This is a genomic window from Stenotrophomonas sp. 62841_Sma (assembly GCF_056482945.1).
In genome coordinates this window covers 2,791,470-2,846,887 of sequence record NZ_CM151224.1, presented here as the reverse complement: position 1 = coordinate 2,846,887, position 55,418 = coordinate 2,791,470, and the positions used below count along the sequence as shown (strand labels likewise).

Here is a 55,418-nt window from a genome sequence, read left to right as displayed (position 1 = left end):
GCAAGTTCCTGTGGGGCCGCGGCATCACCGTGGAGAAGACCAACCTGTACTCGGTGCTGTTCCTGTTCTCGATGGGCATCACCAAGGGCAAGTGGAGCACCCTGGTCACCGAGCTGATGGCGTTCAAGGAACTCTACGACCGCAATGCGCCGCTGAGCCAGGCACTGCCGACGCTGGCTGCCGACTATCCGAATGCCTACGCCGGTTGGGGTCTGCGTGACCTGTGCGATGCGCTGCATGCGTTCAACCAGGAATTCGCCGTGGCCAAGGTGATGCGCGAGATGTACGTGGATCTGCCGACGCCGGTGATGACCCCGGCCGATGCCTACAACCACCTGGTGAAGGGCGAGATCGAACGGGTCGACATCGAGCAGATCAGTGGCCGCATTGCGGCGACCATGCTGGTGCCGTACCCGCCGGGCATCCCGACCATCATGCCGGGTGAGCGTTTCGGTGACAGTGACGAGCCGATCATCCAGTCGCTGCGCATCGCCCGGGAGCAGAACGCCCGTTTCCCGGGCTTCGAGTCGGACGTGCACGGGCTCATCATCGAGCAGGAGGGTGATGCGGTTTCGTACAAGGTGGAGGTGCTGAAGGCCTGACCGGCAACGGTCGGCCGTTCGGCGAACGATGGATACTGCGCGCGAGCAACGCATCCTGAAGTTCTCGATCGGGGTCACCCTGGCGGTCAGCGCGGTCGGCTTCATCGGTGGCCTGCTGGTGGGATCGCAGGCCATCCTGTTCGACGGCGTATACAGCCTGGTCGATGTCGCCCTGACCCTGGTGTCGTTGTCGGTGCTGCGGCTGGTGGCGCGGTAACAGAGCCCGCGCTTCCAGTACGGCTACTGGCATCTGGAGCCGATGGTCGAGGCGCTGGGCGGGGTGATCCTGTCGCTGGCCTGCGTGTACGCGCTGGCCAACGCCGTGATCGGTTTGACCACGGGCGGGCACGAAGTGAAGTTCGGGCCCGCGCTGTGGTGGGCGGCGTTGCTGAGTGCCAGCAACCTGGCGATGGCGGCCTTCGTCGCGCAGCGGGCGCGGCATCTGCGCTCCGCGCTGTTGTGGCTGGATGTGCGCGGCTGGCTGCTGGGCGGGTTGATGAGCCTGGCAGTGGTACTGGCTTTTGTGTTGGCGCTGGTCCTGCACGGTGGTGAGTGGCATCACTGGGTGCCGTACCTGGATTCGATCGTGCTGGCGTTGATCAGCCTGGCGGTGTTGCCGGTGCCGGCGCGGGGTGCCTGGAAGGCCATGCGCGAAGTGCTGCAGGTGGCACCGGATGATCTGGACCGGCGCGTGCAGCGGGTGATGCAGGCGTTCGTCGCCGAGCGTGGCTATGCCGGTTTCACCAGCCATGTAGCGAAGATGGGGCGGATGCGCTTCATCGAGATCCACGTGCTGGCCGACCCGGCCACGCCGCTGGGTTCAGTGGGCGAGGTCGATGCGATGCGTGACGAGATTGCGGTGCGGCTGGATGCGCGGGGCAGCACATTCTGGTTGACCATTGATTTCACCGCAGACCCAGCGTGGACGTGACCACGCTTCTGTAGAGTCGAGCTTGCTCGACTGCTTCTGGTCGGCGGAAGTCGAGCAGGCTCGAGTCCACGGGAACGCGTGATCGTTGCGCGTGGCAGACCGGTCTGTTGCACCGGATCCGTTTGACCTCAACCGGAGTTGAGGTCACAGACTGCCGGCATCCCCCACGAGGCGCGCGGCATGAACCTGCTGACCACACCGGACCTCAGCCATGGCCTGCTGGAACTGTTCAATCCACCGGGCCTCTACGATCCTTCGGCCAACGGCTACTCACACGTGGCGGTGGTGCGCCTGCCGGCACGGGTGATCCATGTCGCAGGGCAGGGTGGCGAAGATGCCCAGGGCCGCCTCTCGCCCAGCTTCGAAGAACAGGTCGGGCAGGCGCTGGACAACCTGCAGACCGCGCTGCGATCGGCGCAGGCAACCCTGGCCGATGTGGCGCGGCTGCGCATCCTGGTGGTCGACCACGATGAGGACCGGCTGGGCATCATTGCCCACCAGGTGCGACGGCGCTGGCCGAACCGCGCGGCGCCCACCTGCACGCTGATCCCGGTGCCGCGACTGGCGTTGGACGGCATGCTGTTCGAGATCGAGGCGGAGGCCTACGCTGCCTAGCGCAGGTAGTACTCCACCGGCACCACCAGTTCCTGCGGTGCCTTCAGTTCATCGGGAATGGGCGGCAGCGGCTGCGCGCGCCGGAAGGTCTGCAGCGCAGCGTCATCGAGCATCGGCTGGCCACTGGACTGCTCCAGCCGCAGCGCCAGCAGGCGACCTTCGCGGTCGATGCTGGCCCTGACCCAGGCAGTGCCCTGCTGCCGGCGCGAGCGCGCGGCGGCAGGGTAATAGCGGTAACGCTCCAGCCGCGCCATCAGGCGGGCTTCCCACTGGTCGCTGGCGGCGCCGGCCTGGAAGTCCGCCGGTGGCGCGTCTGGAGCGGGCGGCGCGGCCGTGATCGATGCCGGTGCGGGACTTGCATCGGTCGCGGCCGCAGGCGGGGCGACCGGCAGCGGCTTTCGACCCGTCCCGCCCGTTTCGCTGGCGGCCAACTCGCCCTCGCGCGCGGCGGTGGGCTTCGGTGGTGGCGGCGACTTTGTCGGTTGCGATGCACGCGCCTGCTGCGCCTGGCTGGGGGTATCGGCCTGGCGCTCCTCTACGGGCTGTGGCGGCGTGGCCGGTGCCAGCAGGCGCAGGCTGATGCGCACGTCCTGCTCCGGCGGTGGCAGCATCGGCGGCATTGCAACCCAGTGCACCAACAGCAGCAGGGGCAGCAGGTGCAGGACGACGGTGATCACGATCGCCTGCCAGTGTTGGCCGCGCTCACTCATCGCCCAGCACCCACAGCAGATCGGCATCAGCAGCACCGACGGTTTCACCCGGCGAGGCCAATGCGATCACCAGCGCAGGCGTATCCGGTGGCAGGTAGCCCGGCACCCCGGTGCCGCGCAGCACATGCCAGCGACCGGCTACCAGCAGCGCGGGTGCGGGGGCTGCGGTCAGCACCTGTGCCATGCGCGTGTCGCGGGCCTGTTGCACGGCCAGCATCCCTTCCAGCATCGGTGCCGCGTCTGCGTGCTGGGCCAGAACCACATCCGACAGGCGTTGGCGGGCGGCGGGCACCGGGAACCGCACTGCATCAGCGGACGCCAGGTGGGCGTTGACCTCGACGCGCGCGAGATTGCCGCCGAACAAGGGGATGCCGGCAGCGGTGGCGTCCTGCACCAGCCCGCCGTAGGCGGTCCACGGCCATCGTGTATCCCAGCCCAGCAGCTCCTGCAGGCGTGCACCGTCGGCATGGTTGCCCTTGGCCAGCCAGCGCTGCACCCGCTGCAGGCGCGGCTGGCGTTCGCTGGCAATCATCTCCAGCACCAGCGCGCCTTGTGGACGCTGCTGCTGCAGCGCGTGCAGCAGCCAGCGCTGGGCAGCGTGGTCACCGGCCAGGTCGTGGCGTTCGCCCAGCAGCAGTCGCGGGGCGTTCGCTGCGCGCTTCACGAACGCAGCTTCGTCCAGGGTCTGGCCGCTGGCGAGGTCCAGCACCTTGCCGGGCATCGGCTGCGCGCTGGCCATTGACGCGAGCGCGAGCAGGCACAGCGGCAGCCAGCGACGGCTAGAACGCCACATTGACGCCCATCGAGACGGTACGGCCACGGCCGTTGCCGCGGTCCAGGATCGGGCTGAAGATGCTGTCGATCGAGGCATTGTTGTCATAGGCCTTGTTCTGCAGGTTTTCGATGTTCAGCCACAGCGTGGTGTTGGCCTGCGGCTTGAAGCTGGCGTAGAAGTCCAGCAGCACGCCGGTGCCGCCGGTCTTGCGGGTCTGGAAGAAGTCGTAGCCTTCCTCGGTCGGGCCGGAGTACTCGGCGCGCAGGCCGGCCTGCACGCGCTGCTGCCACCAGCGGCCGCCGACGTCCAGCGTCCAGTAGCGGTCGGGCAGGGCGGTGATGTCTTCCAGGTTGACGAACTCGATGGCCGGCGCGCTGGTGCGCGAGCGGGTCCAGCTCAGCGTGGCGTGGTAGTGCTCGCTGGCGTAATGGGCTTCCAGTTCGATGCCGCGCATGCGCACCACGCCGGGGTGGTTCATCCAGCGCGTGGTGGCGCTGAAGTCGTCGGCGTCCAGCACATCGGTCCAGGCATTGAGCTGCGGATCGCTGTCGATCGGCACCACGAACGGTTCCACTTCCGGCGGATGCACGATCAGCAGGTACTGCGGCTTGATGTAGTCGCGGATGCGGTTGTCGAAGCGGGTGACCCGCAGTTGTGCCAGGTCACCGTCGACCAGCAGCGAGTCGGTGCTGAGGTTGGCGCCGAACTGCAGGTTGCGCGAGCGCTCGCGGCGCAGGAACGGATTGGCGCCGATGCCGTCGGCGACGCTGGCGTCCTCCAGCGGGATCTTCTCGAAGAACATTTCCTGCACGCGCGGCGGCCGCGACGTGCGCGAGACCTCGGCGAACAGCTGCAGCCAGTCGGTGGCCTGCAGTGAAACCGCCAGGCTCGGGCTGAGTGCGCGCTCTGTGCGACGCACGTCGATGTCGCCGCCATTGATCTCCGCGCACTGGCCGGGCACATCCGAGCACACCGGGATGTGACCACGGATGCCGAAGCGGTCCTGGCGCAGTCCTGCGGTCAGGGCATAGATGTCGTACTGCAGCTCCAGCGTGCTGAACGCACTGTCCAGCTGGCTGCGACCCTGCGGGTTGGCACCGCGCAGGATGGGCGTATCGGCCACATAGATGTCCGATTGGTGCTTGATGCCGGTGTTCCAGCGCGCCTGCAGTGCACCGATGTCGAAGCGGCTGGTGTTGTCCACGGTCCAGCTGCTAAGGCTGCTGTGGGTGCGGCGGCCGATGTAGCTGGAGTCCTCCACCGGCGGGTAGAACAGCCGGGTCTTGTTGCTGGCGAAGGTCGCACGCAGGTCGATCCACGGCGAATAGGGTGTGTAGTGGTAACTGGCGCGCTGGTTGCGCGCGGAAATCTGCCACGGATAGTTGTGGTAGAAGTCGTTTTCGTAACGCATGTGGCTCAGGTCCAGCCGATGCTGGTCGCTGGGCTGCAGGCGCGCCTTCAACAGCCAGCTGCTGGGTTGCTGGCTGCCCGGGTCGGCGTTGTTCTTCTGCCCGCGTGCGGTCGCGTATTCGCTGCTGCGGCTGCTGCTGGCGGCGGCCAGCAGGCCGAACTGGCGGTCGCCACCCTCTTCGCTGTGGCGCCAGGCACCGGCGAAGGTACGGCCACTGCCGTAGCCGTTGTTGCCGTGGCGGTAGCCCGCACGCAGGCCCCAGTCGCGCCCCTCGCCGAGCAGATCGTCGATGTCCAGCGTGCGGAAGTTGGCACTGCCGGCCAGCGTGCCGGCGCCATCACCACCGGCGACCGCACCGCGCTGCACGTCCACGCCGGCCAGCAGGAACGGATCGACGTAGGCGAACGGGCCACCCGATCCATGGCCGGCGTTGTTGCGGAAGGTCTGGGTGACACCGTCGATCATGGTGTTGACCCGGCCGGCACCGGTCATGCCGCGGATGTTGACCTGCAGGCCCGGCTGGCTGCGCGAATGGAAGCTGTGGGTGCCGGGCATCGAGCGCAGCAGGCTGTTGCCTTCCTGGCGTTCGGCCATCGCCACGCGCTCGCTGCCCACCGAGGGCGCAAAGCCATCGCGGGTGGCCGGTACATATTGACTGGCGCCGGCACCCGGTGCCTGACCGTGTGCGGTAGTACCCTGCACCCGCAGCGGGCCAGTGCGACGGCTGCCATCGGCGCGTTCAGCCGGTGCCGGCTCCAGGGCGGCACGACGCGCATCGACGAAGCGCGGGCGCAGGCCGCTGCCTGCCAACAGGCGCGACAGGGCCTGCGCATCGTCGAAGTCACCGCGCAGCGCAGGCGCCGAATGGCCAGCGGGCAGCGCCGCGCCGATCACCAGATCGACGCCGGTCAGCCGGCTGTAGGCGTCCAGCGCGGCCGCCAGCGGTTGTGCGGGCAGATTGTAGGTACGGGTAGCGGTCTGTGCGTGGGCACTCCCGGGCAGCAGCGGAAGGGCACTGGTACAGGCCAGCGACAGGGCGAGGACAAGGGGGCGGGGGCACAGCATCGGGGGCTCCAGGGGCTGACGCAGAGCGTCGTCATCCTGGGTAGACGCAGCCGCAGGCCGGATGTCAGGGTCCATCACGCTGTTCCCTGCGTGGCGGCAGCCACACCTGTATGCCCGCGCCGAGGCGCAGCACGCGCACCTGCAACTGAGTGGCCAACTGGTCGCGGTTGCCGGCCGCACCGTCGGCACTGCCAAGCAGGGTGACCGGCTGCTGGCGCAGCTGCTCGCCGACGACCCACGTGTGCCCGCCATGCCAGCGGTCCAGGCCCTGCGTGACGTCGGCCAGTGGGGCCGAGACCCAATGCAGGCGCCGCTCGCGCCAGGCCAATGCTCCGGGGGCGGTCGTTGTTGCATGGGCTGTTGCCTGCCCATCGAAGCGCAGCTGTTCGCCGTGGTCAGCCAGCATGCTGACGTTGCCGCTGTCCACGCGCACGCGATGCTCGGTAACGGTGACCACGCTGCTGTTGCCCTGCACGGCAAGATCGAATGCGGTCCCCAGTGCAGTGACGGTGCCCTGTGGGGTATGCACCTGGAAGGGCCGGTCGGCATCGGCGGCGACCTGGAACCAGGCCTGGCCGCGCTGCAGCTGGAGCTGGCGGCGCTGCCCATCGATGCGCACCTTCACTTCGCTGCCGGGTGACAGCAGGACATGCGAGCCATCCCGAAGGGTCTCCTCGCGGATCTCGCCAGCGGCCGTTCGCAGGACCTGCGCTACGGGCGGCGACACATGGCGGCTGTAGAGACCCAGCGCGCACAGCAACAGAACCGCAATGCCGGCTTCGCGCAGGCGACGGCGTTGCCTGCGCTGCTGTTGCCGCTGCAGGCTGGGCAGCGTCGCACCGGCCTGCCACAGGTGTTGCAGATGCTGGTACTGCGCAGCATGGCGGGGGTCGGCCTGGTACCACTGCTCGAACGCGTTCTCGTCGCGGCCACCGTCGTGCCCGTCCAGCCACCAGCGTGCAGCTTCGCGCGCGATCGCGTCCAGGCTCATGCGCCGGGCACCTGCTGCAGGGCGACCAGTGCGCGCAGCAGATGGCCATGCGCGGTCTGCCGGCTGATGCCGAGCTGGCGCCCGATCTCGGCCAGCGCCAACTGTTCAACCCGCGCCAGCAGGAACACCTGGCGCGAGCGCGGTGGCAGCGCGGCGATGATCGCGTCGAGGTGGCGCAGCTGTTCGGCGTCGAGCAGTCGCTGCTCGGGCAGCGGCGCAGGATCGGCGATGGCATGCAACTGCGTGTCATCCAGCGCTTCTTCGCGACGGCGCTGGCGTTGCCGGTAATGGTCGGCAATCAGGTTGTGGGCAACACGGTACAGGTACGCGCGGCCATTGCTCAGCAGGCCACTGGCGGCGACCTTGACGACACGCAGCCAGGTTTCCTGGACGACGTCATCGGCGTCGCTGCGTTGCGGGAGTTTGCGGCGGACATGGGCGTGCAGCGGCCGGTAATGGGCCGCGCACAGCTGCGCGACATCCGTCGGTTCGACAGGCGTGGACACGGGGCGGGCGACAACTGGGAAAGGGAACAGCCCGCGGCGGCAAGGGCAGCGGCTGCACCTTACAGCAAAAGAGAATCATTTGCATCAACGAGGCGGGCGGCGGACGATGCGCAGCCAGCCGCGGGGGTCATCGTGGGGGGTAATCGCAGTGGATCTGCAGCGCTTCGGTGGGGTTGTGATGCAGCTCGAAGCCGCAGTGCTGCAGGCTGCGCTTCGCTCGTGCGACCGGCTCGGCATACCGGGCGATGCGGCGGTGCTGCCAGCGCGGCGGGGTGAACACGCCCAGGGGCAGCAGCCGCAGCCGCTTGCCGTGCAGTACCAGTGAGACATCGACATGACGGCCATCGATGTCGTGGCCGTTGGCGCCGAAGATGGCGTCGACTTCATCCCGGCGCTGCGGATAACAGGCACGGAAGAGGGTGATGCCGAGCCCACGCACCAGGCGGCGGAAGCCACCGAGACGGCTGTGGCTGGGTTCGAAGCCACGGGTGAGCAGTAGCCGCAGCCCCACAGGCAGCATTGCCTGCGCGTCGAGCAGGCGTTGCAGTACCTCTTCTTCCAGTTGGATGCGGGTGGAGGGCCAGCGCGGGGCGATGAGCAGTCCGTGGTGGTTGCCGCGTTGCAGGGTCAGCATCGGTGAAGCTTCGCACGCGGCCGAACAGCCGGGGTAGTGCCGGCCGCTGGCCGGTAGATTCGAATGCCGGCCAGCGGCCGGCACTACCGTGACGATCGTCAGAGATCGCGGTACTGGATCTGCGAAGCCAGTACGCGCAGGCCGTCGGCATTGCTGGACAGGATGCGCTCTTCGCCAACACCTTTCTGCCGTTTCAGCTGGAAGCCCTGATCCGCAGGCAGTTGTGCGGCGATGGCGTCCATGCGCTGCAGGGCATCAGGGCCGCTGCAGTCGAAGTGGCCCCAACAGGCGCCATCGCGGTGGATCTGCAATCGATAGTTCATCGCGGTGTCTCCGGCAGGTCCTGCAGCCAATGGTCGAACATCGCGGTGGCGGCCGCGGCCAGTGGTGCGCCATAGCGACGCGCCTGCGCGCGCAGGTCGTTGGGATCGATGCCGGCCTGGGCCAGCTCCAGCGTGTGGCCGACCAGCCAACGCTCGAACTGGCGGGCGTCCAGTTCCGGATGGCATTGCAGGGCCAGTGCGTGGTTGCCGATGGCGAATGCCTGGTGACGGCAGGCCGGCGTGCTGGCCAGGCGGCGTGCACCGGCCGGAAGCTCGAACGCCTCACCATGCCAATGCAGTACCGGAATGCCCTGCAGGGCCTGCAGCGGTGAACGCTGGCCTTCATCGGTCAGCAGCAGTGGCGCAAAGCCGATCTCCTTGCCGCCACTGGGAGCGACACTGGCACCGAGTGCACGGGCCATCAGCTGTGCACCCAGGCAGATGCCCAGGGTTGGCCGCTGCTGCTGCAGCCGGCGCTGCAGCAGGGCGATGCTGTCGGTGACGAAGGGGTAGGTCGCTGTGTCATTGGCACTGATCGGGCCGCCCAGCACCACCAGCAGGTCGGTCACTTCGGCCGGATCGAGCGCATCGACGCCGGCCTGCAGCACCTGCAGCTGCCAGCCTTGTGCCAACAGCAGAGGCTGCAGGGTGCCGAGGTCTTCAAAGGCAACGTGTTGCAGGACAACCGCGTGCTTCATGCCGGGGCTCCGCTGTTCGGCCAGTAGAAGCTGTCCGGGGTGGCGCGGGCGCCGAAGATGGCCTGGCCGACGCGGACCACGGTGGCACCTTCCTCGATGGCCACTTCGAAATCACCGGACATGCCCATCGACAGTTGCGACAGGTCAAGGCCGGGCGGGGCGGTGCGTTGCAGCTGGTCGCGCAGTTCGCGCAGGCGCACGAAGCAGGCGCGCACGCGCTCGACGTCGGGGGTGAAGATGGCCAGGGTCATCAGGCCGCGCACACGCAGGCGATCGAAGGCCGGCAGCTGCTGCACGAAGGCCTCGACCGCGTCGGGTTCCAGTCCGTACTTGCTCGGCTCGGCCGAGGTGTTGACCTGCACGAACACATCCAGCGTGCGGTCTTCCAGTTGCAGGCGCTGCTGCAGGGCCTCGGCCACGCGCAGGCTGTCCAGCGCCTGGAACTCGCTGGCAAAGCGCGCTACGTAGCGCGCCTTGTTGGTCTGCAGATGGCCGATCACCGACCAGTGCACGCCCAGGTCGGCCATCGTTTCGGCTTTGCGCTGCGCCTCCTGCACCTTGTTCTCGCCCAGTTCGTGGCAACCGGCGGCCACCGCCATGCGGATGCGGGCGTCATCGACGGTCTTGCTGACCGGCAGCAGGCGCACGCTGGCCGGGTCCCGGCCGACGCGCGCACAGGCATCGGCGATGCGTTGGCGCACCGTGACCAGGTTGGCGGCGATCTGTTCAACGGACTGGGCGACGGGCCAGTCGGCAGCGGCAAGGGGCATGCGGGCACCTCCAATGCAGGATGGCCAGGGTGGGATACACTGGCACAGGACAAGATATATTTTGGCATAGGACAAAATGAAAATCACCGGACATAGCGCCGAGTCGATCTTCGACAGCATCCGCGACGGCATCGGCAAGGGCCGCCTGCCGGCCGGCAGCGTGCTGCCGCCGGTGCGTGAACTGGCCGAGCAACTGGGCGTGAACCGCAACACCGTGGCCGCTGCCTACAAGCGCCTGGATGCGGCGGGCCTGGCCAGCACGGCGGGCCGCCGTGGCACGGTGGTGCGCGGATTGCCGCCGACGCTGGCGCGCGAGGGCAGTACGCCCGGGCTGGCGCTGCAGGACCTGGCCGGTGGCAATCCGGATCCGCGCCTGCTGCCGAACCTGCGGCTGGCCCCGGCCGCGCCGCGTTTGTACGGCGTAGGCACGGTCGACCCGAGGTTGCAGGCGCTGGCAAGGGCCTCGCTGGATGCGGACTGCCCGGAGGGCTATGCGCTGGAGCTGACCCATGGCGCGGTTGATGGCATCGAGCGCCTGCTGGCGGCGTGGTTGCTGCCAGGAGACCGCATCGCGGTGGAGGATCCATGCTTCCTCGGTAGCCTCAATGTGCTCAATGCTGTGGGCCACGCGCCGTTGCCGGTGGCTGTGGACGCGCATGGCATGCAGGTCGATTCGCTGCGGCAGGCGCTGGAGGCCGGCGCACGCGCGGTGCTGCTGACCCCGCGGGCACACAACCCGACCGGGGCCAGCCTGGATGCGAAGCGGGCACGGGCGTTGCGGCAGTTGCTGGCGGCCTACCCGCAGGTGGCGGTGCTGATCGACGATCACTACGCGCTGCTCTCGCAGCAGGCCTATCACTCAGTGCTGCCGCTGGATGGCCGGCGCTGGGCGCTGCTGCGTTCGTTGTCCAAACCACTGGGTCCGGACCTGCGGCTGGCCTGGCTGGCCTGCGATGAGGAGACCGCATCGCGGTTGCGGCTGCGATTGGCGTCCGGCACCGGCTGGGTCAGCCACCTGCTGCAGGATGCAGCGACTTCGGTGCTGGCGTCGGCAACGCAGCGGGCGAAGATCGCCTCGGCGGGTGAGCGTTACCAGCAGCGCCTGCAGTCGCTACAGGAGCTGCTGCGCGCGCGTGGCATACCGACGCCGCAACCGATGGAAGGATTGAACCTGTGGCTGCCGTTACGGGCCGACAGCCACCCACAGGTGCTGGCGCTGGCTTCGCGCGGATGGCATGTGCGCGCCGGCGAAGTGTTCGCGGTGGCGGCACCGGGCTATGGTCTGCGCATTACCTGCGCGGCGCTGGGATCGGCGCAGCTGCGGCAGTTGGCCGATGACCTGGCGGCGGTGTGTGGTTTTTAGCGTCGGCCATGCTCGGCTTTGCTTCGCCTTTGTAGAGCCGAGCCATGCTCGGCTGCTGTTGGTAGAAGCAGTCGAGCATGGCTTGTATGTTCCTCCCGGCTCCTACGCGGTATGTAGGAGCCAGGGTGGAGGGACCGTCAAGCATGCATCTGCGGATACTAGCCGACAGACGAGTCGAGCGATCCCCATCCCGCACACGAACGTCGATAAAGGATCGTACGGCCCCCAAAGGGGATCGTCGATGTAGGCAAGCTAACGTCGGTGCGGTACCACCCCAGCCCCTTAAAGATAGCTGGGAGCCGTACAAATGTCTGATTCTCTCGATATTGGCGTGGACGTGGACTCCAAGGAGTTCGTGCCGGCAGTGGCCGACCGCAAGGCCGGCGACAGGATCGCCAACACCCAGGCCGGCATAGCCAAGTGGCTCAACACCTTGCCCCAGCGATGTCGGATTGGCATGGAGGCGACGGGGCGGTACTACGAGTTGTTGGCTCGGATGGCTGGCCAGGCAGGCCACGTTGTCTATGTGATCAATCCACGTCTGATCAAGTACTACGGCCGGGCGACGGGCTCGCGTGGCAAGACGGACGCCATGGACGCCGAAGCGATCGCCCGGTACGTGAAGAAGGAGAACGATCGCCTGCGTGAATACGTACCGCGTACCGACGAGCAGCAGCAGATGCACGATTTGCTGCGCAAGCGGCAGACGCTGGTAAAGACACGCGCGCGCCTGGAGCAATCCTTCGGGGTAAGCAAAAGTGCCCCCGGGGAGCTGTCAGATCTGTTCTGCGCTCTGGCTGGGACGCTGTCCGAGCTGGAAAGCGAACTGCAGCGCTTGGGTCGCGATGGAGAGCATGGCACGCTCTACAAGCGCCTGTTGACCATCCCTGGTATCGGCCCCGCCGTCGCCGCTCACCTGATTTACTACATGACGCGCTGGCCGTTGGCCAACGCCAACGCGTGGATCGCCTGCACCGGCCTGGATCCCCGGCCTAACGAGTCTGGCGGAAGAACGGGACGGCGTCGGCTGTCCAAACAGGGCGCGCCAGTGCTGCGCCAGATGCTCTACATGGCCGCCATGGGGCTCAAGCGGTGTCGTCGGGGGCAACCGCTCTACGACGAGCTGTCAAAACGCGGTCACCCCAGCACCGCCGTCTTCAACATCCTGGCCAGAAAGCTGGCCAGGATCGCCTGGGGTGTCTTCAAAAGCGGCCGGGACTTCGATCCGGCCATGCTGAAGGTGGGTCAAGCCTGCTTCCAGCAGGCTTGACCACGAACATAGGATCTCGACTCTACAAAAGCAGATCAAGGCGCGGCGTTGGCGCCCGGGCGCACGTAGTAGGACTGGCCGCTGTCATCGACGAACATCAGCTCCGGCTTGCCCTGCCAGGAGGTGAGCATGGCGCCGGTGTTGTTCTGGTGCTTGACCATCAGGCTGGCGCCACGGTCCGGATTGGCGACGACCTTGAACACTTCGGTGGTGCCGGTGGCATCGTCCAGGGTCAGCAGGGCTTCGCCGCCGCGGTCGCTGGTGCCGTAGCCGCCGCGTTCGGAGCCGTCGGGGCCGAGCAGGATCAGGCCGGACAGGGCGGTGGCGCGCGGCCCCTGGGTGCGGCCCTGGCTGAGCGGATCGGGAACCGGTGCGCCGAGGATCACCCGCGGTTGGCCGCTTGCATCGTGGATGATCAGCCCGCGTGCCTCGATGATGCGCTGTGGCGATTGGCTGCGATGCAGGTTCCAGGCGGTCCAGCCGGAAACAAGCAGGGCGAGGGTCGAGACCACCAGGGTGGTCAGCAGCAGCGCACGGGACATCGGGTCGTCCTTCCTTGGATGTGCCGACGATAGCGGATGCGGACCGGCAATGGCCAGTTCGTTGTGTGACGTTGTGTATCGTCAGTGGAAATCGCGACTGTGGCTGCGCAGTCCCTGCAGCAGTTCATCCAGGCAGTGCATGCGCTGCACGATGACGTGCTGCACGCCATCGACGCGTTCCAGGCGGCCATCGATCTGCATCAGCTGGGTGTCGACCAGCACCCGGTGCTGGCGATCGGCCAGGTGCCGCCAGACCACGGCGTTGATCATGCCGGTCTCGTCTTCAAGGGTGAGGAAGGTGACGCCACTGGCGGTCTGCGGGCGCTGGCGCATGCGCACCAGGCCGGCGATGCGCACGCGCCGGCCATGGCCGTGGGCAGCCAGTTGTGCGGCATCCAGGCAGCCACGGCTGCGCAGTTGCGCGCGCAGGAACGAGATCGGATGGCGGCCCAGCGTGGTGCCGGTGCTGCGGTAATCGGCCTGCATGTCTTCCCAGGCGCTGGGCAGGGGCAGTGGCACGCGGGCTTCGGTGGTGGCGCGGGCCTGGTCGAACAGCGGCAACCGGTTTTCCACGCCGGAGATATCCCAGCGCGCACGATGGCGATGGCCGCTGAGCCCACGCAGCGCCCCGGCATCGGCCAGCAGGCCCTGCTGGCGGCGGTCCAGAGCGGTACGCTGGCACAGGTCACCCACATCGTCGAACGGGCGCCGCGCACGTTCACGCATGATGGCCTGCACGGCGGGCTCGTTGCAGCCATCGACCAGGCGCAGGCCGAGCCGGATCGCGGCCGGCCCCTTGCTGAAATCCAGCGTGCAGTCCCAGTCGCTGTGGCGCACGTCCACCGGCAACACGCGGATGCCATGCCGGCGCGCATCCTGCAGCAGCTGGTCGGGGCTGTAGAAACCCAATGGCTGGCTGTTGATCAGGCTGGCGGTGAACGCGGCCGGATAATGGCACTTCAGCCAGCAACTGTTATAGGTCAGCAGGGCGAAGCTGGCGGCGTGACTTTCCGGAAAACCGTAGTCACCGAAGCCCTTGATCTGTTCGAACAGGTGCTCGCCGTACTCGCGGCTGAAGCCGTTCTTGAGCATGCCGGCCAGCAGCTTCTCGCGATGCGGTTCCAGGCCGCCACGGCGCTTCCACGCCGCCATCGAGCGGCGCAGGGCATCGGCCTGGCCCGGCGTGTAGCCGGCCGCTTCCACCGCCAACTGCATGACCTGTTCCTGGAACAGTGGCACGCCGAGGGTGCGCGCGAACACGCGTTCCAGCCGCGCTGGATAGAGTGGATTGTCTGGATCGTTCAACGCGTCCGGTCCCTGTTCACGCAGGATCCGCCGCCGCTCAAGGTAAGGATGGACCATGTCACCCTGGATCGGGCCGGGGCGCACGATCGCCACTTCGATCACCAGGTCGTAGAAGGTGCGCGGCTGCAGGCGCGGCAGCATCGCCATCTGCGCGCGCGACTCGATCTGGAATACGCCGATGGTGTCGGCGGCGCAGATCATGTCGTAGGTCTTCGTATCCTTGGGAGGAATCGCATCCATGCGTCCTTCGTGCAGGCCATGCTGCTGCAGCATGGCCAGGCACTTGCGGATGGCGGTGAGCATGCCCAACGCCAGGCAGTCGACCTTCATCAGGCCGGTGGCATCGAGGTCGTCCTTGTCCCACTGGATGACGGTGCGGTCGGCCATCGCTGCGTTCTCCACCGGCACCAGGGTTGACAGCGGATGCTCGGAAATCACGAAGCCGCCCGGGTGCTGCGACAGGTGGCGCGGGAAGTCGATCAGTTCGGTGGTCAGCGCCAGCAGTCGCCGCATCAGCGGGGTTTCCGGATCGAAGCCGCGCTCGCGCAGGGTCTCCGGCAGCGGCACATGGCCGCCCCAGTGGTCCATCGCCGCGCCCAGTTCGTTGACCTGGTCCATCGGCAGGCCAAGCGCACGGGCCACGTCGCGGATCGCGCTGCGGCCACGGTAGCTGATCGCCACCGCGGTCAACGCCGCGCGCTCGCGGCCATAGCGCTTGAACACGTACTGCAGCACTTCCTCGCGGCGCTCGTGTTCGAAGTCGATGTCGATATCCGGTGGTTCGTCGCGCTCGGCGGAGATGAAGCGCTCGAACAGCAGGTTGCTGCGTGCCGGGTCGATCTCGGTCACGCCCAGTACGAAGCACACCGCGGAGTTGGCCGCCGAGCCACGACCCTGGCAGAGGATGTCCTGGCTGCGCGCGAAGCGCACGATGTCCTGCACGGTGAGGAAGTACGAGGCGTAGTTCTTTTCCCGGATCAATGCCAGTTCGTGCTCGATCTGTTTGCGTTGTGCCGGTTCGATGCCGCCTTTCCAGCGCCACGGGATGCCGCGCTCGACCAGCACGCGCAGCCAGCTGTCCGGGTCGTGGCCCTCGGGCACCAGCTCGCGCGGATAGGTGTACTGCAGCTGCTCCAGGGTGAAGTGGCAACGCTCGGCGATGCGCAGGGTCTCGGCCAGCAGTTCGGGCGGATACAGCTGGGCCAGTGCGGTACGCGGGCGCAGGTGGCGCTCGCCGTTGGGAAACAGGCGCCAGCCGGCCTCGGCCACGCTGCAGCGGTGGCGGATGGCGGTCAGTGTGTCCTGCAGGGCGCGGCGGCGGCGCACGTGCATGTGTACATCACCACTGGCCACCAGCGGCAGGTGGTGGCGTTCGCCGAAGGCCTGCAGCTGCTGCAGGCGACGCGCGTCGTCATACTCATGGTGCAGCTCCACCGCCAACCACAGGCGATCATCGAAGCCGGCGCGCAGCAGTTCCAGATCGGTGGCGGCCGGTTGCCGGTCCAGCCACAGGCACAGCAGGCCCTCCGGCAGGCCGAGCAGGTCCTCGCGCAGGCAGCGGTATTCGCCCTTGGCCGCGCGCCGCCGGCAGGTGGTGATCAACTGGCACAAGCCGGCGTAGGCGGCCTGGTCGGTGCACAGCAGGGCCAGTTTCGGGCCGTCCTCGACCTGGAATTCGGCACCGACGATCAGCGCCACGCCATGCGTCTTGGCGGCCTGCCAGGCGCGCACGATGCCGGCCAGCGAGCATTCGTCGGTGATCGCCAACGCGCGGTAGCCCTGGCCGGCGGCGCGCGCGAACAGTTCCTCGGCGATCGAGGCGCCACGCTGGAAACTGAAGGCCGACAGGCAGTGCAGTTCGGCGTAGCCGGGCAGTTCGCTGTGCATGGCGGCTCAGCCGAACCAGCCGTGCAGCATCCACGGGGCATGTGGATCGTTGCGGTCACGGAAGGCCCAGCCGCGCTGGCCATGCGCGGTTTCCACCACGTAGTAATCGCGGCGCGCATCGGCCTGGTCCCACCAGCCCGATTCGATCCGCTCCGGCCCGGTGACGATGCGCAGGCGCGGATCACGCAGCGGTTGTGGGGTGTCCAGCAGCCAACCGGGGCGCAGTGGCCAGTATGCCGGTGGCTTGGCCGCAGGCTGGGTGCCACTGGCGCGTTCGGGGCGATGGTCGGCCTGTACGGCCAGCGGCTGCACGGCGTCATCGCCCAGCCGCGCCCGCAGGCGCTCGCGCAGCTGGTTCCAGGGCATCGCCTGTGCCGGCCGGGTATCGAAAAGATCCCGCGCAGCGGGCACGAACGGTGGCAGCTGTTCGGCCTGCAGGCGCAGTGCGCGGCTGCCAGCGGGCAGGGCGAACGCTTCCATGCGGTTGCGTGCGATCTCGAACAGCAGTGCGGGATCGCGCTCGGGTGCCAGCAGGCCGATGGTCAGCACGCTGGCCGGCAGCAGGTCATGCTCGAAATGCAGGTCGAAGCGCTGCACGCCGCCATCGCGCGAACACAGGAATGCGGCCAGGTCCAGCAGCAGGCGACGCAGCGGGAACAGCAGGGCCTGGCTGGATTCGATCTCGTATTCGAATTCGATGCGCGCATCGAAACGATCCGGTGGCTGGTAGTAGCGCAGTGGCGCGGTGGGCAGGCCACGCAATGCGTCCAGCTGCTGCAGCACCTCGGGGGCGAAGCGCCGGGCCAGGCTGTCGCGCGGCAGTTCGAGCACCGCACCCAGCGTGCGCAGACCGGAACGACCGAGCACGGTCACCGCTTCGCTGGGCAGGCCGCAGCGCGGCAACGGCAGCTGCGCCAGTGCCGCTGGCAGCTGCTGCGCATCGATGCCGAGGCCGTCGTGGACGTTGGCCAGCACGCGCGCGGCATGCGCCGTGGGTGCGGCCACCAGGCGGTGGCGGAAACCAAGCTCATGCAGTTCGCCGCGCAGGCGCTTTTCGATCGTCAGCCAGTCACCGAACAGGGCACGGCTGGCGCCGATCTCCATGACCAGCGCGTGCGGAAAATCGAGGCTGACCTGCGAGCTGTAGGCGTAGGCCCAACTGGCCAGCAGCTGCCGGGTGTGCTGTTCGGCGTTCGGGTCGTAGTCGTGCAGGTACATGTCCTGCACCAGCACCTGTGCGGCCGACAGCAGCATGCCCGGGCGCAGTCCCGCTGCGCGTGCCGACGGGCTGACCGCTCGCAGCACGCGGCGCTGCGCCGGCCCCTGCAGCAGCACCAGTGGCCGCTGCGGGTCCGGCTGCAGGCGCAGCACGCTGTCCAGTGCCAGCTGCGGCAACAACAGGCAGGCCCAGTGCATGGCGCGGCCTCAGTGGGCGATGGCCAGTGGCAACGGCTGCGCGGGTGGCAGGCCGCCACGGCACTTCAGCACCCGTACCTGGCCGTGGTCGAGCTGCAGGCGCAGGCTGGCCGGGGAGGGGTTGCGCGCTGCCTGCGCCTCGCGGAACACGAAGCCCAGGCACTGGCCGCTGTCGGCGGCGACCTGCAGCCGGCGCAGGGCGCGATCGTCGGCCTGGTGCGGCCAGCACAGCACCGCCGCGCAGGCGGCAGAGCGCAGGCATTGTTCGGTGGCCCACAGCGCCTGTTTCGGTGCGGCGTGGATGATCTGCAGCTGGGCCAGGTCCAGCCCGGCAGCCGCCCAGGCCGGGGCATGCGGGCGGTAGGGCGGGGCGACCAGCACGATCGGGCGGTCGCGCTGGCTCAGCTTCGCCAGCGCCGGCCAGACCAGGGCCAGCTCGCCCACGCCGGGCGCTGCCTGCAGCACCTCGCACAGCCCGCTGGCCGGCCAGCCGCCGCCGGGCAGGCGTGCGTCCAGTGCCGGGTGGCCGCTGGCCAGGTGGTCGCTGGCCGGCCCCTGGCGAGCCGGGCCGCGCCACAGCTGGCGCCCGTCCAGCAGCCGGTCGAGGGCGACGACAGCACCCATCAGCCGGTCCTCCAAGGGAGGCGCCGAGCGGGCTGGAAGCGGCAGGAACGGGCGGAAACGGCGGGCATGGCGCGAGTATCGACGAGCCGGTATCAGGGGCTGAGACCGGACATGCTACTCGCCTTGTGAGTAGAATTACTAATGAAATCGGAAGGTCGGGTTTCAGGTTGCTGAAGGGCTAAAGCATCCACGCATGGCGTGGATCTACCAGGGTTCTCTCCAGTAGATCCACGCCATGCGTGGATGGGAAAACGGTGCCGACCAGGGTCGGCACCTACAGGCACGGGCACTCCCGGTTACGGGCGCACCGGCAGCGCCACCGGGCGCAGCGGCGCGGCATCGCCGCCGCGGATCTTCAGCGGGCCGCCGATGAAGGCGAACTCATAGACCTTGTCGCGGGCCAGTTCGTCCAGCGCCACCAGCTCGATGATCGGCGCGCCCTGCTGGGCCAGCAGGTAGGTGTGCAGCGGCACGTAGTCGTCGGACACCTCCGAGGGGAAGGTCTCGAAGCTGAGGTTGTCGGCGCCGACAATCATCGCGCCGCTGTCCTCGACCAGGAAGCGCGCGGCGTCCAGGCCCATGCCCGGCGGGTTGGCCATGTAGGCCTTGGGCTGCTCGAACAGGCGCATGCGGCCGGTGCGGATCAGCACGATGTCACCCTGCTGCAGCTTCACCTGCTGGCGTGCCAGCGCATCCTTCAGGTCCTGGCGGGTGACGCGGTAGCTGTCCGGCAGCATGTCCACGCCCTTGGCGCCGGCCACGTCGATCAGCACGCCACGCGCGATCAGCGGCGGGAATTTCTCGATGCCGGTGACGTTCCAGCCACGGTCGCCGAGGTGCTTGTCGGCCTCGAAGCCGTTCCAGATCTTTCCGTGGATGCCGAAGTGGTTCAGCGCATCGATGTGGGTGCCGGTGTGGCTGTACATCGAGAATGCGGTGCCGGTGTAGCTGCGGGTGAGGTTCATGGTTTCACCCACGCCCATCGGGTCGTCCATCACCGTGCCGCGCGGGGTGTGGGTCATCCAGAACTGGTAGTGCGGGTCGCCGGCATCCTGCCAGCTGGGCATGCCAACGTAGTATTCGGTGGCCAGGTCATAGGCCTTGCCGCCGCTCACCCGCGACAGGATCGCCGCACGCGAGGCCTCGGTGATCAGGTTGAGACGGCCGATCTCGTCCTTCGGCCCCCAGGGGCTGGTGCCGACCTGCTGGCCGGAGGGAACGTGTTCGTGCGCGGATACGGTGGTGGAAGCGGCGGTGCCGGCCAGCAGCAGGGCCAGCGCGGTGGCCAGGGTACGTGGGGTCATGGGGAGTCTCCTTGCAGGGTGGGGGATGGTGCGGCTCAGGCCGCGACCAGGTGCGCCAGGGCTTGGCGCAGTTGCGGCAGCGGCAGGGTCTGCAGGCGTAGGCCGTTGCCACCGATCACGGTGGGAATGGAGCGGATGCCGAGGGCCGCGGCTTCGGCACGGTCGGCCTGCACACGCCGGGCTGCTGCGTCGCTGCGCATGTGGTCAGCGAAGGCGCCACGCGGGTGGCCCAGTGCTTCGGCGATATCCAGCAGTACTTCGGCGTCGCCGATGTTGCGGTGTTGGTGCAGGTGCGCCCACTGCACGGCATCGAACATCGCGCCATGGGCGTCGTTGCCACCGAGCATGCCGGCGGCCTGGCAGGCCAGTGCGCCGAGCCAGCCGGACGGATACTCGAAGTCCTGTGCACGCATGCCTTCGATATCGATGCGCGCGGTGTCTTCATGCGCGGCGCAGTCGGTCCAGTGGCGCAGGATGATCGCCTTGGCGCGCTCCATCGAGCCGAACACCTCGATCATCTGCGCGCGCGAGTCCTGCAGCACGAAGCTGCGGTGACGCACCTGGATGCCGAGTTCGGCGGAGACCTGCTGCAGGCGCGGGGCCAGCACGAAGCACCAGCCGCAGACCACGTCGTGGAAGAAATCGACCACCGGCGCGGCGGTGGCGGGGGAAGGAACGGAAGACATCTGCCTGCCATCGGTGAGAGGGGAGGCGGCAGATTAGGCAGCGCGGCGTGGCTGAAACAGCACGCCGCGGGCAGCTCAGTTTTCGCTGGCGGTTACGAATCCAGGCCCGCGCAGCCGGGCAGCTCGGCGTGCAGGAAATCGATGAAGGCACGCACCTTGGGCTGCAGGTGGCGCGAGGTGGGATAGACCGCATGCACGAAGCGTGGCGGATAGCGGTGGTCGGGCAGCACCTGCTGCAGTTCGCCACGGGCCAGCGCCGGCGCCGCCAGGAACGAGGGCAGGGCGCCGATGCCCATGCCGGCCACCAGCAGGTCGCGCAGCAGCAGGCTGTTGTTGACGGTGACGCGCGCCGGCAGGGTGATCGTTACCTGCCCATCAGGGCCGAGCAGCGGCCAGCTGCCGGGGGAGTCGGACAGGCTGTAGGCCAGCACGCTGTGCGCCTGCAGATCGTCCACCGCCTGCGGTGCCGGATGCTGCCGCAGGTAGGACGGGGCCGCGCACAGCACCTGCTGCAGCGAGGCCAGCCGGCGCGCCACCAGCCGCGAGTCGTCCAGCTCGGCACGCAACCGCAGCGACACATCGAAACCTTCGCCTACCGCATCGAGCAGGCGGTCTTCCATCACAAGGTCCAGCGACAGCTGCGGATGCTGCTGCAGGAAGCGTGGCAGCAGCGGCGACAGCGTGCTCAGCGCGAATGATTGCGGTGCATTGACGCGCAGGCGCCCGGCCACGTCGCCGCGCTGTTCGGCGATGCCACGCTCCAATGCATCCAGCTCGTCGAGCAGGCGGCAGCATTCGCGGTAATAGGCGTGGCCGGTCTCAGTCAGGCTCATGCGCCGCGTGGTCCGCTGCAGCAGCACCACGCCCAGGTGCGCTTCCAGGGTGCGCAGCTGCTTGCTCAGCCCGGCCGGTGACATGCCCAGGTCTTCGGCGGCACGGGCCAGCCCGCCGCGTTCGACGATGCGGCGGAAGGCACGCATCAGGTTGAAGGAATCCATGCCGGTCTCGGGCGCGATGAGGCCGCCATTGTAGATCCACGCCATGCGTGGATGCGGGAAACGTGGTGCCGTCCACGATGGTCATCCACCAGAGGCGCGCCGGGTTGCGCCGTTTGTTCAAGCCGGCCACCCGCATGCCGCGCCAGCATGCAGGCCCCTTACTTTCCGGATTGCCCATGAAGCACTGGATGCTCCGCCTGTATGCCCCGCTGTTCCTGCTGGGGTTCGTTGCCGCCGCCATCGTATGGGTCGGCCACTGTCACGGTGACCCGTTGTGGTTGCTGGCCCTGCTCGCGGTTGCCATCGCGGTTTCGTTCGCTGCCGAACGTGCCTGGCCGTATGACCCCGCGTTCAACCACGACCAGGGCGACAGCCTGCGTGACACCCTGCATGCGCTGGTCAACGAAAGCCTGAACCTGCTGTCGATCGCGGCGGTGCCACTGCTGGCAGCCATCATTCCGTGGCAGCTGTGGCCGCTGCAGTGGCCGTTCGCGCTGCAGGTGCTGCTGGCCGTCATCTGCGCCGATCTCGGCATCACCCTGGTGCACTACGCCAGCCATCGCATCGGCTGGCTGTGGCGGCTGCATGCGGTGCACCACAGCGTGACCCGCATGTATGGTTTCAACGGTCTGATGAAACACCCGCTGCACCAGGCGGCCGAAGCGGTGGGCGGCGTGCTGCCGCTGCTGCTGTTGGGCCTGCCGATGCCGGTAGCCGCGGTGTTGGCGTTCGCCATTGCCATCCAGCTGCTGCTGCAGCATTCCAACGTGGACATGCGTCCCGGCGTGCTGGGCCGGGTGATGGCCTGGGCGCCGCTGCACCGCTTCCACCACATGCGCTACGGCACCGCCGGCGATGTCAATTTCGGTTTGTTCCTGACTGTCTGGGATCACCTGCTGGGGACCGCCTTCGATGCGCCCGGCTATCGGCTGCAAAAACGCGACCTCGGCATCGGCAGCCAGCCGGACTATCCGCGCGATTATCCCGGACAGTTGCTGGCGCCGTTCCGCGAACTGCCGCATGGCGAGGTACCGGAGCTGCCGGAAGGTCTGCGCAGGCGCGAATGATCGAACATGTCAGACCGCGTGCAGCTGCAGGCCCTGCAGCTGCGCGGCACCGATGCCGAACATGCGGCGCAGGCTGCGTGACAGATGGGCCAGGTCAGCGAATCCGGCCGCGTGCGCGCTGTCGGTCAGGCTGTGCCCGCGCAGATGATGCATCAGTGCGCGGCGCAGCCGTTGCCACAGTACCCAGCCGCGCAGGGTCACCGCCAGATCGGACTGGAAACGCCGATGCAGCTGGCTGGCCGACAGATGCGCCGCCTCGGCGATATCGGCAGCCGGCACCGGGCCGGGCAGGTGCTGGGCGATACGGGACAGCGCGGCCTGCACGCGGCGGTCCAGCGGCTGCGGGCGACTCAGCCGTGGCAGCCAGTCGTGCAGCTCCAGCGCGTTGCCCGGCAGCGCGTGCAGGTGCTGCTCGATCTGCCCGGGATCGGCATGTGCGGGCTCGAGGAACACCGTACAGCCCGCTTCCGGCGCCGACAGGATTGCGTGCGGCTGGAATGACGGCAGCCACAGCCGTTGGCCCTGCTGCCGTACGCCAGCGACCTCGACCTGCCAGAGCGCGCCGTCGCTCAACAGCAGCTGATGGGCGTAGTGCGCGTGCGTATCGCTGCCACCGGCGTGGCCCTGCAGTACGGCCACGTGAGCATCCAGCAGCAGCGTGCCATTCCAGGGCAGGGCGGGAGAGGACATGGAGGAATTGTAGATCCACGCCATGCGTGGATGGACCTCCACCGGAATCGAATATCTCGTGTTGATTTGAAAAGCATCCACGCATGGCGTGGATCTACTGGCCACCAGCCAGCTGTCGAAGGCGGGGCACTGTGGGTTTGCGGGGTGTGAGCCGCATGGATGCGGCGACCAAGGCTACATGGACGTACTTGCGCCGTCCCCGCAGACCCACAGTGCCCCGCCATCCCACGGAATGCGGCATTTGATTCTGCTGTAGCGTTGGCCGTTGCCTCTGCGGGTGCCGGGCGCAGCCCGGCCGTCACCTCACCGCCCGTGCGGGTCGGGCCGGTGATGTACGTACTCGACCACGGTGCCATCGGGATGCACCGCATTGAACGCCGCCCCGGTCGGTACCACCTGCAGTGGGAAGATGATTTCAGCGCCAGCCGCCACCAGCTTGTCGTGATAGGGCCGAACGTCATCGACCAGCAGCGTCCCCGTGGTCGAAGTGAACGGCGCCAGCGCCGCCTTGCTGCCCTCGATCAACAGGAACGCACCGACCATCGCCAGACGCAGGCCGGCCTCCGGAAACGGGAACCCGGCATCGGCCACCACGCCCTGCAACTGCTCGTAGAACGCCACGCTGCGCTCCAGCTCACCGGGGGCCACGAACACCCGGATCAGCACGCGCGGCGCGCGCTGGCTGGAGGTATCACAGCGGTCGCGCCAGAGATGATCGAAGTCGCGGTGTACGGTCATGGGCTCGATTCGTGGCCAGGGATCTCCATTATCAGCAGCCTCGCGCGGCGCGCTGATGACCGCCGGTGATGGCCTGATAACCAGTGGCTGGGGTCGGCCTGTGACTTAGGTCCTGTTGACAGGTGTGAACGCCCTCGCACAATCTTCACATGATTGGGTCGCCCTGCGCGGCCCGGACAGGCAGGTTGTCACGCCGGGAGGAGGGTCCCAGGCGCAGACCGGCCCGTCCTTCGGCCTGCGGGGCGTTGCCTGGCAACCCCTGCGCGGCATGAACGCTGCACCCTTCGGCGGCACTTTCCCTGGACCGATTGCCTTGGCAACGGAATTACGCCTGCCGATGAAAACGTTTACAAAGCCGCTTGCACTGTCCCTGGCGCTGTCAGCCGCACTGGCCGCCCCGGCCTGGGCCGACCCCGCCGCGTTCACTGTGCTGACCCTGGAACAGGCCCCGACCGCCGAGGCCATGCCGGCCCTGGCCGCCCAGCTGAAGACCCTGCAGGTGGACGCGGTGAGCGTGCGCCAGGTGCAGCGCGGCATCGGCCAGGTCGATCCGCTGCAGGTGCTGGCCGATGGGCTGGGCTACGCGTACCGCTTCATTGCTGCGGGCAAGGACGATGGCCAGACCCAGCGTGGCCAGGCCGTGCTGACCCGGCTGCCGATTGCCGCTGAGTCCGGCCCGGACCAGCCGGGCCTGAACTACCTGCGCCTGGACGATGGTCGCCACACCGTGGCGGTCTACACCGATGCTGGTGCAGGTGCCGCGCAGCTGCCGGCGCTGGTCACCCGTTCGCGGCTGGGCGCACCGGCGGTGCTGCTCGGCGCAGTGGCTGGTGAATCGGCCAAGGCCGCAGGCTTCGACCCGGCACGTGTGGCGCTGGAAGCCGATGCCAGCTATTTCAGCGACGGCTTCCAGGCCGCCAGCAGTGCACCGTTCAAGGTGGAAGGCAGCGCCCTGCGTGCCACGCTGCTGACCCTGGCCTATGCCGCCGACAAGCACGGCGACACGCCCTGGATGGACACCACCCTCAATGCCGATGCGCGCGCTGCGCTGCTGCTGAAGGCGATGACCGAGGATGAGAAGTTCCAGATGCTGCACAGCTACTTCGGGCTGGGCAAGGACGGTGGCCCGCTGCCGGAAGGCGCGGTCGGGTCGGCCGGTTTCGTGCCGGGCGTGGCGCGGCTGGGCATTCCCTCGCAGCAGTCGGCCGATGCCGGCGTCGGCGTGACCAATCCAGGCGGCATCCGCCCGGGCGACTTCGCCACCGCCATGCCGTCGGGCCCGTCCACCGCCTCCAGCTGGAACCGTGCGGTCGCCTTTGCCGGCGGCGCGACCATGGGCCGCGAAGCGTGGCAGCAGCGCTTCAACATCCTGCTGTCCGGCAGCGTCAACCTGCAGCGCGACCCGCGCAACGGCCGCAATTTTGAGTACGCCGGCGAAGACCCGCTGCTGGCCGGTTCGATGGTCGGCGCGCTGATCCAGGGCGTGCAGAGCCAGCACGTGATCTCCTCGATGAAGCACTTCGCGCTGAACGACATGGAGACCCGCCGCAACTTCCACGACGTGCGCATCGGCGAACAGGCCATGCACGAGTCCGACCTGCTGGCCTTCGAGATCGCGCTGGACGCCGGCCGCCCGGGCGTGGCGATGTGCTCGTACAACAAGATCAACGGTACCTACGGCTGCGAGAACGGCTACCTGATGAATCAGGTGCTGAAGCAGGAATGGAAGTTCCCCGGTTTCGTGATGTCCGACTGGGGCGGCGTGCACAGCGGTTCCAAGGCAGCGCTGGCCGGCCTGGACCAGCAGTCTGCCGGTGAAGTATTCGATGCAGCGGTGTTCTTCGATGAGCCGCTGCGCCTGGCCGTGCATGGTGGCGTGGTGCCGCAGGAACGCCTGAACGACATGGTGGCGCGCATCCTGCGCACGATGTTCCTGCACGGCAACTTCGACAACCCGCCGCAGCACCAGAAGGTCGATGCCGAGGCTGGCTTCGCCGTCGCCCAGCGCACGGTGGAAGAAGGCAGCGTGCTGCTGCGCAATGAAGGCAACCTGCTGCCGCTGGCCGACAGCGTGAAGCGCATCGTCATCATCGGCGGCCATGCCGACAAGGGCGTGATCGGTGGCGGTGGTTCGTCGATGGTGGGCGTGACCGCCAAGGGCACCAACGCGGTGCCGGGCGTGCTGCCGACCACCTGGCCGGGCCCGGTGATCTTCCACCCGTCCTCGCCGCTGGAATCGCTGCGTGCGGCGCGTCCGGATGCAACCATCGAGTATGTGGACGGCAGCAATGCCGCCGCTGCGGCCAAGGCCGCCGCGCAGGCCGACGTGGCCATCGTGTTCGCCACCCAGTGGGCGGCCGAATCGGTGGACCTGCCGGACATGCAGCTGCCGGACAAGCAGGACGCACTGATTTCGGCGGTGGCCAAGGCCAACCCGAAGACCGTGCTGGTGCTGGAAACCAACGGCCCGGTGCGCACGCCGTGGCTGGCGCAGGTGCCGGCGATGCTGCAGGCCTGGTACCCGGGTATCCGCGGTGGCGAAGGCATTGCCGCACTGCTGACCGGCCAGGTCAATCCGTCCGGGCGCCTGCCGGTGACCTGGGTAGTGGATGAATCGCAGCTGCCGCGCCCGCACATCGACGGCCTCGGCTTCAAGCCGGCCAAGCCGTTCGGCGATGTGTTCGATTTCGATATCGAAGGCGCCAACGTCGGCTACAAGTGGATGGCGGCCAAGGGCCTGACCCCGACCTTCGCCTTCGGCCACGGCCTGTCCTACACCTCGTTCGCCTACGAGAATCTGAAGGTGAGCGTGGAAGGATCGCGCCTGGTCGCCAGCGTCGACATCCGCAACACCGGCAAGCGCGCCGGTGCCGACGTGGCCCAGCTGTACCTGAAGTTGCCGGCTGGCAGCACCACGCCGATCCGCCTGATCGGCTACGACAAGGTGACCCTGCAGCCGGGCGAACAGCGCCGCATCCGCATCGAAGCCGAGCCGAAGACCCTGGCTCACTACGATGCGCAGGCCCGCCAGTGGAAGATCGATGGCGGCACCTACCAGGTGCAGCTGTCGCGCAACGCTGCCGAGCCGCTGCAGACGGTGGATGTGCAGCTGGTGGAGCAGGTGCTGCGCTGATGCCTGAAGGCATGGCCCCGCAAGGGGCCATGCAAAAAAGGGGACGGAGGGGATTAAGTCGTTTATGCATAAACGACTTAATCCCCTCCGTCCCCTTTTTTCAGGTGACAAACCACCCGCGCAGGAAATCAATCAGCTGCCGCACCTTCGGTGAGGGCTGCGTGCTGTGCGGGTAGACCGCGTACACGCTCTGCTGCGGGAACCGGTGCTGGCGCAGCACCGGGCGCAGCCGGTCCTGGGCCAGGTCGTCCTCGATCAGCCAGCGTGGCAGCACGGTGACCCCGGCGCCGGCCACGGCGAAGGCACGCAGGCTGTTGGCGCCATCCACGCGCACCACTGCATTGCCCGGGTTGGTGGCAAACAGGGCGTCGCTGCCATCAGGCGCAATCACCGGCACGTCGGCCAGGCGCGGGTAGCCGAGGCGGGGCAGGGTGCCCAGCTGCACGGGGTCATCGGCAGCATCGGCAGAGGGCAGGCGTGCCAGCAGGCACGGAGCCGCCACCGCGCACAGTGGGTGGCGTTCCAGTTCGCTGGCGTGCAGGCCCGAATCGGGCAGACGGCCGAGGCGGATCGCCAGGTCGAAGCGTTCGGGAATCAGGTCGGCCGGCGCGGGTGACGTCGACAGGTGCAGCTGCAGAGCCGGATGCCGCGCACGGAAGGCTTCCAGTGCGGGAATCAGGCGCAGCTGGGCGTACTCCGGGGTGGTGGTCAGGCGCAGCACGCCCTGCAGCTGATGCTGGTCGCGGCGGGCAGCATCGATCGCCGCCTGTGCGGCGTCCAGCGCCTGCACGCAGTGCTGCAGGAACTGTTCGCCGGCCTCGGTCAGGGCCAGGTGGCGGGTACTGCGCAGCAGCAGGGTCACGCCCAGCTCCTGCTCGAGCCGCTTCAGGTTGAAGCTGACCACCGCGCGGCTCAGGCCGAGCCGATCAGCCGCGGCAGTCAGGCTGCCGGCGTCGACCACGGCGCGGAAGATATCGAAGCGATCGAGGCTGACCATGATGATCCATTGTCAAAACAGGTTTGACAGTGTTGCAGCTGCCGTCGGGTTTTTCCAACAAGGTCCGGACGGCATGCTGGCCGCTTCCCCGCTGGAGCGCCGCCGATGCCGTCCCCCCGCCTGCGCCATGAGGCGATCTTCCTGCTGGTGTTCGCCCTGGATCTGGTCAACATGTTCATCGCCACGGTGGCCTATCCGGCGCTGGCGGCGGAACTGCATGCCGACGTCGGTACCCTGGCCTGGGTCGGCACCGCCTACATGCTGGGCCTGAGCGTGGTGATTCCGCTGGCACCCTGGCTGGCCGCGCGCTGTGGTGAGCGCCGCTTGTTGCTGGTGGCGTTGCTGCTGTTCGCCGCCTCCGCAGTGTTGGCCGGGGCTGCACCGGGTATTGGCTGGCTGTTGGGCTGGCGCCTGCTGCAGGGCCTGGCCGGTGGCCTGCTGATTCCGGTGGCACAGGCGGCGGCGTACCGGCAGTGCACGCCTGATCAACGTGGCGCGCTGACCCGTCGCATCCTGCTGGTGGCGCTGCTGGTGCCGGCACTGGCGCCTGCGCTCGGTGGGCTGCTGGTGCAGTGGTTGTCCTGGCGCGGTGTGCTCTGGGCCAGCCTGCCGCTGGCCGTGGTGGCGATTGGACTGGTGCTGGCGTGGATGCCGGCCGACGGCGCGCGTGGTGCGCCACGCCTGCAGGCCTATGCGCTGTCCACCGCGATGCTGGCGCTGGGCGCGCTGCTGCTGGCGTTGACCTGGCTGGGCGAGCCCGGACATCGCGGCGCCGGTGCCGTGTTGCTGTTGGTCGCACTGCTGCTGGCGGCGGCCCACCTGCGGCATGCACGGCAGCAGGCGCAGCCCCTGCTGCGCTGGTCGCTGCTGTCCCATCGCGGGCTGCGCCTGGCGATGCTGATCTATCTGGCCGTACCCGGTGTGTTCATCGGCAGCCAGCTGGTCAGTACCCTGCAGTTGCACCAGGCCGGCTATAGTGCCGCGCGCATCGGCGCGCTGATGCTGCCGTGGGCGCTGGCCTCGGCCATTGCGATCACGGCCAGCAAGCGCCTGCTGGCTCGCTTCGGACCAGCCTCGGTGCTGCGTGCGGGCATGCTCCTGCAGGCCTGCGGCCTGTTGTTGATGGCGCTGCTGCCACACCCGGTCTTTTCCATTGCAGCATGGCTGTTTGCCTTGATGGGCGCCGGCGGCAGCCTGTGCAGCAGCACGGCGCAGACGCTGGCCTTCCATGGGGTCGAGGGCGAAGCATTGGGCGATGCCAGTGCGCTCTGGAACCTCAATCGCCAGCTCAGCTTCTGCCTGGGCACCGCGGCCATCGCGCTGCTGCTGGCCTTGGCCATGCAGTGGCTGCCGGCCCGCGCCACCGGCGTGGCGCTGGGTCTGGCCGCTCTACTTACCCTGCTGCCGATGACGTTGCTGCGCCGGCCGCAGTTGCTCACCCTTTCGCAACCGGAGAACACCTGATGGATACCACCGCAGAACACGAAGTCCACCACCTGCACGACAAGCTGCAGGCTTGGTTCCGCGCCGACGTCGGCACCGACGCACTGGAGGACCTGATGGCGCATTTCTGCGCGGACTTCAGCATGGTCGGCATCGCGGGTCGCAGGCTGGACCGGAAGGCCGTGCAGGCACTGTTCGCGGGTGGTCATGGCGCGCGTCCAGGGCTGCAGATTTCCATCGACGCCGTGCAGGCGGTGGAAGCGCCTTCACCGCTGGCGGTGCTGCGCTATCGCGAAGGGCATGCGATCGATGGCGGCGAGCCCGTATGGCGGGAATCGCTGGCGGTGCTGCGGCGGGAAGAGGGGCGTTGGCGCTGGCTGGCGCTGCATGAGGTAGCGGCAGCCTGATCGGTAGTGCCGGCCGCTGGCCGGCAACCGCGTACCGTGCCCGAGGTGGATGAAGTTGCCGGCCAGCGGCCGGCGCTACCGGTTGCCGACGAGCGCAGCAGCTGGTCGCACATGTGCCATCAGTCCTGCCTGCATCCACCGCAGAATGCAAAGCCTGCACACACTTCACGGCTCAAGGCAGGAGTAGGCTTGAGGCTTTCCTGCCGGGAGGGGTTGTCCATGCGTGTGCGTGCCGTTGCTGTAGCCATTGCCCTTTGCCTGTCCAGCACAGTGCTGGCCGCCGAAACCCCGCCGATGACCCCGGACATCAGCGGCAAGCCCTTCGTTGCCCCTGATGTCGGTCGTGACTACGACAAGCGCGTGGTGATGGTGCCGATGCGCGATGGCACCAAGCTGTATACGGTGATCGTGGTGCCCAAGGGCGCGCGCAATGCGCCGATCCTGCTCACCCGCACGCCCTACGACGCTGCCGGTCGCGCCAGCCGCAGTGATTCGCCGCGCATGCGCGACCTGCTGCCGCAGGGCGACGAGGTATTTGTCGATGGCGGTTACATCCGCGTATTCCAGGACATCCGCGGCAAGTACGGCTCCGAGGGCGATTACGTGATGACCCGGCCGCTGCGCGGACCGTTGAACAACACCAAGGTGGACCACTCCACCGACGCCTGGGACACCATCGACTGGCTGGTGAAGAACGTGCCGGAGAGCAACGGCAAGGTCGGTATGCTCGGCTCGTCGTACGAGGGCTTCACCGTGGTGATGGCGCTGACCGACCCGCACCCGGCGCTGAAGGTGGCCGCGCCGCAGAGCCCGATGGTGGATGGCTGGATGGGCGACGACTGGCTCAACTACGGCGCGTTCCGCCAGGTCAATTTCAACTACTTCGCGATGCAGACCGAGAAGCGCGGCAAGGGCACGCCGCTGCCCAGCCTCGGCTATGACGACTACAGCACCTTCCTGCGTATCGGTTCGGCTGGCGACTACGCGCGTTTCACCGGCGTGGACCAGCTGACCTGGTGGAAGAAACTGGTGGAGCACCCGGCCTATGACGGCTTCTGGCAGGGCCAGGCGCTGGACGCGGTAATGGCGAAAACACCGTTGAAGGTGCCGACCATGTGGCTGCAGGGCCTGTGGGACCAAGAGGACATGTGGGGTGCCAACCACGCCTACCAGGCAATGGAAGGGCGCGACAGCGGCAACAACCGCAACTATCTGGTGATGGGGCCGTGGCGGCACAGCCAGGTGAACTACAGTGGCAGCGAGCTGGGCGCGCTGAAGTTCGATGGTGATACCGCGCTGCAGTTCCGCCGTGATGTGCTCAAGCCGTTCTTTGACCAGTACCTGGTGGACGGTGCGCCGAAGGCGGATACGCCGCCGGTGCTGATCTACAACACCGGCGAGAACCACTGGGATCGCCTGAAGGGCTGGCCACGCAGCTGCGACAAGGGTTGTGCTGCCAGCAGCAAGCCGCTGTACCTGCGTGCTGGCGGCAAGCTGGCGTTCCAGGCACCGGCGGCGGGCGAGGGCGACTTCGAGGAATACGTGTCCGACCCGGCCAAGCCGGTGCCGTTCGTGCCGCGCCCGGTCCGTTTCGGTGACCGCGACATGTGGACCACCTGGCTGGTCAAGGATCAGCGTTTCGTTGATGGCCGCCCGGACGTGCTGACCTTCATCACCGAACCGCTGACCGCGCCGCTGCGCATCGGCGGCGCACCGGTGGTGCACCTGCAGGCGTCGACCAGTGGCACCGACAGCGACTGGGTGGTGAAGCTGATCGACGTGTATCCGGACCAGGAAGCGTCGACGCCGGAGATGGGCGGCTACGAGCTGCCGGTGTCGCTGGCGATCTTCCGTGGCCGCTATCGCGAGAGCTTCAGCGATCCGAAGCCGCTGGCCGCCAACCAGGTGCTGCCGTACCGCTTCGACCTGCCCAACGCCAACCACACCTTCCAGAAGGGGCACCGGGTGATGGTGCAGGTGCAGTCCAGTCTGTTCCCGCTGTATGACCGCAACCCGCAGACCTACGTGCCGAACGTCTACCTGGCCAAGCCCGGCGATTACCAGAAGGCCACGCAGCGGGTCTGGCACAGCGCGGCGCAGGCCAGTTACATCGATCTGCCGGTGTATTGAGGCCCACAGGGTGACGCCGGGCATGGCCCGGCGCTACCTGGGCCCGCGCGATGCACGACGGTTTTGGTAGTGCCGGCCGCTGGCCGGCGTTTCTATGCTCAAGGATAAAGGTTGTCGCTCGTCAGCAGCCCACTGTCGAACTTCCGAAAGAGTTCGGCAATTGATTCGGCGATGGGCTTTCCCCGGCTGATGTCGAGATCGCCCAGATCGAATGAGATGATCTGTCCGCGACTGAGCGGGCAGAGATCGAGCGCGATGAGCGTCGATCCACCGTCCGTTCCAATGCCCATCAGGTAGTCGCCAAGATAACGACGGATCTGGTAGCTGCGGTTGAGCTGAATGATGGTGGCGATGGACCATAGGTCGACATAAGCATGAGGGAACACGCAGCGCCCACCGTTTGACCAACGCAGGAGCAGCATGAATTCCTCTGGAATCGCTGCCTCGCTCCAATGTGCCTGTAAGCTGCGTAGATCGTCCTCATGCCCGCCTGTCTCGGGTAGCCATGGACTTTGGATGCATCGGATGAAGTAAGGCGTGCTTGGTTGATCTCGATTGTCCACGAGAAGTCCCTGTAGTCAGCCTTACTACGATGGCGCGGCCCATCTTTGGCGGCAATGGGCATATGCGACATGCGCAGAGATGTGTCGGGAATATGATCGCTTCCAGCGCGTGTCGACCAAGGTCGACACCTACCAGAGCGGAGCCATGGCAGGTCGATTCAGGCGGTTGCGGTTGTGCCGGCCGCTGGCCGGCATCCGCGATGGTGCCAAAGCGTGTCGACCAAGGTCGACACCTACCGAGGCCTTCAGACCACTTTCGATGGGCCCGTGCGCCAGCGGCTGGGTACCAGGCCGAAACGCTTGCGGAATGCAGCCGCGAAGTTGCTGGGGTGACGGTAGCCACTGGCGGCCGCAGCCTGCTCGACAGTCCAGCCGTCCTCGCGCAGTCCCTGCTCGGCATGGCGCATGCGCTGTTCGTGCAGGTAGTCGAATACCGAGCAGCCGTACTGCTGGGCGAAATGACGGCGAAGCGAGCTTGGGCTCATGCAGGCCAGCTGGGCCAGTTCGATCAGACTATGGGCGTGGCTGGGATCGTCATGCAGGTAGGCACGCACGCGCTCCAGGCGCTCGCGCTGGCCAGCCCGCAGCGTTCGTACATGGTCGGTCTGCAGATCCTCGGCCTTCAGCCCAACGGCCAGCAGCTGCAGTGCGACGCCTTCGCGCCACAACGCGTCGATGCCGTCCTCCCATGGGCTTTCGAACAGCTGGCCCAGCACCGGCAGCAGGGTATGCGGAATGGCCCAGTGGCGGCATTCCAGGTGGGTGTTGAGCGCGGTCTCCAACTGTGGCAGCTGGAACAGGTCCGGATCGATCTGGCCGGGCACCATCACGCTGACGCCGCGCATGCGCGTTTCGCCAGGATGCGCACCCGTCATCTCAACCTGTTCGCGGTGGTGCGCGGTCATCGCCGTACCAGCACGCAGGGTGAAACCACCGCGTCGCGGAATGCGCACATCGACCTGGCCCTGCAGCATCACGCGGATGGCCAGGCCGGGACTCTGCTGGGCGGTGGCGACATAAGGGAAGCGATTATGGACGTCGGAGGCGATCAGGCTCATGCCGCCGCGCAGGAACTGCTCGTTGACCTCGCCATGGCCGGCCCACTGGTCGTCGCGCAGGTGTTCCGGGTCGGCGCGGTAATCGAAGCCATGGCGGTGGCCGAAGCGGCGGTAATCAGCAAAAGTGAAATATCGGGACATCGCTCGGCACGTGCTTTGGAGGTGGACGCTGGCATTACCTCGCCCACGCGTTCTGCAATGCAGATGCAGATCCCGTCGTTACCCGTGCAGACATGCTGGGAAGCAGGGGCGTGGGCACGCTGGATGGTGGGGGAACACCAGGTTGAATGGAATGTGTCGAAGAAACTGGAAACGTTTCCCATTGTCGCCTTGATTCGCGCGCTTTTGATTTCAATATGGTCAAAACGATTGACGATTACGGCCAAAGTGAAAATGCCGCCGAACATACGCCAGCGTTTTGCATGCATATCCGTACGCAATTCCATACATCAACTTGAGTTGAGGTTTCATGGCTGGAACGATCACCCGTAGACGCGATGTCGGCCGGGCCATCACGAGCGGGCGCGTAGGGTGGGGCGGTTGGCCATTGCAGGTCACATCGATACCCCCACTGATGGAGAACGCAGATGATTGACTACCAGCTCACCGGCAAGACCGCGATCGTGACCGGCGGCGTGTCCGGTATCGGCCTGGCCGTGGCGCAGACGCTGGCCGCATCCGGTGCCCGTATTTCGGTCTGGGACCTGAAGCAGGATGCAGTCGATGCCACCGTGACGCAGCTGCGCAGTGCCGGTGCACAGGCCATCGGCATTGCGCTGGACGTTACAGACGACGCGGCCGTGGAGGCGGCGGTGCAGCGCACGATCAAGGAACTCGACGGCCTGCATGTGGCAGTCAACAACGCCGGTATCGGCGGGCCGGCCGCAAGCAGCGGTGACTATCCGATCGATGGCTGGCAGCGGGTAATCGACGTCAACCTCACAAGTGTGTTCCTGTGCCAGCGTGCGCAGATCCAGGCGATGCGCACGGCCGGAACCGGTGGCAGCATCATCAACATGGCCTCGATCCTGGGCCAGGTGGGCTATGCCGGTTCAACCGCGTACGTGGCGGCCAAGCACGGCGTGGTCGGGCTGACCCAGACCGCCGCCTGGGAGCATGCGGCCGACGGCATCCGTGTCAACGCGGTCGGCCCGGGCTTCATCAGCACACCCCTGCTGGAGAAGATGGACCCCAAGGTGCGCGCCACGCTGGAAGGCCGCCACGCGTTGAAGCGGCTGGGCACGGCCGAGGAAGTGGCGGCGCTGGTTGCCTGGCTGGCCAGCGACGACGCCTCGTTCGCGACCGGCACATACTATGCGATCGATGGTGGTTATCTGGCGCAATGATCGACTGCGTGAAGGTTACGCATGGCGATGGCCAGTAGATCCAGGCCATGCGTGGATGAGCGCATGCGGTGAAGCATGCGGTGAAGAGGGCGTGCCATCGTCTTCACCGCCATCCCACGGCTGCCGAGCAACGCTCCGGGAAACGCCCGGAGCCTGCCCATGGAACTCACCCAGGATGTCTCGATCCTGCTGCGCGTGGCCGCAGCAATGCTGTTCGGCGGCGTGCTCGGTGTCGAGCGCGAGATGGGCAAGCACGCTGCGGGCCTGCGCACCCACATGCTGATTGCCGGCGCTGCTGCGCTGATTGTTGGACTCGGCGATTCAGTGGCAGAGCATTTCCAGCAGGAGCGTTACCGCGACCTGCTGCAGGTCGACCCGGTGCGCCTGATCGAAGCCGTGGTCGCCTGCGTCGGCTTCGTTGCCGCCGGCACCATTCTGCGTGGGTCACGCGAGGATCAGGTCAGCGGCCTGACCACGGCAAGCTCGCTGATCATGGCGGCGGCCATCGGCATCGCCGTGGGCATCGGCAAGTACGTGATTGCCATCGGGGTGAGCGTGCTGTGCGTGCTGGTGCTGGCGGTGATGCGGCGGTTGGAGAAGCGGATTTCGTAGGGAATCTCGAATTGCCGGCCAGCGGTCGGCACTATCACGGGACCTTAATGGTCGGACCAATATGGCATCTAGCCCTATGGTCTAATAGGCGCTTCGTCGGAGTGGCGGTTAAATCCGCTGCAAGTGGTCTGATCGAAATCATTATTGGTAATACCAATAATCGACGACCATGGCGACCCACCGCCTGCGGTGGAGCACATCCCGCCCCAGTCGAGAGCCCCCATGCAGCCCTGGCAACACCTGTACGACCCCGCCGGCAACCTGTGGTTGTCCAGCCTGACCGCGCTGCTGCCGATCGCGTTCTTCTTCGTCGCCCTGGCCGTGCTCCGCATGAAGGGCTGGCTGGCCGGCACGATCACCGTGGCCATCGCGCTCGGCGTCGCCCTGCTGTTCTACCGCATGCCGCTGAGCCAGGCGCTGGGCGCGGCCGGTTTCGGCTTCGTCTACGGCCTGTGGCCGATCGCCTGGATCATCATCGGCGCGGTATTCCTCTACAAAGTCTCGGTCAAGACCGGGCAGTTCGACATCATCCGCGCCTCGATCCTGTCGGTCACCGAGGACCAGCGCCTGCAGATGCTGATGGTTGGCTTCGCCTTCGGTGCCTTCCTGGAAGGCGCGGCCGGTTTCGGTGCGCCGGTGGCGATCACCGCGGCACTGCTGGTCGGGCTGGGCTTCAAACCGCTGTATGCCGCCGGCCTGTGCCTGATCGTCAACACGGCGCCGGTGGCGTTCGGTGCAATGGGCATTCCGATCATCGTGGCCGGGCAGGTCACCGGCCTGGATGCATTCGAGATCGGCCAGATGGCTGGGCGCCAGCTGCCGTTCCTTACGATCATCGTGCTGTTCTGGATCATGGCGATCATGGATGGCTGGCGCGGCATCAAGGAAACCTGGCCGGCAGTGCTGGTGGCCGGTGGCTCGTTCGCCATCGCGCAGTACCTGACCTCCAACTTCATCGGCCCGGAGCTGCCGGACATCACCGCGTCGCTGGCCTCGCTGGTCTGCCTGACGCTGTTCCTGCGCCGCTGGAAGCCGGTGCGGATCTTCCGTTTCGATACCGAAACCAGCGCCGAGGCGGCCGCACAGGCGCTGGAGGCGCCGCGCTACAGCGTCGGCCAGATCGCCAAGGCATGGTCGCCGTTCCTGATCCTCACCGCGATGGTCACGCTGTGGAGCATCAAACCGTTCAAATCGCTGTTCGCGGCGGGCGGCCCGCTGGAAAGCTGGGTGCTGAAGATCCCGGTGCCGGGGCTGGACCAGAGGGTGCAGAAGATGCCGCCGATCGTGGATGCACCGCTCAGCTACGAGGCGATCTACAAGTTCGACTGGTTCTCGGCCACCGGCACCTCGATCATCCTCGCCGCGGTGATCGCCATCATCGCGCTGCGCATGCCGGCCCGTTCGGCGCTGCAGACCTTCGGTGAGACCGTGCGTGAGCTGCGCATGCCGATCTACTCGATCGGCATGGTGCTGGCCTTCGCCTTCATCGCCAATTACTCGGGCCTTTCGGCGACGCTGGCGCTTGCACTGGCGCACACCGGTGATGCGTTCCCGTTCTTCTCGCCGTTCCTGGGCTGGTTGGGCGTGTTCCTGACCGGCTCGGATACTTCGTCCAATGCCTTGTTCTCGGCACTGCAGGCGACCACCGCGCAGCAGATCGGCGTGTCCGACGTGCTGCTGGTGGCGGCCAATACCACTGGTGGCGTTACCGGCAAGATGATCTCGCCGCAGTCGATCGCCATTGCCTGCGCGGCGGTCGGCCTGGCCGGCAAGGAATCGGACCTGTTCCGTTTCACGGTCAAGCACAGCCTGATCTTCACCACGATGGTCGGCCTGATCACCCTGGCCCAGGCTTACTGGCTGACCTGGATGATTCCCTGAGCCATGCACGGCAGGCCGACCACCCGCTGCGCGCTTCGGGCCACAATGACGCCATGAGCACGCAACGTATTTCGGACAAGGTGGCCGCGCAGCTGCGCGGCCTGGTGCAGGAACAGCGGCTGCAGCCGGGTGACCGGCTGCCGGCCGAACGCACCCTGGCGGTGCAGCTGGGGGTCTCGCGAACGGCGTTGCGCGAGGCCATCGCGCAGTTGGCCAGCCAGGGCCTGCTGACCGCACGGGTCGGTGGCGGCACCTACGTGGCCGAACCCGCGGCGCGCGCGCGGCAGGCGCTGGATGAACCGCTGGCGCCGTACCTGCCGCTGTTCCAGGGCGACCCGGAATACCGCTTCGACGTGCTGGAGATCCGCCACGCGCTGGAAGGTGCCACCGCCTGGCATGCAGCGTTGCGCGCCACCGATGAGGATCGTACGCGCATCGCGCAGGCCTTCCAGACCATGATGGACGCGCACGGCAAGGATGACCCCACCGGCGAAGCGGAGGCCGACGCGGCCTTCCACCTGTCCATCGCCGAGGCCTCGCACAACCTGGTGCTGCTGCAGGTGATGCGCGGGCTGTTCGAACTGCTGCAGACCAACATCTCGCAGAGCCGCGAAAAGCTCTACACCTCGGCGAGGACCTTCTCGCCGTTGTCCGACCAGCACCGCGAGATGATGGACGCGGTGCTGGCCGGCGACCCCGAACGCGCGCGCGCCGCCGCGCATGCCCACCTCGAGTTCGTGCACACCACGCTGCGCACCCTCGATGACAACGAAGCCCGGCGTGCGCGGGCCTCGCGTCTACCTTCCCCACACGGTTGACCCCATGATCATCTCCGCCTCCACCGATTACCGTGCCGCAGCGCAACGCCGGCTGCCGCCGTTCCTGTTCCACTACATCGATGGCGGCGCGTATGCCGAGCACACGCTGAAGCGCAACGTTTCCGACCTGTCCGACATCGCGCTGCGCCAGCGCATCCTGCGAAACATGTCCGACCTGAGCCTGGAAACCGAACTGTTCGGCGAAACGCTGGCGATGCCGGTGGCACTGGCGCCGGTCGGCCTGACCGGCATGTATGCCCGACGCGGCGAGGTGCAGGCGGCGCGCGCGGCCGACAGCCGTGGCATCCCGTTCACCCTGTCCACCGTATCGGTGTGCCCGATCGAGGAAGTGGCACCGGCCATCCAGCGGCCGATGTGGTTCCAGCTGTATGTGCTGCGCGATCGGGGCTTCATGCGCAACGCGCTGGAGCGGGCGCAGGCCGCGGGCGTGACCACACTGGTGTTCACCGTGGACATGCCGGTGCCGGGTGCGCGCTACCGCGATGCACACTCCGGCATGAGCGGACCGAATGCTTCGCTGCGCCGCATCGGCCAGGCCATCACCCATCCGCACTGGGCGTGGGACGTGGGCCTGTTCGGCCGCCCGCATGATCTGGGCAACATCTCCACCTACCGCGGCAACCCGACCGGGCTGGAGGATTACATCGGTTGGTTGGGCAGCAACTTCGATCCGTCCATTTCGTGGAAGGACCTGGAGTGGATCCGCGAGTTCTGGAAGGGCCCGATGGTGATCAAGGGCATCCTCGACCCGGATGACGCGCGCGATGCGGTCAAGTTCGGCGCCGATGGCATCGTGGTCTCCAACCACGGTGGCCGCCAGCTCGACGGCGTGCTGTCCACCGCACGCGCACTGCCGGCGATTGCCGATGCGGTACAGGGCGATCTGAAGATCCTCGCCGATTCCGGCATCCGCACTGGCCTGGACGTGGTGCGCATGCTGGCGTTGGGTGCCGATACCGTGCTGCTGGGCCGTGCCTTCGTCTATGCACTTGCAGCGCAGGGCGAGGCGGGCGTGGCCAACCTGCTGGACCTGATTGCCAAGGAAATGCGCGTGGCGATGACACTGACCGGTGCGCGCCGCATCGCTGACATCGGCCGCGATTCGCTGGTCAACCTGCCGTGAGTGGCCACGATGCCGTGCTGGCGCAGTTGCGCGATGCGGTCGGCAACCGCCATGTACTGACCGGCGACAAGGCCACCCGCCGTTTCCGCCGTGGCTACCGTTTCGGCGACGGCCCGGTGCTGGCGGTGGTGCGCCCAGGTACGCTGCTGGAGCTGTGGCGTGTGCTGCAGGCGGCGGTGCAGGGCGGGGCAGCGATCATCCTGCAGGCGGCCAACACCGGCCTGACCGGTGGCTCGACCCCGGATGGCAACGACTATGGGCGTCCTATCGTGCTGGTCAGCACGCTGCGCCTGACCGGCATCCAGCTGTTGAACGAAGGCCGCCAGGTGCTGTGCCTGCCTGGCGCGACGCTGGACCGCCTGGAGCAGACGCTGGCACCGCTCGGCCGCGAACCGCATTCGGTCATCGGCTCGTCCTGCATCGGTGCGTCGGTACTCGGTGGCATCTGCAACAACTCCGGCGGCGCGCTGGTGCGCCGTGGCCCGGCCTACACCGAACTGGCACTGTACGCGCAGGTCGATGCGCAGGGCCAGCTGCAGCTGGTCAACCATCTGGGCATCGCGCTGGGTGATACGCCCGAGCAGATCCTGCAGCGCCTGCAGGCCGGCGACTATGCTGCTGCCGACGTTGGGGACGGCGATGGCCGCGCCGCTTCCGATCCACGCTACGCCGAGGAAGTGCGCCGGGTCGATGCCGATACGCCGGCACGCTTCAATGCCGACCCCAGCCGCCACTTCGAGGCAGCGGGGTCTGCCGGCAAGCTGGCAGTATTCGCGGTGCGCCTGGATACCTTCGAGAAGGAGGCCGCCGAAGTCTTCTACATCGGCAGCAACCGCACCGACAGCCTCACCGCGATCCGGCGCCAGCTGCTGACCGGCTTCGAACGCTTGCCGATTGCCGGCGAATACATCCACCGCGATGCCTATGACATCGGCGAGCGCTACGGCAAGGACAGTTTCCTGCTGATCGACCGCCTCGGCACCGCCCGCGTGCCGGCCGCCTTCGCACTGAAGAGCCGCGTCGATGGCTGGTTCGAGCGGTTGGGCCTGCGCGGGGTGACCGACCGGGTGATGCAGGTGCTGACCGGCCTGCTGCCCTCGCACCTGCCCAAGCGCATGGGCGAGTTCCGCCAGCGCTACGAGCATCATCTGCTGTTGAAGGTCTCCGCGCAGGACGCCGCGGACACCGAGGCCTGGCTGCGCGGCTTCTTCGCCGACCATGAGGGCGGCTACTTCCACTGTACGGCCGATGAGGGGCGCAAGGCGTTCCTGCATCGTTTCGCTGTGGCCGGCGCCGCGGTGCGCTACCGCGAGGTACACCGCGACCAGGTGCAGGACATCGTCGCGCTGGACATCGCCCTGCGCCGCGATGATGCCGACTGGTTCGAGCAGTTGCCGGTCGATATCGATGGCCGCCTGCTGCACAAGCTGTATTACGGGCACTTCCTGTGCCACGTGTTCCACCAGGACTACATCGCGCGCAAAGGCGAAGACCCGATGGCGATCGAGCATGCGATGTGGGCGTTGCTGGACCAGCGTGGCGCCGAGTATCCAGCCGAGCACAACGTCGGCCACCTGTACCCGGCCAAGCCTGCGCTGGCCGGGTTCTACAGGCAGTTGGACCCGAGCAATACCTTCAACCCGGGTATCGGCCAGACGTCGAAGGCGAAAGGGTGGGGTGGCTGCGACTGTAGTGGGCATTAGCGGCGCACTCTCTGAAAATTCGGATCTGTTGCATTCATCACTGATCGGGTTCGCACTAGGCTGAGGTCTTGGCTGAAACGGATACAGAACCAATGCAGAGTGCGGATCAGATATGGGCGTCCATCAAAGCGTCGCTTCACGAGAAGAATTGTCTGGATGAAGTACAGTTGCGGCCGGGAGCTTCCGAAAGCGAGTTGGTTGAACTGGAAGCTCAGCTTGGAGTCGCTTTGCCAGATCTGCTCAGGCAGCTGCTGATGATTCACGACGGGCAGGATGGGGCCGGGCTTCTGTTCGGCACTCAGATGCTCTCGTCCATGGAGATCAGGCGGCAGTGGCAGGGTTGGCGTGAGATCGAGGCCGACGGCATGAACGAGGACTGCGCGGAGTTCATGAAGTCCAGTCCTGCGGGGGTGGTGAAGCCGATGTATACCAATGCACGTTGGATACCGCTGACGCACGATGGTGGCGGCAATCACATGGGATTGGATTTCGATCCCGATATTGACGGTGCTGAAGGACAGATGATTGCCTTTGGTGCGGATGAAGAAACCAAGTACCTTCTTGCTCCCACTTTCGCTGACTTCGCTGAGAAGGCTGTGGAGTGGATCACTCAGGCAAGCTGGGATGGTGAGAATCTCGAGTCGTCAACTGATGACGGCTTCGCTCCCCCGGCCATTCTCCGTACTGCTGGAGGGGCGTAGTTGGGAGCGCCGTTCTGACAGGTAGTGTGCCGCCTGGGTTCCGGTTGACCGGGCTGGTCGCGATCGTTCCGTTATTCCTGCGCTACCATCTTGATTCCACGAGCAGGAATCTCCTCCATGCCCCCCGTAGTTGCCCGCGCGACCCTGTGCGCTGCACTGTTGGCCACGCCAGTGCTGGCGCTGGCGCAGAGCTCGATCCTGCCGCAGCAGCGTGATGCCGCCGGCAACGTGATGGAACCGCTGGGGCAGGTGCTGATCGCCCATGAGACGGGGCCGGCGGGGCTCTACGAGTGCACGCGGGACGGCAACTGGTGCGTGCGCGTGCAGCCGGTTGCCAAAGATGGTGACCGGCCGACCGTGCTGGAAGTGCTTGAGAAGGCACCGGGCCAGGGCACGCCACACACCTACCACGTCAGCATCGACGTGCCGCAGGAAAGCGAGCTGTCGCTGTGGCCGTGGATCGTGCGGCTGGCACCTGGCGTGGGTAGCGATGAACCGGTGACCGACCCGCAGCAGCGCGACCGCCAGAATGTGCTGGTGGGTGGCATCGTCACGTTCAGCGCCATGTACTCCGGTGGAGGTGCCGACGCGTCCACGCTGCAACTGGCACGCGTGCGCCACCTGCAGGACGACATCCAGGTGGACGACGACGTGTTGACCGTGCCATGGCTGGGCAATGCGATGATCCGCGCCTGTTTCAGCGAACAGGACATCAAGCAGCGCGCAGGTGCCTGCCATGACGAATACGGCTTCTCGGCGAAGCTGGCGCTGGATACGGTCGCCGAGGGCATGCCGGTGCTGCGCTACCAGACCGTGGCGACCCGGTTCCCGGCCGGTGTTTCGCGCTTCGAGGATTCGCTGGCCAAGGGGCCGTTGAAGAAGCAGGATCTGCGCACCGAGCAGGACCCGGCGTGCACCTACACGCGGCTGTTCCGCTTCAGCGATGGGGTATTCCACCCCGACCAGGCGCTGCCGGATTGTGCGGGATATACCGAACCCTGAAATGTAGAGTCGAGCATGGCTCGACCCTACAAAAGCCCGCTGCCGCGCTTACTCGCAGCGGGTGGACGTGATGATGTTGTCCTTGTCCACGAACACGCGCAGGCGGTCCGGGCGGATGTCCTTGGTGGTGATGGTGCTGGGGCCGATCGGGTTGACCAGGCCGGCACCGCTCTCGCGGGACAGGCGACGGATGTTGGGCTCGTTGGCCGGCTGGCCGATCGCCCAGCCCAGCTGGCTGGCGTCGCAGCGGCCACTGCCTTTGACTTCCGGGCCAGGGGTGCTGACGCAGGCCGACAGCAGCAGGGCGGAGGCCGGCAGCAACAGGGACAGACGGAATGGAGACATGTGAGCGCTCCTGCGCAGGGGACGATGGCGGGAACGATAGCACCGAGCGTGCGAAAGGCGTCAGCGCCCCGGTCATTGCCGGCACAGCGTGGTCATTGCATAGTGGGAGGAATAGCTGGCAGTACGCCAGCGGGCAGGCCGGGCCTTTCCGGCGCAGGTGTTGGATACGGTATGACGGCAGGCAGTTTCCGCGGCAAGGACAAGACAATGACGGCCCTGATGTTGTCGTTGCTGGGCGTGGCGTTTGCCGCCTCCGCTGCCGATCCGGAACCCGAGCAGGTCCAATCCCCGGTATTCGGCGCCTGGCGCAACCTGCAGACCGAATCCGGCTACGCGCCGGCGCAGCGTAACCTGGCCTTCGCCATGCTGCCGCAGGCGGCCACCCGCGGCGACCGTTTCGCCATCCTCGACCGCGAGGGCAAGCGGGCGGTGTGCTGCCTGCAGGTGGCCAGCCCCTCGCTGGGCGTCGCTGCGCTGCGCGGGGAGTACCACCTGCCGCAGGCCTGGGTGACGGACCTGAGCAATGGCCGTAGCCCTGCACGACCCTATGTGCCGCACGTCTATGCGATGCAGCGGGTGGACGAGCTGGCCGACTACAGCTTCGCCGATGTACCTGGCGCCTACAGCGACCTGGGCGGTCTGCTGATTCCGGAAGGTGCCGCGCTGGAGGCCGACGGCAGTGCCGTGCGCCTGGGGGACAGCCGCTACCCGCTGCATTTCCAGCGCCAGCCGCACGCCGATGACGATGGCGCGCTGGACCGCTACAGCCTGCAGGCCGGCGAGGGTGCCGCCCCGATCGTGGTTGAAGTGCCGTTCGGCACCTACTGATTGCAGCGTTGCACTGGCTAGAATGCAGCGCGGCGCTGTCTGCCGCGCCTGCTCCGTGAGTCGTGCCGTGTCCTTGCGCCCCTTCCTGCTGTCGTCCCTGCTGCTGTTGTCTGCCTGTGCCAGCGCGCCTCCGCCGCCGGCCCATTCCGATGCATTGTGGCGATTGATTGAACGTGACTGCCAGGGCGCCGAAGGCCCGCGTGGCGATTGCCTGCGGGTGGAGACGGCAGCAGACCGCCGCGATGTGCTGGTCAAGGACGCGCACGGCGACTACCAGTTCCTGCTGATGCCGCTGGACAAGGTCAGCGGCATCGAGAGCCGCAGCCTGTACCAGCGTGGTGCACCCAACTACTTCGGCGCGGCCTGGCTGGCCCGCACCCACACCGAACGGGCGCTGGGCCAACCGCTGCCGCGCAACGTTGCCAGCCTGGCGCTGAATTCACCGCATGGCCGCTCGCAACATCAGCTGCATATTCACGTGGATTGCCTGCGTGCCGACGTGCTGCAGGCGCTGGACACGCATGCTGCCGCCCTGGGCAGCCAGTGGACACCGCTGCCGGGGCTGCTGCGCGGCCATCAGTACCAGGCACGCCTGCTGCCGGGCGCAGAACTGACCGCCAATCCGCTCAATCTGCTGGCCTACGACCTCGCAGGCGTGGACGACGTCGGCCAGTGGAGCCTGGTTGTGGCGGGCCGGGACGCCGTGCAGGGCGTCCCGGGCTTCATCCTGCTGGCCACCCGTGTGGACGCGGGCACCGGCAACGAGGCCAGCGCCGAAGAGCTGCAGGACCACGCCTGCTCGGTGCTGACCGGTGCCGGCAACGCGCTGGAGCGGGTGCGCTAGTCCAGCATCCTGTGCTTGCTCCGCCACATGGGTGCGGTCAGCGCCAGCAGCTGGCGATCCTGCCAGCCATCCAGATCCAGATGATGGTCGCGCAGCAGGCCTTCCTGCTCGAAGCCGAAGGCCCGCAGCGCGGTGGCGAACGGATCACTGCAGTCCGGTGGCAGCATCACGAACAGGCGATGCAGGCCGACGTCCTCGAACAGGAACGGGCACAGCGCCTGCAGCGCCGCGTCGGCATGCGGATGCCAATGCTGCAGCGACAGCAGTTCGGCGCTGCGCGCGTGTAGTGATTGCAGCCGTACGTGCAGCTGGTCCAGTACGTTGCCGTGCTCGTCATCGAACACCCCCAGCAGCAGCTGGTCGTTGTCCTGTTCCAGGCGTGAGCGATGCATGTGGGCGAGGAAGCGCGCTTCCTCATCGATGACGGACGGATCGCGGCGGCCGCGCCGGCGGCGGTCATCGAACAGGCGCCAGCGCGGCAGGTCGGCACGCTGGAAGGGGCGCAGGGTGACCGGTGCGGCCTGCAGCTGCAGCAGGTGACGGCGCAGCACCGGGCGCAATGGGGGAAGGAGGGAAGTGGGGTACGGGGTCATCATCCCCGGCACGATGGCCGTGCCTGCAGCCCTGCACCATTCAAAACATTGCAAAAGTGTGGTGGATGGCACTGCGGGTCTGATTCGGTTCAGGCATAAGGCCATCAGGCCTGGTCATTTCCGTTGAACCCCCCCATTCAGGACACTTTCGTTACGGGATCGTTATGCGCCGTACAGGCCGCTGCCCCCGTACCACCACCCGCCCAACTCCCCAGGAAGCCCATGTCCGCCTCCCACAAGGCGCTGCGCCCGCGTCCGCTGGTGCTCGCACTGTCGTCCCTGATGCTGGTCTCGCTGCCGGCCTTCGCGCAGGAAAGCGCACCCACCACATTGCAGGAAGTGAAGGTCACCGGCTCGCGCATTCCACGCGCCAGTGTCGAGGGCCCGTCGCCGGTGACGGTGATCAGCCGCGAGCAGATCGATGCGCAGGGCTACCGCAATGCCTTCGACGCACTGAGCGCGCTGACCGAGAACACCGGCAACGTACAGGGCGAGGACTTCGGCAACACCTTCACCCCGGCCGCCAACACCATCAACCTGCGCGGGCTGGGCCCGAACCGCACGCTGGTGCTGGTCAACGGCCGCCGCCAGGCCGACTACCCGCTGGCCTACGAAGGGTCGGTGAACGTGGTCAACCTGGCCAACATTCCCAGTGCGCTGATCGAGCGCATCGAGGTCCTGGCGGCAGGTGCGTCTGCGGTATACGGCTCCGATGCGATCGCCGGCGTGGTCAACATCATCCTCAAGGACCGCTTTGAGGGCGTGGATGTGAACGTGCGCGCCGGTGGCACCCAGCAGGGTGGCGGCGACAACCAGCGCGCGCAGGTGGTCGGTGGTAGTTCCGGCGAGCGTTGGGATGCGCTGTTCGGCTTCGAGTTCGATGTGCGCAAGGCGATCCACGCGCGCCAGCGCGATTTCATGGATTCGCTGGACGATGATCCGGCCGGCAAGGCACCGCAGGCGACCGCGATCGCCTATCGCCGCAATGCCGCCACCGGCCGCAACATCGATCCGGGCGTCACTGGCTGCGACGGGGCGTCTGGCATCTATGGCGGCAGCGTGTTCCGCGCCTTCAACCCTCGCCAGGGCTGGTACTGCGGCAGCAACGAGGCCGCCGCCAGCTACTGGACCGTGCAGACCCAGAAGCGCAACCTCAATGGCTATGGCCTGCTGACCTTCCACGTCAACGAGACCACTGACCTGTTTGCCGATGTCGCCGTGGGCAGCGCGCGGATCTACAACAACACGCGTGCGCCGACCTGGACCTCGGCCCGCAACTACTTCTACAACCAGACCACCGGCAACCTGGAAAGCTGGTACCGCCGCTTCGCGCCGGAGGAAATCGGCGGGCTGCCGCGCAATGCCAACCGCTTCCTGGAAAACTCGTGGTCGTTCAACGTCGGTGCACGTGGCCAGATCGGCGACAGCGGCTGGGACTATGAGGCGGTCTACAGCCGCTCGCGATACGAGAACCGCACCCGCCGCCCGGTGCTGCTGGCCGGCATCAACGAATACCTGCTCGGCCCGAAGCTGGGTGTGCGCAACGGCGTTGAGGTCTATGCGCCGGATCCGGCGCGCCTGTTCCAGCCGTTGACCCCGAACGAATACGAGGGGCTGTCCGACTACCAGGAAAGCCGTAACGCGGCATGGCTGCAGACCTTCAGCGCCAGCGTCAACGGCCGCCTGTTCGCGCTGCCTGGGGGCGATGCGGCGTTGGCAGCGGTGGTCGAGGCCGGCAGCCAGGGCTACCGCAACCGACCGGACCCGCGCCTGGGCAGCGGCGAGTTCTGGAACACCAGTGCAGGCGTCGGCGCCGGTGGCGAGCGTGACCGCTACGCTGCAGGTGTGGAGCTGCAATTGCCGCTGCTGCAGTCGCTGACCACCACCCTGGCCGGTCGTTATGACCAGTACCGTGCCGGTGGCGAGCACATCGGCAAGGCCACCTGGAGTTTCGGCGTCGAGTTCCGTCCGATCGAGAGCCTGCTGATCCGTGGTACGGCGGCGACCAGCTTCCGTGCGCCGGACATGAACTACGTGTTTGCCACCGAAACCCGCGGCTACAACCCGGGCATGACCGATTACTGGCGCTGCCGCACGGCGGGCCAGTCGTACGACAACTGCGACTACAACGGCCTGTCGATTGATTACAGCAACCGCGCCAATGCGCAGCTGCAGCCGGAATCGGCCAAGTCGTATGGTTTCGGCGTGGTCTGGTCGCCGCTGTCCGGCCTGGATTTCAGCGCTGACTACTACGACATCCGCATCGACAACGAAGTGACCAGCCTCGATACCAGCCGCATCCTGCGTGATGAGGCCGATTGCCGCCTGGGCCGGACGCTGGGCGGCGAAGCGCGCGATATCGGTTCGCCGCTGTGCCAGGACGCGCTGTCGCGGGTGATCCGCAATCCGTCCAATGCCACGGTGCAGCCGGACCAGGTGACCCGCGTGCTGATCAATCCGATCAACGCGGCCTCCGAATCGGTTCGCGGTCTGGACCTGAAGGGCAACTGGCGTTTCGATGCCGGCCGCTATGGCCGCTTCACCACGCGCCTGGCCTACACCGTGGTGCTGGAGCACAAATACCGACAGTTCTCCGATGATCCGGAGCGTGACATCCGCAATTCGCTGGATGACTACCAGTGGCGCAGCAAGGCCAACGGCAGCATCACCTGGAACCAGGGTGACTGGACCACCACGCTGTACGGCAACCGCTTCGGCTCGCTGCCGAAGACCGATGGCAGTGGCCGCATCGCGCCGTACATGACTTACAACGCCAGCGTGTTCCGCCAGTTCGGCGAGAACCTGTCGGTGGGTGTGATCGTCAACAACCTGCGTGACAGCCGCCCGCCGGCGGACAAGAACGGAGGCGGCTGGCCGTTCTATCCGGTTGGCAACTACGACCCATATGGCCGCCAGTACTGGGTGCAACTGGACTACCGGTTCCGCTGATTCCGCAGGCGAACGAAAGGCCCAGCATTGCTGGGCTTTTCTTTGTGCAGTGCACCCGTGTTGCCGCTGCGCGCGTGGCATGCTGTGGCGCTACCCGGAGGAGGATGCGCATGGATGTCAGGGTGTGGAGCGTGATTGCAGTGGTGGCCATTGCAGGTTGCAGTGGCAGGCAGGCGGCCAGCGTGGAGGATGCCGCGGAGGTGGCCAATGCCGCGCCTGCGCAGTCTCACGCGCAGCCAGCGGAGCACGCTGGGCCATCGCGCGCGGCAACGGCATCGAGTGCCACGACGGCTGCCGCTGGGCTCGGGCAACCGGAGGGGCACTTCCTCGAGGGCGAGCGCATGCTGCTGAGCCAGGGTGCGGTGTCCGTGCAGAAGAGCGAGGCGCTGCTGGGTTCCGACAAGGCTTTCGCGCAGGCGATCAGCCAGTTCGAGCGCGATGCGGCTGGCCACCCGGAAGTGCAGGACCTGACCCGGCTCTACAGGACGGCCGCGACCCGGCTCATCGGCAGCGACGGCACGCTGGTGTCTTTCGCCTGTGGCTACAGCCTGTGTGTTGGCGAGATCCGAAGCCGTACCGATGAGGATTTCAGTGCCTGGTCCGAGGCGATCGGCACGGACAAGGCGGCCCCGGTCTACAGTCTGACCACGGCGCCGATGACATGGGGCAGGGACCAGCGTGGTGGGCGCTTCGTGTTCTCGGTGGATCCTGCAGCCAACGCCATCACGGGCCCGTAGCCGGCGGATGCCCGGCGCCGCGGCGCGTTACGGAAGCGCCTGCTGCAGGTACGACTCGATGACGTAGCTGAAAGGCTGCTGCTGGCGGTCGCGCAGCAGGGCACGCACTTCCAGGATCACGCCGTGATCGCCTTCGCCCCGCGGCGGCCAGAACGTCTGGTCAGCCAGGGTCTGGCGCTGGAAGCCGAGCGGGCCGACCACGCGACCGAACGGTTCGTCGGTGCTGTCCAGCACCTGGTTCATGGCCGGGCTGAGGTGACCAGGCAGGTACCAGTTGTCGGCCTCGGACAGCACGCGGCTGCCGCAGACCAGCTGCACGCGGCGATAGTGCAGGTCGGTACCCGGCTTCACGCCCAGCGCCTGCAGCACGTCGGCGGGGGCCGGCTTGTCCTGGCCGTGTATGCGCACGGCGCGCACCCGCGCCTGTTCGGCCAGGCCGTGCTCTGCGCACCAGTGTTCCAGCGTGGCGGTGGCGCTCTGCCCGGACAGCACGCGCTGGTGCAGGCGCTCGACCAGCGCAGCCGGGGCGATGCGCTGCTGGCCTGGCGGCGACTGCAGCGGCGCGGCGGTCGCAGCATCAGTGGCGGACAGGCTGGCGATCGGAGCGGCGGCAAGCAGGGACGCGGCCTGCCAGCGGCGGAGACGATCGTGGCGGTCGGACGGGCCCATGCGGCATCACAGCGGAAACAGGCGCCCATGTTACCCGTTCAGGGGTGTGCACGGCGTGGCCGCGACCGGTTGTCGCAGGGGGAATCATCGTTCTGGTGAATGCGTGCCATCCAGATATTTCGTTGGCCGATGGCACTATCGAGGCGCAGGATGGCGCCAGTCTTGGCTTTCCGGGAATTCCCGATGACCCTGCAGTTCATCCACGGTGGTGTCGACCGCGACGGCGCGCCACTGCATTTCCATATCCGTGATGGCCGCATCAGCGGGCTCAATGGCGAGGCGGCGCCGGCTGAAGGGGCGGAATGCGTCGATCTGAAGGGCTTCGCGGTGCTGCCCGGGCTGGTCGACGGCCATATCCACCTGGACAAGAGTTTCGTCGGCGACCGTTGGCACCCGCACCAGCCGGTGAACAGCCTGCGTGAGCGGCTGGCGGTGGAGAAGGCGGCGGTGGCGGGTGCGGCACCGATGGTGGACCGTGCCGAGGCGCTGATCCGCCAATGCAGTGCTTTCGGTACGGTGGCGATGCGCTGCCATGTCGATATCGACGGCAGCACCGGTCTCGGCCATCTCGAAGCGGTGCGCGAGGCGGCACTGCGCTGCGCCGACATCATGCGGATCCAGCTGGTGGCGTTTCCGCAGGCCGGGGTGATGTCCTGTCCCGGCACCGCCGCCGTACTGGAGCAGGCGCTTGCCGCGGGCGTGGAGGTGCTCGGCGGCATCGACCCGACCACGCTCGATGGTGATGCAGAAGGCCAGCTGGCGCTGCTGTTCGGCCAGGCCGAGCGTTACGGCGTGCAGCTGGACATCCATCTGCACGAGCCCGGCGAAACCGGCCTCGCCCAGCTGCTGCGCATCGCGGCGCGGACGCGGGCCGCCGGCCTGCAGGGAAGGGTGGCGGTCAGTCATGCTTATTCGCTGGGCGAGGTGCCGCTGGCACGCGCGCTGCAGGTGGGCGAGGCGCTGGCCACGGCCGGCGTGGCGATCATGAGCAACGCGCCGGGCGATCATCCATTCCCGCCGCTGCGCGCGTTGCATGATGCCGGTGTGCGCGTGTTCGCCGGCAACGACAACATCCGTGACTGCTGGTGGCCGTATGGCAACGGCGATCTGTTGCAGCGGGCGATGCTGCTGGGCTACCGCTCCGGCTTCCATACCGATGCCGACCTGATGCTGGCGCTGGACATGGTGACCACCCATGCCGCGCAGGTGATCGGGCTGCCGCAGTACGGTCTTGTGGAAGGGCATCCGGCCACATTCGTGGCGGTGCGTGCCGACCACGGCCCGGCCGCTGTGGCCGCAGTGCCGGTGGAGCGACGCGTGGTAGTTGATGGCCGTTGGCTGTAGATCCAGGCCGGGCCAACCCGTGTAGCGCCGAGCCACGCTCGGCGGCTTTTCATACGTAATCGTCGGCGCGGGTAGCGACGAACTCTTCCAGCCACGCAAGCAGATGGGCGATGTCGATGATCTCGCCCTGCTCGACGCGCTTGAGCAGCAGCGTGCTGGCGCCGATCTGCAGGCTGCTGTCGGCATAGCGCAGCACCGCGTCGATGCCCCAGGCATCGGTGACCTGCATCCAGGCCAGGCCCGGCACGCGCTGGGCAAGGGTGTCACCGAACGCCACGCCCAGTGCTTCCCAGCCATCGCAGTCGTCGCGGTCGATCAGCTCGGCATCGACCACGCGCTGCAGCGTGGTGGCCGCCAGCGGCCACTGCACCGGCAACGTCGGAAAGCCGGCGGCCACGCGCGCGGCGATCAGCGAGCGCTGGTGCTGCAGATGCGTCTGCAGGGCAGCGGGCAGGGGATCGAAGCGGGTGGGGATTTCATCGGACATGGCGAGGCGCCGTGGGGCACGGAAACTAGGGCGACTGTAGCCTGCGATGTAGTGCCTTGGTGCGGCAGGTCTGATCAGATATCGATGATCAGTGCGCGAACTGTGATTGCTTCCGCATGCGCAGCATCAATGTGCGAATACGTCATTCTGCGCGGCTCAATCGTTCTCTCATGGGCTCAGCCGGACTTGCGCGCTTGCTGGATGACGAACTCCTCCAGAGCTTCAAGCAGATGGTTGATCTCGATGGTCTTGCCTTCTTCGACGCGCTTGATCAACAGGGTGCCGGCGCTGACCATGATATTGGCGTCGCCATAGCGGAGAACCGCATCGACGCCCCAGGCATCGGTTACCTGGGCCCAGGCAAGTTCCGGTACACGCTGTGCCAGACAATCACCAAATGCGACCCCCAGTGCTTCCCAACCGTCACAATCATCGTGATCGATCAGTTCTGCATCGACTACGCGTTGCAGCGTGCTCGGCAGCAGCGGCCATTGAACAGGCACGGTAGGGAACGCAGATGCGACGAGGGCAGCAACCTGTGCACGCTGCTGCTGCATGTGGGCGATGAGCGCAGGTGGCAGCGGATCGAACCGGATGCTGGCTTCGTCCTTCGGAGCAGGGGTCAAAGCAACCTGGTACGTGCTGGTCATAGGCGGGGCAATCTGGAGAGGGGCGTTCCCCACCCTATCGTCCAGGCTTTGTTTACGCCATCACTAGGCCTTTTGCGACAAGCACGTACTCGCTGACGCTTCAGCGCCCTTTCGGATGCCGGACGGTCGTTTCCATCCACGCATGACGTGGGTCTACCGCGCTCAATCCGGTTCGCGCTGCACTTGGCGCCACAGTTCGCTGGCCAGTGCGCGCACGGCATCATCTGCGTCGGCACGATGCAGCAGGCCGATCTCGTAATTGTCGATCACCGGCAGCTCGCGTTCGCCATCGATGATGCGGTGATCGCGGGTGACCGCGCGGCGTGGCAGCAGGCTGATGCCCATGCCATCGGCCACCGCGCCCTGGATGCCACTCAGCGAAGAACTGGTGAAGGCGATGCGCCATCGCAGGCCCAGCGCCTCCACGGCGTGGATCATCTCGTCGCGGTACAGCCCGCGCGGCGGGAAAGTCACCAGCGGCAGCGGGTCCTGCAGCAGGCAGCTGCTGCGCAGGCTGTCGATCCAGTGCATCGGCTCGCGTCGGCAATGCACCGCCTGGCGGGTGTTGCGGCGTTGCTTGACCAGCACCAGGTCCAGCTCGCCGTGGTCGAAGCCGTGCGCCAGGTCGCGGCTGAGGCCGCTGCTGATCTCCAGTTTCACCTGTGGATGGCGGCGGCTGAAAGCGGCCAGCATGCGTGTGGTCTGTGCGTTGACGAAGTCCTCGGGCACACCGATGCGCACCGCGGTTTCCACGGTGGCGCCGGCCAACGCCTGTGCCATTTCCTCGTTCAGGTCGAGCATGCGCCGCGCGTAGCCGAGCAGGGTGTGGCCGGCATCGGTGGGGTGCACGTCGCGGTGGCCGCGCTCGAGCAGGCGATGCCCGGCCAGTTCCTCCAGCCGGCGCACCTTCTGGCTGACCGTGGACTGCGTCGAATGCAGGCGTGTGGCCGCCGTGGTAAAGCTGCCGCAGTCGGCCACCATCACCAGCGCCCGCAGCAGGTCCAGTTCGAACAGTGTTCTATTCGATTTGGCACTGTCTTGCATTTGAACATTTCACTTCTGGATGCGCGTGACGACTTCTACCATGCAGGGGAGGGGGCAGCAAGCACCGCGCCCCGGTTGTACCGGCATCGCCCGCAGTGCTCGCCGCACAGGAGAACCGAAGATGCGAATCCATCGTTGCCATCGCTGGCCCGCTCCGGTGGGGCGCCTGTTGCTGCTGTGCCTGCTGGCGATGGTCATTCCAGCCTGTTCGGCCACCGCGGGCTCGGCCGATGCCCGCCTGCGCGATGCCGCCGCCCGCGGCGATGCCGAGGCAGTGCGTGGGGCGCTGGAGGACGGCGCCGATCTGGAGGCGCGTGATGGCCAGGGCCGTACCGCGCTGCTGCTTGCCACGCATGGCAACAATGTAGACGCCGCGCGTGAACTGATCGAAGCCGGCGCCGACGTCAATGCCAAGGACGCCATGCAGGACAGCGCCTACCTGTACGCCGGCGCGCGTGGACTGGACGAGATCCTGGCGATGACCCTGGCGCATGGCGCTGACCTGCGCAGCACCAACCGCTACGGCGGCACCGCCTTGATTCCCGCCGCCGAGCGCGGCCACGTCGCCACCGTGCGCACGCTGCTGCGTGCCGGCGTCGCTGTGGACCATGTCAACCGCCTGCACTGGACCGCGCTGCTGGAGGCCATCCTGCTCGGCGACGGCGGCGCGCGCCACGTGCAGATCGTGCAACTGCTGCTGGATGCCGGCGCCGACCCCGAGCTGGCCGACGGCGACGGCGTGACGCCGCTGGCGCACGCGCGCAAGCGCGGCTACACCGAAATCGAGACCCTGCTGCGCCAGCATGGCGCGGCACGCTGAAGACCGTCCCCTTCCACCCGCACGCTGGGCGTGCCCATCAGGATGCTGTCCATGTTCCGTTCCCGTCCGTTGTCCCTTGCCATCCTCCTTGCAGTGGCCCCGCTGTCGGCGTCTGCTGCCGAGCGCGCCGACCTGCTGATCCGCAATGCCACCGTGGTCGATGTCGAGCACGCCAGCACCCTGGCGGGGCAGAGCGTGGTGATCCGCGGCGAGGACATCGTCGCCGTCGGCCCGGATGCACAGCTGCGCAGCCAATGGAGCGCGGCCCGCCAGATCGATGCCAAGGGCAAGTACCTGATCCCGGGCCTGTGGGACATGCACGTGCACTTTGGTGGTGGCCCGGCGCTGATCGAAGAGAACAAGGCGCTGTTGCCGCTGTACATCGCGCATGGCATCACCACGGTGCGTGACTGCTCCGGCGACCTGCCCGAGCAGGTGCTGCAGTGGCGTGGCGAGATCGCCAAGGGCACGCTGTTCGGCCCGCGCCTGCTCAGTTCCGGCGCGAAGATCGAAGGCATCAAGCCGGTCTGGAAGGGCACGATCGAAGTGGGTAGCGAGGATGACGCCGACAAGGCGATCACCCGCCTGCAGCACGACAAGGTTGATTTCGTGAAGATCACCGACAGCACGCTGAAGCCGGAACTGTTCCTGTACTCGGCCAGTGCTGCGCGCAAGGCCGGGTTCAAGGCCTCGGGTCACATTCCGATGGCGCTGACCGTGGAGCAGGCGGTGGATGCAGGCCTGGCCTCGATCGAGCATCTGGACTACGCATTCAAGGCAGGCAGCAAGGATGAAGCGCAGATCGCCGCCGACTTCGGTGCCGGCCGCATCGACCGCGCCGAAGCCAACCGCCGCCTCGACGCCAGCTTCGACCGTGACACGGCGATGCACGCCTATCGTGATTTCGCCAAGCGTGGCGTATTCGTGACCCCGACCCTCAACGGTGGCCGCATCCTCGATTTCCTTGACCAGGATGACCACGCCAACGATCCGTACCTGGCCTACATCGGCCCTGGCCTGCGTGCGACCTACCAGTGGCGCGTGGACCGCGCGGCGAAGGCCACGCCGGCACAGATCGAAGCGCGCCACGCGCAGTACCACCAGGTGGCCGCGGTGCTGCCGATGCTGCAGGAAGCCGGTGTGACGATCATTGCGGGCACCGATGCGGGCTTCCTCAACTCGTTCAACTTCCCGGGCATCGCCCTGCATCAGGAACTGCAGCTGTTCGTGAAGGAAGGCTTGAGCGCAC

Annotated in this window: 52 protein-coding genes and 1 pseudogene (2 of these 53 cut by a window edge); 26 read left to right on the top strand and 27 right to left on the bottom strand. The window is 67.1% G+C overall.

What is annotated here, in order from left to right; all coding sequences use genetic code 11:
- The 3 genes and pseudogenes from ACZK5G_RS13190 to ACZK5G_RS13180 form a co-directional block, all read left to right on the top strand.
- Positions 1-602: the end of an Orn/Lys/Arg family decarboxylase gene (locus tag ACZK5G_RS13190; RefSeq protein WP_006373744.1), read on the top strand. It extends 1,687 nt beyond the left edge of the window; the window shows 602 of its 2,289 coding nt (coding positions 1,688-2,289); its start codon lies off the left edge, out of view; its stop codon occupies positions 600-602.
- A 28-nt stretch (positions 603-630) separates the two neighbouring features.
- A pseudogene (locus ACZK5G_RS13185) lies at positions 631-1,533 on the top strand (cation diffusion facilitator family transporter).
- A gap of 180 nt (positions 1,534-1,713) precedes the next feature.
- Entirely contained in the window at positions 1,714-2,148 is a 435-nt protein-coding gene (locus tag ACZK5G_RS13180; RefSeq protein ID WP_423175162.1) for a RidA family protein, read from the top strand.
- Here the strand turns inward: ACZK5G_RS13180 and ACZK5G_RS13175 are convergent.
- The 9 genes from ACZK5G_RS13175 to ACZK5G_RS13135 form a co-directional block, all read right to left on the bottom strand.
- A complete protein-coding gene (locus ACZK5G_RS13175; RefSeq protein WP_049398426.1) occupies positions 2,145-2,858 on the bottom strand; it encodes an energy transducer TonB family protein in 714 nt (237 codons plus the stop codon). The two genes, ACZK5G_RS13180 and ACZK5G_RS13175, sit on opposite strands and share 4 nt — an antisense overlap.
- Positions 2,851-3,651, bottom strand: a complete 801-nt coding sequence (locus ACZK5G_RS13170) for a ChaN family lipoprotein (RefSeq protein WP_478463672.1) — start codon at positions 3,649-3,651, stop codon at positions 2,851-2,853. The genes ACZK5G_RS13175 and ACZK5G_RS13170 overlap by 8 nt, the downstream gene beginning before the upstream one ends.
- Positions 3,638-6,109: a TonB-dependent receptor gene (locus ACZK5G_RS13165; RefSeq protein WP_478463671.1), complete on the bottom strand. Its 2,472-nt coding sequence runs from the start codon at positions 6,107-6,109 to the stop codon at positions 3,638-3,640. Before ACZK5G_RS13165 ends, ACZK5G_RS13170 begins: the two co-directional genes overlap by 14 nt.
- 64 nt (positions 6,110-6,173) lie before the next feature.
- Positions 6,174-7,100 carry a FecR family protein gene (locus tag ACZK5G_RS13160; protein WP_032129372.1) on the bottom strand — a complete coding sequence of 309 codons (927 nt, stop codon included), beginning with the start codon at positions 7,098-7,100 and terminating at the stop codon, positions 6,174-6,176.
- Positions 7,097-7,606 (bottom strand): RNA polymerase sigma factor, encoded by a 510-nt coding sequence (locus ACZK5G_RS13155; protein WP_032129371.1) that lies wholly within the window; start codon positions 7,604-7,606, stop codon positions 7,097-7,099. Before ACZK5G_RS13155 ends, ACZK5G_RS13160 begins: the two co-directional genes overlap by 4 nt.
- 127 nt (positions 7,607-7,733) lie before the next feature.
- Positions 7,734-8,240 (bottom strand): hypothetical protein, encoded by a 507-nt coding sequence (locus ACZK5G_RS13150; protein ID WP_478463669.1) that lies wholly within the window; start codon positions 8,238-8,240, stop codon positions 7,734-7,736.
- A 98-nt stretch (positions 8,241-8,338) separates the two neighbouring features.
- A complete protein-coding gene (locus ACZK5G_RS13145) occupies positions 8,339-8,563 on the bottom strand; it encodes a hypothetical protein (RefSeq protein WP_149908558.1) in 225 nt (74 codons plus the stop codon).
- Positions 8,560-9,261 carry a glutamine amidotransferase gene (locus ACZK5G_RS13140; RefSeq protein WP_121503550.1) on the bottom strand — a complete coding sequence of 234 codons (702 nt, stop codon included), beginning with the start codon at positions 9,259-9,261 and terminating at the stop codon, positions 8,560-8,562. Before ACZK5G_RS13140 ends, ACZK5G_RS13145 begins: the two co-directional genes overlap by 4 nt.
- A complete protein-coding gene (locus ACZK5G_RS13135) occupies positions 9,258-10,031 on the bottom strand; it encodes a YggS family pyridoxal phosphate-dependent enzyme (protein WP_423175170.1) in 774 nt (257 codons plus the stop codon). The genes ACZK5G_RS13140 and ACZK5G_RS13135 overlap by 4 nt, the downstream gene beginning before the upstream one ends.
- Positions 10,032-10,107: 76 nt before the next feature.
- Between ACZK5G_RS13135 and ptsJ the strand changes: the two genes are divergently transcribed.
- The gene (gene ptsJ / locus ACZK5G_RS13130; RefSeq protein WP_478463666.1) at positions 10,108-11,394 is read left to right on the top strand and encodes a MocR-like B6 salvage transcription factor PtsJ; all 1,287 of its coding nucleotides are present in this window, start codon (positions 10,108-10,110) and stop codon (positions 11,392-11,394) included.
- A 364-nt stretch (positions 11,395-11,758) separates the two neighbouring features.
- The gene (locus ACZK5G_RS13125) at positions 11,759-12,664 is read left to right on the top strand and encodes an IS110 family transposase (protein WP_478463664.1); all 906 of its coding nucleotides are present in this window, start codon (positions 11,759-11,761) and stop codon (positions 12,662-12,664) included.
- Between the two features lie 35 nt (positions 12,665-12,699).
- On the opposite strand, the gene ACZK5G_RS13120 is transcribed toward ACZK5G_RS13125, so the two are convergent.
- From ACZK5G_RS13120 to ACZK5G_RS13090, 7 genes are all read right to left on the bottom strand, one after another.
- Positions 12,700-13,206, bottom strand: coding sequence for a hypothetical protein (locus ACZK5G_RS13120; protein WP_012511394.1), 507 nt, complete (start codon positions 13,204-13,206; stop codon positions 12,700-12,702).
- An 81-nt stretch (positions 13,207-13,287) separates the two neighbouring features.
- Entirely contained in the window at positions 13,288-16,398 is a 3,111-nt protein-coding gene (locus ACZK5G_RS13115) for an error-prone DNA polymerase (RefSeq protein WP_478463662.1), read from the bottom strand.
- Positions 16,399-16,404: 6 nt separating this feature from the next.
- Positions 16,405-17,814, bottom strand: coding sequence for a Y-family DNA polymerase (locus tag ACZK5G_RS13110; protein WP_065724546.1), 1,410 nt, complete (start codon positions 17,812-17,814; stop codon positions 16,405-16,407).
- Positions 17,815-17,823: 9 nt separating this feature from the next.
- The gene (imuA, locus tag ACZK5G_RS13105; protein ID WP_014037572.1) at positions 17,824-18,438 is read right to left on the bottom strand and encodes a translesion DNA synthesis-associated protein ImuA; all 615 of its coding nucleotides are present in this window, start codon (positions 18,436-18,438) and stop codon (positions 17,824-17,826) included.
- A 296-nt stretch (positions 18,439-18,734) separates the two neighbouring features.
- Entirely contained in the window at positions 18,735-19,742 is a 1,008-nt protein-coding gene (locus tag ACZK5G_RS13100) for a cyclase family protein (RefSeq protein ID WP_478463661.1), read from the bottom strand.
- Between the two features lie 35 nt (positions 19,743-19,777).
- A complete protein-coding gene (locus ACZK5G_RS13095) occupies positions 19,778-20,428 on the bottom strand; it encodes a DsbA family oxidoreductase (RefSeq protein ID WP_478463659.1) in 651 nt (216 codons plus the stop codon).
- Positions 20,429-20,520: 92 nt separating this feature from the next.
- Positions 20,521-21,471, bottom strand: coding sequence for a LysR family transcriptional regulator (locus tag ACZK5G_RS13090; protein WP_478463657.1), 951 nt, complete (start codon positions 21,469-21,471; stop codon positions 20,521-20,523).
- A gap of 131 nt (positions 21,472-21,602) precedes the next feature.
- Between ACZK5G_RS13090 and ACZK5G_RS13085 the strand changes: the two genes are divergently transcribed.
- Positions 21,603-22,493, top strand: a complete 891-nt coding sequence (locus ACZK5G_RS13085) for a sterol desaturase family protein (RefSeq protein ID WP_478463655.1) — start codon at positions 21,603-21,605, stop codon at positions 22,491-22,493.
- Positions 22,494-22,502: 9 nt separating this feature from the next.
- Here the strand turns inward: ACZK5G_RS13085 and ACZK5G_RS13080 are convergent, their stop codons facing one another.
- Both ACZK5G_RS13080 and ACZK5G_RS13075 read right to left on the bottom strand, forming a co-directional pair.
- Complete coding sequence (locus ACZK5G_RS13080) at positions 22,503-23,207, bottom strand: helix-turn-helix domain-containing protein (protein ID WP_478463653.1); 705 nt, start codon at positions 23,205-23,207, stop codon at positions 22,503-22,505.
- Positions 23,208-23,486: 279 nt separating this feature from the next.
- Positions 23,487-23,921 carry a VOC family protein gene (locus tag ACZK5G_RS13075; protein WP_032129608.1) on the bottom strand — a complete coding sequence of 145 codons (435 nt, stop codon included), beginning with the start codon at positions 23,919-23,921 and terminating at the stop codon, positions 23,487-23,489.
- A 337-nt stretch (positions 23,922-24,258) separates the two neighbouring features.
- Between ACZK5G_RS13075 and ACZK5G_RS13070 the strand changes: the two genes are divergently transcribed.
- Positions 24,259-27,054: a beta-glucosidase gene (locus tag ACZK5G_RS13070; protein ID WP_478463651.1), complete on the top strand. Its 2,796-nt coding sequence runs from the start codon at positions 24,259-24,261 to the stop codon at positions 27,052-27,054.
- 100 nt (positions 27,055-27,154) lie between these two features.
- Here the strand turns inward: ACZK5G_RS13070 and ACZK5G_RS13065 are convergent, their stop codons facing one another.
- A complete protein-coding gene (locus ACZK5G_RS13065; RefSeq protein WP_478463650.1) occupies positions 27,155-28,051 on the bottom strand; it encodes a LysR family transcriptional regulator in 897 nt (298 codons plus the stop codon).
- 105 nt (positions 28,052-28,156) lie between these two features.
- Between ACZK5G_RS13065 and ACZK5G_RS13060 the strand changes: the two genes are divergently transcribed.
- From ACZK5G_RS13060 to ACZK5G_RS13050, 3 genes are all read left to right on the top strand, one after another.
- Positions 28,157-29,515 (top strand): MFS transporter, encoded by a 1,359-nt coding sequence (locus tag ACZK5G_RS13060; protein ID WP_478463649.1) that lies wholly within the window; start codon positions 28,157-28,159, stop codon positions 29,513-29,515.
- Complete coding sequence (locus tag ACZK5G_RS13055; protein ID WP_478463647.1) at positions 29,515-29,901, top strand: DUF4440 domain-containing protein; 387 nt, start codon at positions 29,515-29,517, stop codon at positions 29,899-29,901. Before ACZK5G_RS13060 ends, ACZK5G_RS13055 begins: the two co-directional genes overlap by 1 nt.
- A 219-nt stretch (positions 29,902-30,120) precedes the next feature.
- Positions 30,121-32,031 carry a CocE/NonD family hydrolase gene (locus ACZK5G_RS13050; protein WP_121503538.1) on the top strand — a complete coding sequence of 637 codons (1,911 nt, stop codon included), beginning with the start codon at positions 30,121-30,123 and terminating at the stop codon, positions 32,029-32,031.
- A gap of 98 nt (positions 32,032-32,129) precedes the next feature.
- Here the strand turns inward: ACZK5G_RS13050 and ACZK5G_RS13045 are convergent, their stop codons facing one another.
- Together ACZK5G_RS13045 and ACZK5G_RS13040 are read right to left on the bottom strand one after the other, a co-directional pair.
- Positions 32,130-32,453, bottom strand: coding sequence for an SMI1/KNR4 family protein (locus tag ACZK5G_RS13045; protein ID WP_478463645.1), 324 nt, complete (start codon positions 32,451-32,453; stop codon positions 32,130-32,132).
- A 386-nt stretch (positions 32,454-32,839) separates the two neighbouring features.
- On the bottom strand, positions 32,840-33,793 hold the full coding sequence (locus ACZK5G_RS13040) for a helix-turn-helix transcriptional regulator (RefSeq protein ID WP_032129614.1): 954 nt from the start codon (positions 33,791-33,793) through the stop codon (positions 32,840-32,842).
- Between the two features lie 57 nt (positions 33,794-33,850).
- Between ACZK5G_RS13040 and ACZK5G_RS13035 the strand changes: the two genes are divergently transcribed.
- The 9 genes from ACZK5G_RS13035 to ACZK5G_RS12995 all read left to right on the top strand — a co-directional run bounded on the left by ACZK5G_RS13035 (position 33,851) and on the right by ACZK5G_RS12995 (position 42,859).
- Positions 33,851-34,144: a hypothetical protein gene (locus ACZK5G_RS13035; RefSeq protein WP_125894599.1), complete on the top strand. Its 294-nt coding sequence runs from the start codon at positions 33,851-33,853 to the stop codon at positions 34,142-34,144.
- A gap of 95 nt (positions 34,145-34,239) precedes the next feature.
- Positions 34,240-34,998 carry an SDR family NAD(P)-dependent oxidoreductase gene (locus tag ACZK5G_RS13030; RefSeq protein WP_049398446.1) on the top strand — a complete coding sequence of 253 codons (759 nt, stop codon included), beginning with the start codon at positions 34,240-34,242 and terminating at the stop codon, positions 34,996-34,998.
- A 159-nt stretch (positions 34,999-35,157) separates the two neighbouring features.
- Positions 35,158-35,610, top strand: a complete 453-nt coding sequence (locus tag ACZK5G_RS13025; protein WP_005410036.1) for an MgtC/SapB family protein — start codon at positions 35,158-35,160, stop codon at positions 35,608-35,610.
- 222 nt (positions 35,611-35,832) lie between these two features.
- A complete protein-coding gene (gene lldP, locus ACZK5G_RS13020) occupies positions 35,833-37,491 on the top strand; it encodes an L-lactate permease (RefSeq protein ID WP_478463643.1) in 1,659 nt (552 codons plus the stop codon).
- 53 nt (positions 37,492-37,544) lie between these two features.
- Positions 37,545-38,309 (top strand): transcriptional regulator LldR, encoded by a 765-nt coding sequence (gene lldR, locus ACZK5G_RS13015; protein ID WP_012480578.1) that lies wholly within the window; start codon positions 37,545-37,547, stop codon positions 38,307-38,309.
- 4 nt (positions 38,310-38,313) lie between these two features.
- Positions 38,314-39,453, top strand: coding sequence for an FMN-dependent L-lactate dehydrogenase LldD (gene lldD / locus ACZK5G_RS13010; protein ID WP_110712678.1), 1,140 nt, complete (start codon positions 38,314-38,316; stop codon positions 39,451-39,453).
- Complete coding sequence (dld, locus tag ACZK5G_RS13005; RefSeq protein WP_369353636.1) at positions 39,450-41,156, top strand: D-lactate dehydrogenase; 1,707 nt, start codon at positions 39,450-39,452, stop codon at positions 41,154-41,156. The genes lldD and dld overlap by 4 nt, the downstream gene beginning before the upstream one ends.
- Before the next feature lie 92 nt (positions 41,157-41,248).
- Positions 41,249-41,857, top strand: coding sequence for an SMI1/KNR4 family protein (locus ACZK5G_RS13000; RefSeq protein ID WP_329894213.1), 609 nt, complete (start codon positions 41,249-41,251; stop codon positions 41,855-41,857).
- Positions 41,858-41,974: 117 nt separating this feature from the next.
- Complete coding sequence (locus ACZK5G_RS12995; RefSeq protein ID WP_478463642.1) at positions 41,975-42,859, top strand: hypothetical protein; 885 nt, start codon at positions 41,975-41,977, stop codon at positions 42,857-42,859.
- 48 nt (positions 42,860-42,907) lie between these two features.
- Here the strand turns inward: ACZK5G_RS12995 and ACZK5G_RS12990 are convergent, their stop codons facing one another.
- On the bottom strand, positions 42,908-43,204 hold the full coding sequence (locus tag ACZK5G_RS12990) for an I78 family peptidase inhibitor (protein ID WP_032128105.1): 297 nt from the start codon (positions 43,202-43,204) through the stop codon (positions 42,908-42,910).
- 171 nt (positions 43,205-43,375) lie between these two features.
- On the opposite strand from ACZK5G_RS12990, the gene ACZK5G_RS12985 reads away from it, so the two are divergent.
- Positions 43,376-44,032: a hypothetical protein gene (locus ACZK5G_RS12985; protein ID WP_049463092.1), complete on the top strand. Its 657-nt coding sequence runs from the start codon at positions 43,376-43,378 to the stop codon at positions 44,030-44,032.
- A 67-nt stretch (positions 44,033-44,099) separates the two neighbouring features.
- On the top strand, positions 44,100-44,876 hold the full coding sequence (locus ACZK5G_RS12980) for a CDP-diacylglycerol diphosphatase (protein ID WP_164081234.1): 777 nt from the start codon (positions 44,100-44,102) through the stop codon (positions 44,874-44,876).
- On the opposite strand, the gene ACZK5G_RS12975 is transcribed toward ACZK5G_RS12980, so the two are convergent.
- Positions 44,873-45,472: a GNAT family N-acetyltransferase gene (locus ACZK5G_RS12975; RefSeq protein WP_071229112.1), complete on the bottom strand. Its 600-nt coding sequence runs from the start codon at positions 45,470-45,472 to the stop codon at positions 44,873-44,875. The genes ACZK5G_RS12980 and ACZK5G_RS12975 overlap by 4 nt on opposite strands.
- A 219-nt stretch (positions 45,473-45,691) precedes the next feature.
- Between ACZK5G_RS12975 and ACZK5G_RS12970 the strand changes: the two genes are divergently transcribed.
- Together ACZK5G_RS12970 and ACZK5G_RS12965 are read left to right on the top strand one after the other, a co-directional pair.
- Positions 45,692-48,418, top strand: a complete 2,727-nt coding sequence (locus tag ACZK5G_RS12970; protein ID WP_478463640.1) for a TonB-dependent receptor plug domain-containing protein — start codon at positions 45,692-45,694, stop codon at positions 48,416-48,418.
- Between the two features lie 110 nt (positions 48,419-48,528).
- On the top strand, positions 48,529-49,155 hold the full coding sequence (locus tag ACZK5G_RS12965) for a hypothetical protein (RefSeq protein ID WP_478463638.1): 627 nt from the start codon (positions 48,529-48,531) through the stop codon (positions 49,153-49,155).
- A gap of 27 nt (positions 49,156-49,182) precedes the next feature.
- On the opposite strand, the gene ACZK5G_RS12960 is transcribed toward ACZK5G_RS12965, so the two are convergent.
- The gene (locus tag ACZK5G_RS12960) at positions 49,183-49,824 is read right to left on the bottom strand and encodes a hypothetical protein (RefSeq protein WP_478463636.1); all 642 of its coding nucleotides are present in this window, start codon (positions 49,822-49,824) and stop codon (positions 49,183-49,185) included.
- A 183-nt stretch (positions 49,825-50,007) separates the two neighbouring features.
- On the opposite strand from ACZK5G_RS12960, the gene ACZK5G_RS12955 reads away from it, so the two are divergent.
- Positions 50,008-51,168 (top strand): amidohydrolase family protein, encoded by a 1,161-nt coding sequence (locus ACZK5G_RS12955; protein ID WP_478463635.1) that lies wholly within the window; start codon positions 50,008-50,010, stop codon positions 51,166-51,168.
- Between the two features lie 49 nt (positions 51,169-51,217).
- Here ACZK5G_RS12955 and ACZK5G_RS12950 read toward each other — a convergent pair whose 3' ends face one another.
- From ACZK5G_RS12950 to ACZK5G_RS12940, 3 genes are all read right to left on the bottom strand, one after another.
- Entirely contained in the window at positions 51,218-51,655 is a 438-nt protein-coding gene (locus tag ACZK5G_RS12950) for a DUF3806 domain-containing protein (RefSeq protein WP_012511367.1), read from the bottom strand.
- Between the two features lie 176 nt (positions 51,656-51,831).
- Positions 51,832-52,305 carry a DUF3806 domain-containing protein gene (locus ACZK5G_RS12945; RefSeq protein ID WP_459000740.1) on the bottom strand — a complete coding sequence of 158 codons (474 nt, stop codon included), beginning with the start codon at positions 52,303-52,305 and terminating at the stop codon, positions 51,832-51,834.
- Between the two features lie 162 nt (positions 52,306-52,467).
- Positions 52,468-53,349: a LysR substrate-binding domain-containing protein gene (locus tag ACZK5G_RS12940; RefSeq protein WP_478463633.1), complete on the bottom strand. Its 882-nt coding sequence runs from the start codon at positions 53,347-53,349 to the stop codon at positions 52,468-52,470.
- A 121-nt stretch (positions 53,350-53,470) separates the two neighbouring features.
- On the opposite strand from ACZK5G_RS12940, the gene ACZK5G_RS12935 reads away from it, so the two are divergent.
- Both ACZK5G_RS12935 and ACZK5G_RS12930 read left to right on the top strand, forming a co-directional pair.
- Positions 53,471-54,169, top strand: a complete 699-nt coding sequence (locus tag ACZK5G_RS12935; RefSeq protein ID WP_478463631.1) for an ankyrin repeat domain-containing protein — start codon at positions 53,471-53,473, stop codon at positions 54,167-54,169.
- A gap of 51 nt (positions 54,170-54,220) precedes the next feature.
- Positions 54,221-55,418: the 5' portion of an amidohydrolase family protein gene (locus tag ACZK5G_RS12930; protein WP_478463630.1), read on the top strand. 260 nt of this gene lie beyond the right edge of the window; the window shows 1,198 of its 1,458 coding nt (coding positions 1-1,198); the start codon lies at positions 54,221-54,223; its stop codon lies beyond the right edge, outside the window.

Excerpts from the sequence above, each read along its gene's own strand:
- ACZK5G_RS13180 (WP_423175162.1), top strand. The coding sequence starts at position 1,714 with ATGAACCTGCTGACCACACCGGACCTCAGCCATGGCCTGCTGGAACTG.
- ACZK5G_RS13175 (WP_049398426.1), bottom strand. The coding sequence starts at position 2,858 with ATGAGTGAGCGCGGCCAACACTGGCAGGCGATCGTGATCACCGTCGTC.
- ACZK5G_RS13170 (WP_478463672.1), bottom strand. The coding sequence starts at position 3,651 with ATGTGGCGTTCTAGCCGTCGCTGGCTGCCGCTGTGCCTGCTCGCGCTC.
- ACZK5G_RS13165 (WP_478463671.1), bottom strand. The coding sequence starts at position 6,109 with ATGCTGTGCCCCCGCCCCCTTGTCCTCGCCCTGTCGCTGGCCTGTACC.
- ACZK5G_RS13160 (WP_032129372.1), bottom strand. The coding sequence starts at position 7,100 with ATGAGCCTGGACGCGATCGCGCGCGAAGCTGCACGCTGGTGGCTGGAC.
- ACZK5G_RS13150 (WP_478463669.1), bottom strand. The coding sequence starts at position 8,240 with ATGCTGACCCTGCAACGCGGCAACCACCACGGACTGCTCATCGCCCCG.
- ACZK5G_RS13145 (WP_149908558.1), bottom strand. The coding sequence starts at position 8,563 with ATGAACTATCGATTGCAGATCCACCGCGATGGCGCCTGTTGGGGCCAC.
- ACZK5G_RS13140 (WP_121503550.1), bottom strand. The coding sequence starts at position 9,261 with ATGAAGCACGCGGTTGTCCTGCAACACGTTGCCTTTGAAGACCTCGGC.
- ACZK5G_RS13135 (WP_423175170.1), bottom strand. The coding sequence starts at position 10,031 with ATGCCCCTTGCCGCTGCCGACTGGCCCGTCGCCCAGTCCGTTGAACAG.
- ptsJ (WP_478463666.1), top strand. The coding sequence starts at position 10,108 with ATGAAAATCACCGGACATAGCGCCGAGTCGATCTTCGACAGCATCCGC.
- ACZK5G_RS13120 (WP_012511394.1), bottom strand. The coding sequence starts at position 13,206 with ATGTCCCGTGCGCTGCTGCTGACCACCCTGGTGGTCTCGACCCTCGCC.
- ACZK5G_RS13115 (WP_478463662.1), bottom strand. The coding sequence starts at position 16,398 with ATGCACAGCGAACTGCCCGGCTACGCCGAACTGCACTGCCTGTCGGCC.
- ACZK5G_RS13110 (WP_065724546.1), bottom strand. The coding sequence starts at position 17,814 with ATGCACTGGGCCTGCCTGTTGTTGCCGCAGCTGGCACTGGACAGCGTG.
- imuA (WP_014037572.1), bottom strand. The coding sequence starts at position 18,438 with ATGGGTGCTGTCGTCGCCCTCGACCGGCTGCTGGACGGGCGCCAGCTG.
- ACZK5G_RS13100 (WP_478463661.1), bottom strand. The coding sequence starts at position 19,742 with ATGACCCCACGTACCCTGGCCACCGCGCTGGCCCTGCTGCTGGCCGGC.
- ACZK5G_RS13095 (WP_478463659.1), bottom strand. The coding sequence starts at position 20,428 with ATGTCTTCCGTTCCTTCCCCCGCCACCGCCGCGCCGGTGGTCGATTTC.
- ACZK5G_RS13090 (WP_478463657.1), bottom strand. The coding sequence starts at position 21,471 with ATGGCGTGGATCTACAATGGCGGCCTCATCGCGCCCGAGACCGGCATG.
- ACZK5G_RS13085 (WP_478463655.1), top strand. The coding sequence starts at position 21,603 with ATGAAGCACTGGATGCTCCGCCTGTATGCCCCGCTGTTCCTGCTGGGG.
- ACZK5G_RS13080 (WP_478463653.1), bottom strand. The coding sequence starts at position 23,207 with ATGGCGTGGATCTACAATTCCTCCATGTCCTCTCCCGCCCTGCCCTGG.
- ACZK5G_RS13075 (WP_032129608.1), bottom strand. The coding sequence starts at position 23,921 with ATGACCGTACACCGCGACTTCGATCATCTCTGGCGCGACCGCTGTGAT.
- ACZK5G_RS13070 (WP_478463651.1), top strand. The coding sequence starts at position 24,259 with ATGAAAACGTTTACAAAGCCGCTTGCACTGTCCCTGGCGCTGTCAGCC.
- ACZK5G_RS13065 (WP_478463650.1), bottom strand. The coding sequence starts at position 28,051 with ATGGTCAGCCTCGATCGCTTCGATATCTTCCGCGCCGTGGTCGACGCC.
- ACZK5G_RS13060 (WP_478463649.1), top strand. The coding sequence starts at position 28,157 with ATGCCGTCCCCCCGCCTGCGCCATGAGGCGATCTTCCTGCTGGTGTTC.
- ACZK5G_RS13055 (WP_478463647.1), top strand. The coding sequence starts at position 29,515 with ATGGATACCACCGCAGAACACGAAGTCCACCACCTGCACGACAAGCTG.
- ACZK5G_RS13050 (WP_121503538.1), top strand. The coding sequence starts at position 30,121 with ATGCGTGTGCGTGCCGTTGCTGTAGCCATTGCCCTTTGCCTGTCCAGC.
- ACZK5G_RS13045 (WP_478463645.1), bottom strand. The coding sequence starts at position 32,453 with ATGCTGCTCCTGCGTTGGTCAAACGGTGGGCGCTGCGTGTTCCCTCAT.
- ACZK5G_RS13040 (WP_032129614.1), bottom strand. The coding sequence starts at position 33,793 with ATGTCCCGATATTTCACTTTTGCTGATTACCGCCGCTTCGGCCACCGC.
- ACZK5G_RS13035 (WP_125894599.1), top strand. The coding sequence starts at position 33,851 with ATGCAGATGCAGATCCCGTCGTTACCCGTGCAGACATGCTGGGAAGCA.
- ACZK5G_RS13030 (WP_049398446.1), top strand. The coding sequence starts at position 34,240 with ATGATTGACTACCAGCTCACCGGCAAGACCGCGATCGTGACCGGCGGC.
- ACZK5G_RS13025 (WP_005410036.1), top strand. The coding sequence starts at position 35,158 with ATGGAACTCACCCAGGATGTCTCGATCCTGCTGCGCGTGGCCGCAGCA.
- lldP (WP_478463643.1), top strand. The coding sequence starts at position 35,833 with ATGCAGCCCTGGCAACACCTGTACGACCCCGCCGGCAACCTGTGGTTG.
- lldR (WP_012480578.1), top strand. The coding sequence starts at position 37,545 with ATGAGCACGCAACGTATTTCGGACAAGGTGGCCGCGCAGCTGCGCGGC.
- lldD (WP_110712678.1), top strand. The coding sequence starts at position 38,314 with ATGATCATCTCCGCCTCCACCGATTACCGTGCCGCAGCGCAACGCCGG.
- ACZK5G_RS13000 (WP_329894213.1), top strand. The coding sequence starts at position 41,249 with ATGCAGAGTGCGGATCAGATATGGGCGTCCATCAAAGCGTCGCTTCAC.
- ACZK5G_RS12995 (WP_478463642.1), top strand. The coding sequence starts at position 41,975 with ATGCCCCCCGTAGTTGCCCGCGCGACCCTGTGCGCTGCACTGTTGGCC.
- ACZK5G_RS12990 (WP_032128105.1), bottom strand. The coding sequence starts at position 43,204 with ATGTCTCCATTCCGTCTGTCCCTGTTGCTGCCGGCCTCCGCCCTGCTG.
- ACZK5G_RS12985 (WP_049463092.1), top strand. The coding sequence starts at position 43,376 with ATGACGGCAGGCAGTTTCCGCGGCAAGGACAAGACAATGACGGCCCTG.
- ACZK5G_RS12975 (WP_071229112.1), bottom strand. The coding sequence starts at position 45,472 with ATGATGACCCCGTACCCCACTTCCCTCCTTCCCCCATTGCGCCCGGTG.
- ACZK5G_RS12970 (WP_478463640.1), top strand. The coding sequence starts at position 45,692 with ATGTCCGCCTCCCACAAGGCGCTGCGCCCGCGTCCGCTGGTGCTCGCA.
- ACZK5G_RS12965 (WP_478463638.1), top strand. The coding sequence starts at position 48,529 with ATGGATGTCAGGGTGTGGAGCGTGATTGCAGTGGTGGCCATTGCAGGT.
- ACZK5G_RS12960 (WP_478463636.1), bottom strand. The coding sequence starts at position 49,824 with ATGGGCCCGTCCGACCGCCACGATCGTCTCCGCCGCTGGCAGGCCGCG.
- ACZK5G_RS12955 (WP_478463635.1), top strand. The coding sequence starts at position 50,008 with ATGACCCTGCAGTTCATCCACGGTGGTGTCGACCGCGACGGCGCGCCA.
- ACZK5G_RS12950 (WP_012511367.1), bottom strand. The coding sequence starts at position 51,655 with ATGTCCGATGAAATCCCCACCCGCTTCGATCCCCTGCCCGCTGCCCTG.
- ACZK5G_RS12945 (WP_459000740.1), bottom strand. The coding sequence starts at position 52,305 with ATGACCAGCACGTACCAGGTTGCTTTGACCCCTGCTCCGAAGGACGAA.
- ACZK5G_RS12940 (WP_478463633.1), bottom strand. The coding sequence starts at position 53,349 with ATGCAAGACAGTGCCAAATCGAATAGAACACTGTTCGAACTGGACCTG.
- ACZK5G_RS12935 (WP_478463631.1), top strand. The coding sequence starts at position 53,471 with ATGCGAATCCATCGTTGCCATCGCTGGCCCGCTCCGGTGGGGCGCCTG.